47 protein-coding genes and 1 tRNA gene are annotated in these 56,380 nt (G+C 59.0%); 27 read left to right on the forward strand and 21 right to left on the reverse strand.

Annotated features, from left to right (window positions below):
• Positions 1-113 precede the first annotated feature (113 nt).
• From VFV96_10585 to VFV96_10595, 3 genes are all read left to right on the forward strand, one after another.
• Positions 114-953, forward strand: coding sequence for a hypothetical protein (locus VFV96_10585; protein HEU5070841.1), 840 nt, complete (start codon positions 114-116; stop codon positions 951-953).
• Between the two features lies 1 nt (position 954).
• A complete protein-coding gene (locus VFV96_10590; GenBank protein HEU5070842.1) occupies positions 955-2,379 on the forward strand; it encodes an RtcB family protein in 1,425 nt (474 codons plus the stop codon).
• A 100-nt stretch (positions 2,380-2,479) separates the two neighbouring features.
• Positions 2,480-3,142, forward strand: a complete 663-nt coding sequence (locus VFV96_10595) for a hypothetical protein (protein ID HEU5070843.1) — start codon at positions 2,480-2,482, stop codon at positions 3,140-3,142.
• 13 nt (positions 3,143-3,155) lie between these two features.
• On the opposite strand, the gene VFV96_10600 is transcribed toward VFV96_10595, so the two are convergent.
• Positions 3,156-5,729 (reverse strand): glycoside hydrolase family 2 protein, encoded by a 2,574-nt coding sequence (locus VFV96_10600; GenBank protein HEU5070844.1) that lies wholly within the window; start codon positions 5,727-5,729, stop codon positions 3,156-3,158.
• A 136-nt stretch (positions 5,730-5,865) separates the two neighbouring features.
• Between VFV96_10600 and VFV96_10605 the strand changes: the two genes are divergently transcribed.
• Positions 5,866-6,324: a hypothetical protein gene (locus VFV96_10605; protein HEU5070845.1), complete on the forward strand. Its 459-nt coding sequence runs from the start codon at positions 5,866-5,868 to the stop codon at positions 6,322-6,324.
• A gap of 28 nt (positions 6,325-6,352) precedes the next feature.
• Here VFV96_10605 and VFV96_10610 read toward each other — a convergent pair whose 3' ends face one another.
• Together VFV96_10610 and VFV96_10615 are read right to left on the reverse strand one after the other, a co-directional pair.
• Positions 6,353-6,970: a response regulator gene (locus VFV96_10610; GenBank protein HEU5070846.1), complete on the reverse strand. Its 618-nt coding sequence runs from the start codon at positions 6,968-6,970 to the stop codon at positions 6,353-6,355.
• Positions 6,971-7,030: 60 nt separating this feature from the next.
• Positions 7,031-9,259, reverse strand: coding sequence for a sialate O-acetylesterase (locus VFV96_10615; protein ID HEU5070847.1), 2,229 nt, complete (start codon positions 9,257-9,259; stop codon positions 7,031-7,033).
• A 141-nt stretch (positions 9,260-9,400) separates the two neighbouring features.
• Here VFV96_10615 and VFV96_10620 point away from each other — a divergent pair, with 141 nt between their 5' ends.
• Both VFV96_10620 and VFV96_10625 read left to right on the forward strand, forming a co-directional pair.
• Complete coding sequence (locus VFV96_10620; GenBank protein ID HEU5070848.1) at positions 9,401-11,113, forward strand: arylsulfatase; 1,713 nt, start codon at positions 9,401-9,403, stop codon at positions 11,111-11,113.
• Between the two features lie 892 nt (positions 11,114-12,005).
• The gene (locus tag VFV96_10625) at positions 12,006-12,188 is read left to right on the forward strand and encodes a hypothetical protein (protein ID HEU5070849.1); all 183 of its coding nucleotides are present in this window, start codon (positions 12,006-12,008) and stop codon (positions 12,186-12,188) included.
• Positions 12,189-12,895: 707 nt separating this feature from the next.
• Here VFV96_10625 and VFV96_10630 read toward each other — a convergent pair.
• From VFV96_10630 to VFV96_10710, 17 genes are all read right to left on the reverse strand, one after another.
• A complete protein-coding gene (locus VFV96_10630) occupies positions 12,896-13,036 on the reverse strand; it encodes a hypothetical protein (protein ID HEU5070850.1) in 141 nt (46 codons plus the stop codon).
• 15 nt (positions 13,037-13,051) lie between these two features.
• A complete protein-coding gene (locus tag VFV96_10635; protein HEU5070851.1) occupies positions 13,052-13,408 on the reverse strand; it encodes a hypothetical protein in 357 nt (118 codons plus the stop codon).
• A 479-nt stretch (positions 13,409-13,887) separates the two neighbouring features.
• The gene (locus tag VFV96_10640) at positions 13,888-15,714 is read right to left on the reverse strand and encodes a hypothetical protein (protein HEU5070852.1); all 1,827 of its coding nucleotides are present in this window, start codon (positions 15,712-15,714) and stop codon (positions 13,888-13,890) included.
• A gap of 304 nt (positions 15,715-16,018) precedes the next feature.
• Complete coding sequence (locus VFV96_10645) at positions 16,019-17,362, reverse strand: Gfo/Idh/MocA family oxidoreductase (protein HEU5070853.1); 1,344 nt, start codon at positions 17,360-17,362, stop codon at positions 16,019-16,021.
• Between the two features lie 178 nt (positions 17,363-17,540).
• Positions 17,541-17,903 carry a 6-carboxytetrahydropterin synthase QueD gene (queD, locus tag VFV96_10650; GenBank protein HEU5070854.1) on the reverse strand — a complete coding sequence of 121 codons (363 nt, stop codon included), beginning with the start codon at positions 17,901-17,903 and terminating at the stop codon, positions 17,541-17,543.
• A 4-nt stretch (positions 17,904-17,907) separates the two neighbouring features.
• A complete protein-coding gene (locus VFV96_10655) occupies positions 17,908-19,269 on the reverse strand; it encodes an acyl-CoA reductase (GenBank protein ID HEU5070855.1) in 1,362 nt (453 codons plus the stop codon).
• A 23-nt stretch (positions 19,270-19,292) separates the two neighbouring features.
• Complete coding sequence (locus VFV96_10660; GenBank protein HEU5070856.1) at positions 19,293-20,429, reverse strand: hypothetical protein; 1,137 nt, start codon at positions 20,427-20,429, stop codon at positions 19,293-19,295.
• A gap of 91 nt (positions 20,430-20,520) precedes the next feature.
• On the reverse strand, positions 20,521-21,516 hold the full coding sequence (locus VFV96_10665) for a type II secretion system F family protein (protein HEU5070857.1): 996 nt from the start codon (positions 21,514-21,516) through the stop codon (positions 20,521-20,523).
• A 35-nt stretch (positions 21,517-21,551) separates the two neighbouring features.
• Positions 21,552-21,887 (reverse strand): thioredoxin, encoded by a 336-nt coding sequence (trxA, locus tag VFV96_10670; protein HEU5070858.1) that lies wholly within the window; start codon positions 21,885-21,887, stop codon positions 21,552-21,554.
• Positions 21,888-21,959: 72 nt separating this feature from the next.
• Positions 21,960-22,388 (reverse strand): hypothetical protein, encoded by a 429-nt coding sequence (locus tag VFV96_10675; GenBank protein ID HEU5070859.1) that lies wholly within the window; start codon positions 22,386-22,388, stop codon positions 21,960-21,962.
• A gap of 71 nt (positions 22,389-22,459) precedes the next feature.
• Positions 22,460-23,842: an acetyl-CoA carboxylase biotin carboxylase subunit gene (gene accC, locus VFV96_10680; GenBank protein HEU5070860.1), complete on the reverse strand. Its 1,383-nt coding sequence runs from the start codon at positions 23,840-23,842 to the stop codon at positions 22,460-22,462.
• A gap of 46 nt (positions 23,843-23,888) precedes the next feature.
• A complete protein-coding gene (gene accB, locus VFV96_10685; protein ID HEU5070861.1) occupies positions 23,889-24,347 on the reverse strand; it encodes an acetyl-CoA carboxylase biotin carboxyl carrier protein in 459 nt (152 codons plus the stop codon).
• A 188-nt stretch (positions 24,348-24,535) separates the two neighbouring features.
• Entirely contained in the window at positions 24,536-24,976 is a 441-nt protein-coding gene (gene aroQ / locus VFV96_10690; GenBank protein ID HEU5070862.1) for a type II 3-dehydroquinate dehydratase, read from the reverse strand.
• A gap of 9 nt (positions 24,977-24,985) precedes the next feature.
• Complete coding sequence (locus VFV96_10695; GenBank protein HEU5070863.1) at positions 24,986-26,323, reverse strand: O-antigen ligase family protein; 1,338 nt, start codon at positions 26,321-26,323, stop codon at positions 24,986-24,988.
• 9 nt (positions 26,324-26,332) lie between these two features.
• Positions 26,333-27,364, reverse strand: coding sequence for a DNA polymerase III subunit (locus tag VFV96_10700; protein HEU5070864.1), 1,032 nt, complete (start codon positions 27,362-27,364; stop codon positions 26,333-26,335).
• A gap of 63 nt (positions 27,365-27,427) precedes the next feature.
• Positions 27,428-28,582 carry a Gfo/Idh/MocA family oxidoreductase gene (locus VFV96_10705; protein HEU5070865.1) on the reverse strand — a complete coding sequence of 385 codons (1,155 nt, stop codon included), beginning with the start codon at positions 28,580-28,582 and terminating at the stop codon, positions 27,428-27,430.
• A gap of 4 nt (positions 28,583-28,586) precedes the next feature.
• Positions 28,587-29,324, reverse strand: coding sequence for a DUF554 family protein (locus VFV96_10710; GenBank protein ID HEU5070866.1), 738 nt, complete (start codon positions 29,322-29,324; stop codon positions 28,587-28,589).
• Positions 29,325-29,448: 124 nt separating this feature from the next.
• Here VFV96_10710 and VFV96_10715 point away from each other — a divergent pair.
• The 3 genes from VFV96_10715 to VFV96_10725 all read left to right on the forward strand — a co-directional run bounded on the left by VFV96_10715 (position 29,449) and on the right by VFV96_10725 (position 31,823).
• Positions 29,449-29,526 (forward strand) — tRNA-Pro (locus VFV96_10715).
• Positions 29,527-29,590: 64 nt separating this feature from the next.
• Complete coding sequence (locus tag VFV96_10720; GenBank protein ID HEU5070867.1) at positions 29,591-31,102, forward strand: hypothetical protein; 1,512 nt, start codon at positions 29,591-29,593, stop codon at positions 31,100-31,102.
• Positions 31,086-31,823 (forward strand): DUF5677 domain-containing protein, encoded by a 738-nt coding sequence (locus VFV96_10725; protein ID HEU5070868.1) that lies wholly within the window; start codon positions 31,086-31,088, stop codon positions 31,821-31,823. The genes VFV96_10720 and VFV96_10725 overlap by 17 nt, the downstream gene beginning before the upstream one ends.
• 159 nt (positions 31,824-31,982) lie before the next feature.
• Here the strand turns inward: VFV96_10725 and VFV96_10730 are convergent, their stop codons facing one another.
• Positions 31,983-33,368 carry an ankyrin repeat domain-containing protein gene (locus VFV96_10730; protein ID HEU5070869.1) on the reverse strand — a complete coding sequence of 462 codons (1,386 nt, stop codon included), beginning with the start codon at positions 33,366-33,368 and terminating at the stop codon, positions 31,983-31,985.
• Positions 33,369-33,755: 387 nt separating this feature from the next.
• On the opposite strand from VFV96_10730, the gene VFV96_10735 reads away from it, so the two are divergent.
• From VFV96_10735 to VFV96_10820, 18 genes are all read left to right on the forward strand, one after another.
• On the forward strand, positions 33,756-34,682 hold the full coding sequence (locus VFV96_10735) for an HNH endonuclease (protein HEU5070870.1): 927 nt from the start codon (positions 33,756-33,758) through the stop codon (positions 34,680-34,682).
• 46 nt (positions 34,683-34,728) lie between these two features.
• Positions 34,729-36,219: a hypothetical protein gene (locus VFV96_10740; protein ID HEU5070871.1), complete on the forward strand. Its 1,491-nt coding sequence runs from the start codon at positions 34,729-34,731 to the stop codon at positions 36,217-36,219.
• Positions 36,212-38,203 (forward strand): hypothetical protein, encoded by a 1,992-nt coding sequence (locus tag VFV96_10745; GenBank protein HEU5070872.1) that lies wholly within the window; start codon positions 36,212-36,214, stop codon positions 38,201-38,203. Before VFV96_10740 ends, VFV96_10745 begins: the two co-directional genes overlap by 8 nt.
• Entirely contained in the window at positions 38,196-39,218 is a 1,023-nt protein-coding gene (locus tag VFV96_10750; protein HEU5070873.1) for a hypothetical protein, read from the forward strand. The genes VFV96_10745 and VFV96_10750 overlap by 8 nt, the downstream gene beginning before the upstream one ends.
• Positions 39,215-41,440, forward strand: a complete 2,226-nt coding sequence (locus VFV96_10755) for a DEAD/DEAH box helicase (GenBank protein ID HEU5070874.1) — start codon at positions 39,215-39,217, stop codon at positions 41,438-41,440. Before VFV96_10750 ends, VFV96_10755 begins: the two co-directional genes overlap by 4 nt.
• A 93-nt stretch (positions 41,441-41,533) precedes the next feature.
• Positions 41,534-44,650, forward strand: coding sequence for a helicase-related protein (locus VFV96_10760; GenBank protein ID HEU5070875.1), 3,117 nt, complete (start codon positions 41,534-41,536; stop codon positions 44,648-44,650).
• Positions 44,626-45,732 carry a PD-(D/E)XK nuclease family protein gene (locus tag VFV96_10765; GenBank protein HEU5070876.1) on the forward strand — a complete coding sequence of 369 codons (1,107 nt, stop codon included), beginning with the start codon at positions 44,626-44,628 and terminating at the stop codon, positions 45,730-45,732. Before VFV96_10760 ends, VFV96_10765 begins: the two co-directional genes overlap by 25 nt.
• A gap of 288 nt (positions 45,733-46,020) precedes the next feature.
• Entirely contained in the window at positions 46,021-46,665 is a 645-nt protein-coding gene (locus VFV96_10770) for a sigma-70 family RNA polymerase sigma factor (protein ID HEU5070877.1), read from the forward strand.
• Between the two features lie 105 nt (positions 46,666-46,770).
• Complete coding sequence (locus VFV96_10775) at positions 46,771-48,594, forward strand: ATP-binding protein (protein HEU5070878.1); 1,824 nt, start codon at positions 46,771-46,773, stop codon at positions 48,592-48,594.
• An 81-nt stretch (positions 48,595-48,675) separates the two neighbouring features.
• The gene (locus VFV96_10780; protein ID HEU5070879.1) at positions 48,676-50,208 is read left to right on the forward strand and encodes an ATP-binding protein; all 1,533 of its coding nucleotides are present in this window, start codon (positions 48,676-48,678) and stop codon (positions 50,206-50,208) included.
• Positions 50,175-52,229, forward strand: a complete 2,055-nt coding sequence (locus VFV96_10785) for a Druantia anti-phage system protein DruA (GenBank protein HEU5070880.1) — start codon at positions 50,175-50,177, stop codon at positions 52,227-52,229. The genes VFV96_10780 and VFV96_10785 overlap by 34 nt, the downstream gene beginning before the upstream one ends.
• A gap of 29 nt (positions 52,230-52,258) precedes the next feature.
• Positions 52,259-53,443 carry a hypothetical protein gene (locus VFV96_10790; GenBank protein ID HEU5070881.1) on the forward strand — a complete coding sequence of 395 codons (1,185 nt, stop codon included), beginning with the start codon at positions 52,259-52,261 and terminating at the stop codon, positions 53,441-53,443.
• Complete coding sequence (locus tag VFV96_10795) at positions 53,406-54,623, forward strand: hypothetical protein (protein ID HEU5070882.1); 1,218 nt, start codon at positions 53,406-53,408, stop codon at positions 54,621-54,623. The genes VFV96_10790 and VFV96_10795 overlap by 38 nt, the downstream gene beginning before the upstream one ends.
• Before the next feature lie 167 nt (positions 54,624-54,790).
• Positions 54,791-54,967, forward strand: coding sequence for a helix-turn-helix transcriptional regulator (locus VFV96_10800; protein HEU5070883.1), 177 nt, complete (start codon positions 54,791-54,793; stop codon positions 54,965-54,967).
• 18 nt (positions 54,968-54,985) lie between these two features.
• On the forward strand, positions 54,986-55,276 hold the full coding sequence (locus tag VFV96_10805; GenBank protein ID HEU5070884.1) for a helix-turn-helix domain-containing protein: 291 nt from the start codon (positions 54,986-54,988) through the stop codon (positions 55,274-55,276).
• A 34-nt stretch (positions 55,277-55,310) separates the two neighbouring features.
• Positions 55,311-55,466, forward strand: coding sequence for a hypothetical protein (locus VFV96_10810; protein HEU5070885.1), 156 nt, complete (start codon positions 55,311-55,313; stop codon positions 55,464-55,466).
• Complete coding sequence (locus VFV96_10815; GenBank protein HEU5070886.1) at positions 55,463-55,828, forward strand: hypothetical protein; 366 nt, start codon at positions 55,463-55,465, stop codon at positions 55,826-55,828. Before VFV96_10810 ends, VFV96_10815 begins: the two co-directional genes overlap by 4 nt.
• Positions 55,825-56,380, forward strand: a 556-nt coding sequence (locus VFV96_10820) for a hypothetical protein (protein ID HEU5070887.1), incomplete at its 3' end; no start/stop codon positions are given. The genes VFV96_10815 and VFV96_10820, both read left to right, overlap by 4 nt.

The raw sequence follows: 56,380 nt of genomic DNA on the forward strand, positions 1-56,380 counted from the left end.
AGGCGTCATCGTAGCGTTTGGCTTGTGGCACCGGCGTCGCCGCAGTCGTGTGCTTGGGTTCAGCAGTCTTGAGCTTGTTCATGTGCGCTTTCTGTTAGCGCACCGCCCCCAAGGTGTCCATCAAACCGGGTGAGGCCCACACCAATTTGCACCAAACAACAGACGCCACTTTGTTTCCGTCTGGCGAAACACCTTGGGTGCTTCCACTGCTAGATTTGCGGGTAATCGCTGAGGCTACAGAATTTCCTTCTCAGTTGATTCACTATTTCCGACGCAGACTCCGCATAAATCGCATCAAGAAGTTGGAAGCGCACGATGAGTTGGATTGGTTCGGGTGTTACCTATCTGACGGCCTCATTTTTGATCCGTATGAACATGCCGGCCCTGACTCTCTGAGATTGGGATCTTTCACATCCGAATTCGACGACTACTACTTCCACGAAAGAGGTCTCCGAAAAACACCAACCGAGATGCCACGGCAGAAAATGCCCGACTTATTTCGAAAGGTGGTATTAGAAGTCGACGCTTCCAAAATCAACGGTCACTCCGAAGCAGTTTGCATGTTGCTAGATTTTGACGACGCTGGAAAAAATCAGTTCGCTGAAACGCTCGCACGTCAACTTGCGGAGGCTAACAACAGTGGCAGAATAAATAATTTCAGCGCGAAGCTTCCGAACGCCGGATTTGGTGCCACATGCTTTGTCTGCCCGCCGCATCGCGTCCAGGAGGCTTCCTTTGAATTCAGTTCTTTCGTCGAGTTAATGAAATACGATGCAAAAGCTGACAGATGGCTCGGCATATTATGCATTTCTGGTCAGTCGCAGATTGTTGGCTCTTGGTTTTTCCTGAATTCACCGTGGCGTGAGGATGCAGCGCTGGCTGCCGAACTGGCTAAATTGAATCGTAAATCTTCATCGCAGTGGCAAAAGGTGAGTAGTCGCAAATTTGATTGATATGAATACGAAAGATTTTCTCCGTCTCGGCGTGCCGTTGGGAGAAGCCACGCGGCGGGCGACAGATTTTGTTTCCAAGTTCATCCTCGACGACGGCGACAAGTCGCGGTTGGACGAGGAGGTTGCGGCCATTGTGGCGAACCCCGGCGCTTTCCTTGACGACGCGCTGCGGAAGGATTTTGCGAAGGCGTTGTTGAATGCGCCGCCGCCACCCCGCGCCGAGCCGGTGAAATATCATCAGTGGGGCACCGGGCTGGAGCACGAGGCGGTGATTCAGATGGAGAAGGCGTGTCTGTTGCCGGTGTCGGTGGCGGGCGCGTTAATGCCGGATGCGCACGTGGGCTATGGCCTGCCCATCGGCGGTGTGCTGGCCACGGAGAACGCCGTGATTCCTTACGCCGTGGGCGTGGACATCGCCTGCCGCATGAAGATGACGGTGCTGGACATCCCGGTGCGTGATCTGGAGCAGCGGCAGGAGCGGCTTACGCGCGCCATCGAGGCGGAGACGCGCTTCGGCGTGGGCGCGTCGTTCCGCGAGCGTCGTCGGCATGAGGTGCTGGATGCGGATTGGTCGGTCAGTCCGATCACGAAGCTGAACAAGGACAAGGCGTGGTCGCAACTTGGCACGAGCGGCAGCGGGAATCATTTCGTGGAGTTCGGGCTGTTCACGGCGCACGGGGAAATTGTGAGTCCAACTGGACAGGCTGGAAGCACTGTCCCACTACCCGCCGGCACCTATGTAGCGCTGCTCTCGCACAGCGGCAGCCGCGGCACGGGAGCAGCGGTGTGCGATTATTACAGCAAGCTCGCTTTCAGCCAATTTCCCGATTTGCCGAGTGAATTGAAACGGCTCGCGTGGCTGTCGCTGGATTCACAGGAAGGCCAAGAATACTGGGCCGCCATGGAACTGATGGGACGTTACGCGGCGGCGAACCACGCGTGCATCCACCGCCACATCGCGGAACACCTGGGCGCCCAGGTGCTGCTTGATTTGGAGAATCATCACAATTTCGCGTGGCGGGAACGGCATGTCATCGGCGGCGTGGAGCGCGAGGTCATCGTGCATCGCAAGGGCGCGACGCCGGCGGGATCCGGCGTGCTGGGCATCATCCCGGGTTCGATGGCGGCGCCGGGATTCGTGGTCAGCGGCAAGGGCAATCCGGAATCGCTGAACTCGTGCTCGCACGGCGCGGGCCGCGCCATGAGCCGCAAGGCCGCCAACGAGAAGTTCAACTGGAAGGACGTGAACCGCCTGCTCAAGCAGCAGGGCGTGACGCTCATCAGTGCCGGCCTGGACGAAGTGCCGATGGCCTACAAAAACATCCGCGACGTCATGGCGGCGCAGCGGGATTTGGTCACCGTGCTGGGCGAGTTCCTGCCCAAGCTGGTGAAGATGGCGCCCGCCGGCGAGCGCCCGGAGGATTGACCGCCGGCACGCTCCGACGGCAGATGTCAGACAGTCCGCGCGCGCGTTGCGCGTCGGTCTTGATTTTTTGGTCTGGGACAAACCATGCTGGGCGCGCTCCATGCGCCGCCTCGTCCAACCCGATGTTTCCCGCCAGGCCGTCATCGCCGCATGCCTCACGGCGGCGTTGTGCTATCCCCGGTTCGCGTTGTGGACGCAACGGACGCACCCCATCTGGTATCTGGAAGCCGTCACGTTCTGCGGCAGCTTTGTGCTGTGGGCGTTTGTTTTCGCCTGGCACACGGCCTACACGCAGCGGCCGGTGTTCACGTGGCGGATCCGCACCGGGGCGTGGCTGGCCGCCACCGGCGCGGGCGTGCTGGCGGCCTTGATTCTGCACCAGTTTCTCGATCCCGCGCTGCACCGGGCCACGCCGGAAGATTATCCGGCCAGCCTCGCGCAATGGGGGGCGATGACACTGTTCAGCCTCAGCTTGAACCAGCTCTTCCTCGTGTTTGCCCCGTTCGCGTGGCTCATCCGCCTAAGCCGGCGGCAGGCGGTGGCGGTGGCGCTCACGGTGCTGTTCGACGTGAGCCTGCTCCTGTTGAAGTCACATTGGTCTGCGGACCCCTTCCCGCTCACGCTGCTCGCGACGCTGGTGGCGGTGCGGCTGGGGCTGGCCGGGCTGGCGGTCGGCTTTTATCTCCACGGCGGCGTGTGGCTCGCCACCTGGCTGGCGTTGCTGGTGCAGGCGCGCCATCTGCTGGGCCCGTTGGGGCCCTGAGAACGCCCGCCGCTTATGCGCTGAGGTCGAAGAGCGACCGGATGCGCAACGCGCGAACCAGCCCGGCCCGGTCCAATGGATGTTGCGGACGAACCACCACCGTCACGGGCCGGTCCGGCTGGACGTGCAGGAAATTGTCCGAGAATGCAGCATCCACGTCCTCCACATCCAGCCAGGCCCACAACGCGGGATGTTCGGACCGCAACGTGACGTGGTGTTCGGCGCCGGCGGCCTGGACCGTGAAGGAGAGCCTGGGATCGGGCAGCGCGACTTCCTTGGGCCGCACGAGCAGCACGAGGTTTTCCGAAACGACCCGGCCGCCGACTTCGAGGCGCAGCCAGGTCAGGAGGTTCGCCGGGCCGTGGCGCTGCGCCTCGCGGCCGAGTTGCAGCACCTGAACGCGCCGGCTCGTCCGCGCCGGAATGTCCAACGGCAAGGCGTCGCGCAACAGCACCGTCCCCTGCGGATTGGTGACCTCCCAGACCAACTGGCCGCGCGTGTCCGCGAGCTGGTCGCTGGTCACGAAGATTTCAATCGATGCGTCCGCGGGGTGCTCCAGCCCGCTCACGAGCAGCGGCGCGTAGAACCGGCGTGCCAGAAAATGCAGCGCCTTCCAGCGGCCGAAATAATCCACCGACGACCAGCTGACGACCGGCCAGCAATCATTGTATTGCCAGTAAACGCACCCCATCGACTTGGGCATGGATTGCCGCCAGTGTTCCGCGCCCATCTTGATGCCGTAGCCCTGCAAAATCTGGCTGAGCCACACGGTGCTTTCAAAATCCTTGGGCGCCTTGAAGTAGTTCGGGATCATCGCGACAATTTTCTCATTGCCGTCGTTGTTCGAGCGCTGGTGCCATTTCATGACGGGCGACAGCACCGAGGCGCGATCGGCTTCGGTGGTGAACGCACGAATCGTCCGCGGATGCGGGAAGGATTGGAAACCGAACTCGCTCATGAACCCGTCCAGCGTGCGGTAAATCTCAAACTGTTCGCCACCGTGCCAGACCTTCCAAAAATGCACGTCGCCGCAGTCGGGGCTGCCGGAAACGTAATTCGCCTGCGGCGCGAGCGCCTTCACTTCCGCGCCCAGCAATTCCTTGAACAGCTTGTCGTAATCCGCCTGTCCCATGCTCTGGTCCGACCATTTTTCCTTGGTCATGAGGCCGATTTCATTGTTGCCGCACCACACGGCGATGCACGCGTGATGCCGGAGGCGGAGCAGGTTGTCCCGTGCCTCCTGCCGCACGTTGGCCAGGAACGCGTCGTCAAACGCCGGATACGCCGAGCACGCGAACTTGAAGTCCAGCCAGACGCAGACGCCCAGTTCGTCGCACGCGTCAAACAGCGCGTCCTCCTCATAATAGCCACCGCCCCAGAACCGCAGCGAATTCATGTTCACCGCCACCGCGTCGGCCACGTAACGCCGCAGCCGCTCCGGCGTCACACGCGTGGCGAACACATCGGTGGGAATGAAATTCGCGCCCTTGGCGAAAAACGGCACGCCGTTGACGGCGAACCGCAGCGGCAGCGCACCTTCCGGCGGCAACAGCTCGAGCCGGCGCAGTCCGAGGCGCTTGGTCATCCGGCCGAGCACCTGGCCATCCGGATTCAACAGTTCCACGGTGACCTCGTAAAGCGGCTGCCGGCCCATGCCCGCCGGCCACCACAACTGCGGATTCTTGATTTCGAGGGCCACCCGCCCCTGCCCGCCGGGACACGGCATCGTGGCCTTCGCCACCAAGTGTCCCGCGTGTTGCACCGTGACGCGCGCGGACGCGGAAACGGGCCGCACCAGCTCCGCTTCAACCGCCACCTCCAGCCCGACCCGGCCGGGCTGGGAATGATCCTGCAACACGAGAAAACTGTGCAGCCGGCCTTCGTCGTAGCCGAGGATTTCGATGGGCCGCCAGATGCCACACGAAGGCAGCACGGCCCCCCAATCCCAGCCGAAGCTGCACGGTTCCTTGCGCACCCACGCCCGCCCCTTGGGCTCGTGCGAGCCGATCCATTCATACAACGGCCGTTCGGCGTTGCGCCGGGCCATCACCGGATACGGCGAGGCAAAGGTGATTTCGATTTCGTTCGCGCCGTCGGTCAGGAGCAGCTTCACGTCAAATTCCCACCCGCGAAACATGTTGTCGGTCGAACCCAGGACATGTCCGTTGAGTTTGAGCGTTGCCAGCGTATCCAGCCCCTCGCACCGCAGCAGCACACGGTCGCGCTGCCGCACCCCGGCCGGAACCTGGAAGGTGCGGCGATAACGCCAGTCGGACTGCCCGATCCACTGCAACGACGCTTCATTGTCCCGGTAAAACGGATCCGGAATCCGGCCGGCCGCCAGCAAATCCGTGTGCACACAGCCCGGCACGGTGGCCGGCAGCCAGTCGTCTTTGTCCACCGGCGCCACCTCCCACGCGCCATCCAGCGGGAATCGTTCGGCGGCCAGCGCATTGGCCGGGTCGCGTTGAAAGGTCGCGCAGCCCGCGAGTGTGGTGGCGCCGGCGGCCACCGTGGTTAACGCCAGAAAATGGCGGCGGCTCATGCCGGAGCCGCCATCGCCTTGAGCGACAGATGAAGGTGACATGTTGAGAGCAGGGTTCGGCGGGAAGGAATCACGGAACGTCCCATCCCGCAAGACGGAACCGGTTCGGTCCGCGCGCGGGCCAGCCGGAATTTCCTCCAGCGAAACGCCGTCACCTGTGCTAAACTGCGCGCGTTTGATGAACATGGACAACTCCGCCTCTCTTATCCCGGAAAACATTCCGCCCCAGGAACACCTGGCCCGACTTCGCAACGCGCTGCTCGCCCTGCACAAGGCGCTCGTGGATTCGGAGCGGGTCAGCTACGAGAAAACCGTCGCCCCGATTCCGTCGCCAAACCACTTTCTGCAGCTGCTCACGCGGGATCCGTGGTTCGCCTGGCTGCAACCCTTTTCGCAATTGATCGTGGCCATGGATGAAACGCTGGAAGCGAAGGAACCGCCCACCCGCAAGACGGCGGCGGCGTTGATGCAACAAGCGGCGGGACTGCTCGTCGCGGCGGAGAACGGGAACGGCTTTGCCGGCCACTACGACGCCGCGCTCCAACGAGATCCGGACGTGGTGATGGCGCACGCCGCCGTGGCCCAAATCATCAATCCACGCCCCACGCCACCCGCCTCACCGACAACACCGCGGTGAAGCGGCGCCGGGCGGCGGACGAACGAAGCTACTTGGATTGCGCCGACAAACATGCGGCGCAGATCTCCCGCAGAATGCTGGTTTCAACGTGGTCCGCGAGGTAGGTCTCCAGGCCGACCCACCGGCCATCGACGCCGTGGGTCCGGTGACACCATGGGCAATACCGCAAGTGCCCGATGGGCGGCGCGTAAACCGGCAGTGGAGGCGAAGCGGCGGGCAGGCCCAGTTCCAGTTCCGGATGCGGGAGTGACTCCGGCGCCGGGATGTCTTCCGGCTGGGGCTCAAGCGCGTGACGCACTGCCGGCCCCAAATCGTGAATGTCGTGCTTGAAGACGTAGTCGGTTGCCCCGCGATCAAACATGTCCATCACCATTTGCTGGTCATTGGACCCGCTGACAAAGATGAACGGCAGTTCCGGCCGGGATGCCCGCACGATGGCCAGCGCCTTGAAGCCGTCGAACGAGGGCAGTCCGTGGTCAGACAGGATGACGTCGGGCTGTTGCGCCTCCAGGGCGTGACGCAATTCGGGCTCGGACTCGATGCGCGTCAGGCGAAACGCGAGCCGGGCGGACTTCAAGGTGCGCGCAATCAATTCAGCATCGATCTCGCTGTCCTCGATCAGCAGGATTTGTAACGAAGCACTCACAGGCTCGGTGCCTTGCTCCGAGCTAAGCCCCGTTGGCCGGAAAATTCAAGCAGGGGTTATTCACCGGCAGCGCACCAGGACGCGGAGCCGCATCGCCCGGTAACCGCCCGCGTTGCCCGCAAACGTCCAGTCGGAATTGTTCCGCGGCTGATTGCCGATGCCGACGTCGGCATGCGCGCCGTCACGCCAGTGGTTGATGGCGAACAACGTCTGCCGGGCCGCGTGATTGTGCACCTGCATGCAGCCGTAGCCGTCCGCGGGATCCGTCGGCTGGTCGCCGAAATCGAACACGTCGCCCGAGGCGTTCGGGACGTTGGCGCCGTTCTGCTGGGTGTAGTTGTTCGGCCAGAATTCGATGTTCCCGCCGGCCAGGTTCGTGCCGGTCTTGAGGCCGTTGACGTTGGCAAACACGTTGAGGTTTTTGACGGGCTGCTGGAAGTGGGCGCCGGAGCCGAACCCCGGCACGCCGAGCTTGCCCGGGTCGTCAGTGAACGCGTCCATCGAGACATACACATCCTGGGTGTTCCAATTCGCGTCCGTCAGTTCGACGAAATAGGCCACGCGGTCGAAGGGCTGATGGAGGTTCCGGTGATTGTCCACGTCATACCGGATGTTGGCGCCCAATTTCGTCAGATCGAGGTCATAAACGAGCTGGTAATCCCTGGCCTCCGGCACGTGCAGCCCCATCCAGTCGCGCTTGGGCATGTCGCCCGCGCGGAAGGCGCCCGCGGGCAGCCCTTCGGCGTTGATCAAGTTGGGTTCGGCCAGGCCGCTCCAGGCAAAGCGCAGGGCCACCGGATGTTTCACTTCCGGCGCGGAAAGCACCACCGCGTCGCCAGCGATGCGGGCGTCGGCCTTCACAAAGCCGCCTTCATCGGCGTCAATGATTTCAAACCAGTCCAGCGGCTTGCCATCACGGCTTTTCAGGCCGCCGCCCACGTGATTGAACGTAACGCGCAGTTTGTCACCATCGATGGCCATCGACTTGTAGGTCGGACCGGAGAACACGAGATTCTTCTGGCCGTAGGTGCCGGCGAGAGCCAGCAACGCCAGCCGATGACCAACGTCCTGTTTGTTCTGCGGATGAATGTCCGTGAGGTTGCCAATGTCATTGATGACGGCCATGCCGGTGTTGGGAATGGTGTTGGCGGCGACCGTCTGCGCCTCCCACAGTTCGGCCAGTTTTTCGGGATTGTCCCCGTAGTTGAAGGGCGCAATCTGCACGAAGTAGAACGGGAAATCGCCCTCGCCCCACAGTGCGCGCCAGCCGCCCACCAGCGCCCGCATCCGGTCGGCATACCGCATGCCTTCGGATTCATTGGCCTCGCCTTGATACCAGATGGCGCCGCGCAACGCGAAGGGCACCAGCGGATGAATCATGCCGTTGTAAAGGGCCGTGGCCTGCTGCAAATCATGCGGCGCGCGCAGTTCTTCGGGATACGCCGGCACGGCGGGCACCAGCTCCTGGCCCGCCAGCGCGGTGCGCGCCGAATGCAGCCATTGATCAAACTGGTCGAGGGTCTGCCGCAGGCGCTCCTGATGAAGCGGGGTGCTCGGGTCACCGAGCTGGACGCGTTCGTATTCCTCCTTCAGCGCCGGCACCGCGGCGAAGCCTTCCGGCGGCGTCCATGATTCGATGCGCGTCCCGCCCCAGTCGGCTTCGATCAGGCCGACCGTCACGCCGAGCTTCTCGTTGAGTTCGCGGCCGAAAAAGTAGCCGGCGGCCGAAAACCCGTCCCAGCCGCCCGCAGCGACGGATTCCGGTGTGCAAACTTTCCACGTGCCTTCCATGTCACTCTGCGGCTGCGGGGTCCAGCGATTGTTCACCATCAACAGCCGCAGGCCCGGATGATTGGCGGCGGCGATCTCTGCCTTGCCATTGATGCCGCGGCCGAGACCAAATTCCATGTTCGACTGCCCGGAGCACAGCCAGACCTCGCCGATCATGACATCCTCGCAGGTCACCGTGCTCGAACCGCTCACCGTGAGCGTGTAGGGCCCGCCGGCCGGCAGGGCGGGCAGAACGGTTTTCCATTCTCCGCGGGCATTGGCCACCGCGGTCTGGTTCGCGTCCCCGAGTTTGACGGTGACAGTTTCGCCGGGATTGGCCCAACCCCAAATGGTGAGCGGCTTTTGCTGCTGCAACACCATGTGGCTGCCAAAAACGTGCGGCAGGCGCACCTCGGCGCGCGCGGTGGCCGGCACCGCCAGACCGCCCCCCAGCAACAACCCCATCAGCCAACCGGCCACGACGAACGGCGAGCGAAGCATGCGACTTGAATGTTTCATAAGCTTGGAATGTTCCGGCAGCGTAACGGGAACCGGACATGAACACCATGCCCGAATGCAGCGCGATGAAAATGGTCCGTCGCGCACCGGCCTGGATGATTGTCTCCGCACCGCGGGTTTCCTACCTTGTGAACCTTGATTATGAACCTGCCTTCCTCCTTCGGACCGGCGCGCCTTGCGACGCGGCTGGCGCTGCTGCTGGGCGCCTTTGCCATCCTCGGTGCCACCGCCCGCGCGAAAACCCGGGCCTCACGGCCGAACATCGTGCTCATTCTGGCCGACGACCTGGGCTATTCGGACCTGGGCTGCTTCGGCTCGGAAATCTCCACCCCGAACATTGACCGGCTGGCGGCGGGCGGTTTGCAGATGACGCAGTTCTACACGACGCCGCGCTGCTGTCCGACGCGCGCCGCGCTGTTGATCGGCGTGTATCCGCAGCAGGCCGGCATCGGCGGCATGATGGAAGACCGCGGCCTGCCCGGCTACCGCGGCGAACTGAGCCACAACTGCCTGACCATCGCCGAGGAATTGCGCCGCGCGAATTATCACACGTCGATGGTCGGCAAATGGCACGTGTCCCACATCCATTTCGAGGGCAAGACACAACTCAACTTCGAATCCAACGTTCCGTTCTGGGATTATCAGGACGGCTGGCCGCTGCAGCGCGGCTTCCAGGACTACTTCGGCACGATTCACGGCGTGTGCAGCTACTTCGACCCGTTCTCCCTCGTGCGCGGCAACACGCCCATCCGCGCCGAAGGCACGAACTTTTATTACACCGACGTGATCACCGACCACGCCGTGGCTGACATCGAAAAAAACGCCGACGGCGACCAGCCGTTCTTCCTTTACGTGGCCTACACCGCGCCGCACTGGCCGTTGCAGGCGCCGGAGGCCGACATCGAAAAAAACCGCCAACGCTATCTCGTCGGCTGGGACGTCATCCGCACCAACCGTTATCAGCGGCAGATCAAACTGGGGCTGATTGACAAGAGCTGGCCGTTGTCGCCGCGGGATCCGCGCGTGGTGCCTTGGGAAAAAGTGCGCGACAAGGCATGGGAGGCCAATCGCATGGCGACTTACGCCGCGATGGTCGAACACCTGGACGACGGCGTCGGGCGCATCGTCGCGGCGCTGAAGGCGGCGCACATCGACCAAAACACGCTGGTCCTCTTCCTCTCGGACAACGGTGCCTGCGCGGAGATTGTGGAACCGGGCTGGTATGACGTGCCCAGCCGCACACGGGACGGCCAGCCCGTCAAGGTGGGCAACGCCAATCACACGGTCTTCGCGGGCCCGAACGATGTCTGGCAAAGTTATGGCATCCCGTGGGCCAATGTGAGCGACACACCATTCCTGCTCTACAAGCATTTCACGCACGAGGGCGGCATCTCGACACCGTTCATCGCGCGCTGGCCGGCGGTCATCAAGGACCACGGTCGCAAGACCCGTGAGGTCGGCCACGTCACCGACATCATGGCCACGTTGGTGGACGTGGCGGGCGCGCAGCATCCGGACGAAGTGGACGGCCGGCCGATTCTGCCGCTCGAAGGAGAAAGTCTGCTGCCGATTTTTGCGGGCCGGACGCGCCCAAGCCTCCATCCCATTTTCTGGGAGCACGAGGGCAACCGCGCCGTCCGGCAAGGCCCGTGGAAACTGGTCGCCCGGCACAACCAACCCTGGGAATTATACAACGTCGAGACGGACCGCACGGAGCACCACAATCTCGCGGCGCAAGAACCGGAACGCGTCCAGGCCATGGCCGCATTGTATGAGGCGTGGGCCAAACGCTGCCACGTGGTGCCGCCCGAGCAGCTCCCGCGCGAGCGGCCAATTCCCGCCGCCGGCACGTAATGCGGCGCCGCCGCTGCCCGGTTACCCCGCTTCGAGCCCGCCGCTCCGGTTCGGGCGCGGATTGACGCTGGACTCGCTGGACCTCGCGGAGTAGAAGGTCTCCATGGTCGCGGAACCTCATTCCGTTGATGTCCGGGCCGTGCGTCCCACCACCGGTGCCTCGGCGCCGCACCCGCGGCGCAACACACGTGTGAACCGGAGAGCAGACACCGCTTTCACTTTCACCGAAAGCCAAACTGGCTAGGCCGATATGACCATCACTCCCATGCTCGCCCACGGTGGCCCTCTGACGCTGATAGCTTTGGGAGCGTTTGGTGGAGGCGGTGCGTGCATTATTGCAGGAGCAGTTCTTTTTCGTTCAGCTTCTGCCGGGAGTCGAGATCGCCGGACTGGCGTTATTCTTTGTGCAGTTGGTTTTGTGCTGATTACGGCTCTCTTTGTTTTTTGGAAGGCACTATACGATAATTTGAGCTAGCCACCATGAGTTCACACGACAAACGGCCAACGAACCAAGATAGCTTTGGCCGGAGGGGGCAGCGGGGGCGGAGCGCCAAAGCTATCAGCGGTTGAACGAGCCCGGCAAATTTCCCGCAGACTTCCCGCCTCCTTGCCTTTTCCTTTTGCCGACGGTCCGCTCCCCAGTCAACTGTTCAGGTCACCGGCCCGCCACCCCAGCGCGGCTGGATTGGCGCTGGACGGACGGGGCCGGGCGGAGTAGATAGGTCTGCATGGTGGCTGCCGTTCGTCGCTGCGTTGTCTGGGGCGTGTGCCCCACAACCTGTGGCCCGGCACCGCTCGCACGGCGCAACTCACGTGTGCACCGGAAAACAAACACCTCTTCCACTTTCAACCAAAGCCATACCGGCTAGGCGCTTGGCGAAAGGAGCAATACATGCAAAGCATCCTACACTACCTTCTGTTCTTCGCAGCCGTCTTTGCCATCGTGCTGGTGGGCATGTTTATTTATATCAAGTTCGCCCATGGGCGTGTGCTGCCAAGCCCTGACGAGCAGCGCAAGAAGGCCAAGTATATGGAGGGGGCTCCCTCTGGCTTGAACGGTTCTGAAGGTTTGTAGTTTTGCAAGAATTTGTCCGGCCCACATTACGCGCATGAAGATTGTCATGATTTTTTGTGCCCTTCGGGCTTCAAAATGGGTAAAGGCCCACGAGATTTGCCCGCCGACCGGCCGAAATCTTTGGCCGAGTTGCACAAGCGGGGATTGATCACGGAGGAGGAGTTTCAGTCCAAGCGCAAGTCACTGCTTGGTGAGCTTTGAATCGTTTGCAGCCTCTTGAGAAAACCATACTGTTCAGGCCGCTGCGCACACTAATGAAGAACCCACACCAATCATCGGCCAGGACACCCCAAATTGTTCCCAGAGGCTACTGGACATTCTGGTGCTTGTTCTCAGTTCTGGGTGGTGTTGGCGGCATCGTTGTGGCGTTTGTCTCCGAGACGGAGCACAAGGTTGTTTTCGCCACGATTTCCGTCGCATGGAGCCTTGCTTGGGCGGTAGTTTATTGGAGGATCCGACGTGAATCGAACGCGACTTCTTGAGAATCAAAATTCCGGGCGGTTGCGAGGAAGAGAAGCTGCATCCGTGGCTGGTGTTCGTATCACGGTTGTCCGGGGCGTGAGTTCCACGACCGGTGGCCCGGCACCGGTCGCACGGCACGACCCACGTTCGCTCCGGAGAGTAAACAGCGCCTTCACTTTCAACAAAGGTCACTGGCCAGGTCTATGTCCTTGACTCCCGAAGTGCCAATTCCGAACCCGCCCATTTCAGCCGAAGAGCAGGCGGCTGCCGATTTGCTTGGCGAGCAGGACCTCGAAGCAATTGACGCGTGTATTTTGAGTCATTGCACCGATCGATTCTACAAGGTTGCGCGTATCATGGGACAGACACAGGATGAGCTTGCGCACCAATTCCCAAAGTTGTCATACGTCTTTTACACATACCGTCTCAAGCATCTGGTGGATGCCGGCCGTTTGATTGCGGCGGGAGATGTGTTCAAGATGCGATTTAGTGAAGTGCGTCTTGCACACTAATTGAGAAACAAACTCGCCAAGTGGTTTGGTTGTGAGGGAGACGAGTGGTAATCCGCAGGTGACGGCACTTTGGTTGAGGTGCTTGGCCTTCAGTTTTTTCTCCGCCGCGGCGCAAACGTTCGGGTTATAGCTTCCCGGTATTTGATTAGGTGCCACCGGCAAGCGGGCAGTTCCATGCCCGCCGCTCCGGTTCGGGCGCGGATTGACGCTGGACTCGCTGGACCTCGCGGAGTAGAAGGTCTCCATGGTCGCGGAACCTCATTCCGTTGATGTCTGGGACGTGCATCCCACCACCGGCGCCTCGGCGCTACACCGGCGGCGGAACCCACGTTTACTCCGGAGAGCAAGCACCTCTTCCACTTTCAACCAAAGCCATACTGTCTGAGCGAGTCCACTCGCATGAGCACATTATCCATCGCACTGCCTTGCGAGATTACCTACGAGTGGTCACCAGACCTCGTGAAACTGGGAGCGCGCCGGTTCATCCTTCGCCAAGCAGGACGGAGACTGGTGGTTTTCCTCTGCATCATGGCTGTCCTTGTTGCAGCACTCGCTTTCATGGGCGAGGCGTCTTGGTGGCTGCTCGCGATTGTCGCAGTGTTTCCGCCATTCCTTTGGTTGGTTTACCATTTCAGAGTCACGCGGATTCGCCATGAGATGTCGGACCGCCGAGTTATTGTGCGAGTTCAGCCGGGGAGCAGTGCGAAAGGCGGCTGCAACTTGTATCACGGGTGCGTGACCTCATTCCGAACGATGATGCGGTCGAGCAATGGCGCCCACGCGTCGTCATTTTCGAAGCGGATGGCATTGGTTTCTCCGGCCCGGAGCGGAACTTCAACGCTGACCGTGCCGCGGACGTTTTCGCCGTGGGTGTCGGGAAAGTGAAGGGTTACGCTCGCCGCGCCATTCACGCTCATCTTGGCCATGTGATTGCCGGCGGCCGCGTAGTCAATATCGAGCCGGCAGGTGCCGGCGCCGGGCGCGGCGATGCGGTTGAATTGCAGGGTGTTGGTGGCGCCCCGGCCGATTCCTTCCACGGCGGCCACGCCGGAGAATCCGTCAAGTCTGCAGCGGACATGAGCGAGCCCGGAGAAGGTGTTGTAGGCCGATTCGGCTTCGTAAGAGCGCGGGCGGGACCAATCATACGCGCCCTGCACCGACAACATCACGACGCCGTGCGAGGGCACGTTCCTTGCCCTGTAGCCGTCGAGCACCTCGCCGAGGTTCTCGTGTGCCCACAGGTCACTCACGGTTGCGACCCCGGCTTGCAGCCCCAAATCTGTCCACCGCACCGGAATGTCCAGGGCCTGGTCGGTCCGATTGAGAAGGAGAACCGCGATCCGGCCGGAGGTGAAGCTGCCCAGCGGCTTGGCATAGACCTCCCCCGCACCGTCACACGGCACACGGCGGCCGCTGGCGCCAAGAGGATCTTGGTCAACAGTGATCACCTCCCGATTCTTGAGGATTTCCAATTGAGCCTTGTTGATCACCGGAACCGGCCCGGAGGAACCCAGGTAAGGTGGACGGATGTCGCAGCCGAGGATCAGCGGCGCGCCACGAATGGCCCACATGCTGAAATGCGACTTGGCCTCCTCGTTGGAGATGCCGAACAACCCCACGACCATCATGTCGAGATCATTCCAATGACCGGGCGCCTGGGCCCACCAGTAGGGTTCAGCCGTGTCGAATTCACGCAGGATGTCGGCCCACGTGCCATGCCCCAGACGCAACGTGATGTCACCGCCCACACGCCAAAGGTTGGCCATGCGGGGGGCGAAATCGAAAGGGAAGGTTTCGGGCGTGGAAAGACTGATGACGATCGGTCGCCGCGAGGCGTTGTTGGCCAGCGCATGGCAGATGGCCAGGAAGTTGCCCGGCCCATGGTCGTCGACCTTGATATAGTCCCATCCCCATGCCGCATACTGGTTGGCGTCGGACTGTTCGTGGTGAAATGCCCCGTATTGGGCCGGCTGGCAGTAGCCAAGCTCGCCGATGTCGGTGTAGCCGGCCACCTTGAGTCCTTTTGAATGGATATAATCGCAGACGCTCTGGATGCCATTGGGCCACCGTTGGGCATCCTCGATGATCCGGCCCCGCGCATCCCGACCGGGAGTCGTCGAAGCATTCCACCATGCCCCATCAAAGGCGAGGAGGTAAACGTAGCCGCAATCTTTGAGCCCAGTGCTGACCAACGCGTCGGCGATTTGGCGGGCCAGCGCGTCGCTCGAACCGGGGTGGTCGCCGAAGACATTCCAGCCGGACCAACCCATCGGGGGAAGCGGAGCGTTCTGGGCAACGTTCTGGGCCGGCACCGGCCAGGCATCCAGCCCGTTGAAATGCCGGTTCGCATCATGATACGCGGGAATCTTGAATGGGTATCCCTCCGCGGCGCAGGCCGTCCGATTTGCCACGATCCAACCCGCCGCCACCAGCATGAACAGGCTGCGGCCAATTCGGCGCCATCTCGCACGGCCCATCGGGCGGGATGCGCCCCCCGATACTTCAGCCCGACTTTTCAGAGGCCGGCCTTTTGCCGGCGCATTGCGGATCATAAAAAAGGTCCTCACTTTTGACATGTTCAAGCCTCGCGTTTTTTACACCAATTCCAGGAATGCTGTGGCCAAGGGAGATGAGGTTTCCCGTCACTCCGTTCCTGCGCTCTGATGGGAGAGCGAGGGTGGCCGCCAGCTGGGTGAAGGGCTGCGGATACGGCGGCGACATGATTAATTGCATTGCGCCAACGGTCCCTCCCGAGCGCACAGTTGCCGACGGTGAAAGCATCAAATTCACTCAGACAAAAATGCCGCCAGCCCATTCACGGGCTGGCGGCCTGACGGTTCAAAGCGCTCAAGGCGTTCAAAGCACTTCCGTTTGTCCCGGCAGCGGAATCTTGTAGAGGCCGTTGGCGTCGGGCAGTGATTTCGGCAGCGCATCCCACGCGAGCCGGTCCGGGAACAGGTTCACCTTGGAGTTGATGGCCGCGTCCCACTCGATCATCTGGCCGGAGTAGGTCGCCATGCGGCCGAGAATCGCGGTCATCGTGCTCTTGGCGCCATACTCGGCGTTGTTGATGGGTTTGTTGTTGCGGATGCAGTCGAAGAGCACGTCGTGCTCGACCTGTTGCGGATCTTTCTGCCGTTCGCGGTAGGCCCATTCGGCGCCGCCGGCCGGCCGGATGACGTGGCTGCTGATGGTGGCGGTGCCCTTGGTGCCGGTCACGTGTTCGGACACACTGTTCCAGCAGTCCGGAATGTGGCGGCACTGGCTGAAGAGCCGCGAGCCGTCGGCGTATTCGAACTCCACGAAGTGGTGGTCGAAGATTTCGCCGTAGTCCAGCCCCTTGCGAACCTGGCAGCCGCCCTGCCCCTGCGCGCGCACCGGATAGCCGCCCTTGACCCAGTTGATGACGTCGATGTTGTGGATGTGCTGCTCCAGAATGTGGTCGCCGCAGATCCAGGTGAAGTAATACCAGTTGCGCATCTGGTATTCCATTTCGGTGAGCTTGCGGCCCGCCTGCTTTTCCAAATCCGCCCGCCGGTGCAGCCACGGCGTCTGACCGTCCCAATAAGCGCGCGCCGCCACGATGTCGCCGATGGCGCCATCCTGGATGCGCTTGACGGTTTCGAGGTAGCCGGCCTGGTAGCGGCGTTGCAGGCCGACCACGATCTTGAGGTTCTTCGGCTTCGCCGCTTCCGCCGCCGCAAGCACCCGCCGCACGCCGGGCGCGTCCGTTGCCACCGGCTTTTCCATGAAAACGTGTTTGCCTTGATTGACCGCCTCCTCGAACTGCATTGGCCGGAACCCCGGGGGCGTGGCCAGAATCACCACGTCGGCCAGGGCGATGGCCTGCTTGTAGGCGTCGAAGCCGATGAACTGGCGGTCCGCCGGCACATCGACCTTGTCACCATGCCGGTCAGCCAGCCCCTTCAAGCTGCCGCTCAACCGGTCTTCAAACGCATCCGCCATGGCGACCAGTTTGACGGGGCCGTCGGTGCTCAGTGCCTGGCCCGCCGCCGCCGTGCCCCGGCCGCCACAGCCGATCAGGGCAATTTTGAGGGTGTTGTCTTCCGCGGCGAAGGCGGAGCGCTCCACCGACAGCGCGCCCAGAACGGAGGCGCCGGCCAGCGCGGCCGACGTGGTGCGCAAAAATTCCCGGCGGGTGACGTGTGATTCCGTCGTTTCGTTAGGCTTTGGATTCATGATGACTTTCTGGTTTTAAGGATCGCAAACCGCGTTCCGCATGGCTCTTGGGGTCGCCGCCAATACACCCTGCCGCCGCGAATAAAGCAAGCCGCGACACGCGTCCCGCAAGGAGCGGCACCCCAACACACGGATGCGCCATCAGACTCCGGCCGGCGGAGAAAAATTCAGGCGAATTTCACTCCCCGCGATACACGCAGCGCGCCGTGCAGGTCTCGGCCACGACGATTTCCGTCAGCAACGGCAGCTTGGGTCGGAGCCGGCGCCAGATCCAGGCGGCGACGTTTTCGCTGGTGGGATTTTCGAGACCGGGAATCTCGTTCAAATAGTAGTGGTCGAGCCGGGCCCAAATCGGTTTAAACGCGGCGGAAATATCCGCGTAATCCATCACCCAGCCGAGCTGGGGGTCGCATTCGCCGGCGACAACAATTTCCACCTGGAAACTGTGGCCGTGCAGGCGGCGGCACTTGTGCGTCTTCGGCAGGCCGGGCAACAAGTGGGCGGCCTCGAATTGAAACGACTTGCGCAATTCCATCTTCATAAATTCACAGCTCCAAATCCGTCCAAGTCACCAAATCCGCCAACGCGGGCCGGCCGTCGTGATGCCAGGCCAGGGACGGCTCCTGCATCCGGCCCACGGGACAGACGCGCGTCGCGCCCCACCGTGCCAAGGTGGTGGCCACATCGGTCATGGTGTGTTCCGGCACGGCCACGCCGATCGTGGAAACCTGCTCACGCACCGCGTCCGCCGCGTGCAGAGCCTCGCCGAGATTGGCCACCGGCTTCACGTAAACGAAGCGGTTGAGGCAGGACAATTGGAAGCGCGGATCGGCCTCATACACCACTGTCCACGCCGTGGAATCGGGGCTGGCCCACTGGCGCGTCGCCGCCGAATTGGCCGCGCGAATTTCATAAATGCCCCGCCGCGACGCGATGGCGGCCGCGGATTCGGCGGACGTCGCTCCGCGCGGCTCGGTCGTTTCGCGCCCGGCCAGTTCCGCCGCCAGGAGCTCCGCAAAGCGTTCGCCGTCCACTTCGCCGCCTTGCTCGACGTAAATGACGTGCGGCGACAGGCAGCCCAGTTGATTCCACGCGGTCACATCCGCCGCGGCCCGGCCGACCACGCGGCCCAGGTGCAGGCCGGTCAACACGGATGCCGCAACGAACGCAAAGCTGACCCGATGGCCATAACCGAGAAAGCGCCGCCCGGCCGGCAGGCGCTGGCGGATCAGGGCAAGCGTTTCATCGGTGCCGGTGGCCGTGACGCAACTGGCCTCCGCAAACAACCGCTCCTCCAGCGGCAGATTGCCGCCCCGCCATATGGCCAGTTCAAGACAGGCGGCCAGTTTGGGCTCCGTCTCACGCAGCGAATGAGCGAAGAGCCGCGGCAGCAACGCCGTGCCCGAGGCGCATTTGACAAATTGCGCCGAGCGCACCAGCAGGCCCAAAACCATGCTCATGAGCGCCGGGCTCGGCAAATTTCCCGCCGTCACGTGCACCAGCAATTCCGGCCCCGCCGCCCAAGCGGCCCGCCCATGGCGCATTTCGTGGTCGGTCGCACAAAACGCGTCCAGCCGCGAGCCGTGTCCCAGTTCGGTCACCACGAGCGCATTCAGCTTTTCCGTGGTTAGTTCGCCAAAGAACGCGTCCAGGCCGCGCGCCAATGTTTCACGGGAAAAGCCCAGTTCGGCCGGGCCGGCTTCCAGCGCGAGACGACGAAACTGGTTTTCCGGCTTCAGCCAGTCCGCAGCCAGGGCGCTCAGGGCATTGATCACGCTCGCCGTGTTGCGGTGCGCGAGGTATTGCGCGCGATTCTTTTTCAACGTCTGGCACGCCTCGGTGATCATCCCCGGCGTCAGCGCGGCTTCCGGCGGCAGGTCGGCAAGGAAGTAATTGGGCAGATTCACTGTTCGCAACGGTTGATGCTGATTTAGTGCACGTCCGCCGGCATCAAGGAACAGCCGCGCGGTTCCGCCGCCACGGCGCGGCCAATCAGTTCAAAACCCGCGGCGCGGCGGATGGCCAGGTCCTCCGTTTGCAGGGCGAGCACCGAGTAAACATTGGCGAGGTCGAAAATGCGAACCAGGCCGGATTCGCCCGGTGCGACGTCGCGGCCGGTTTCCGGTGAGACAACCTGGACGCGCGTCCACGACGGAAAGGCAAAGGCGCGCGCCGCCGCGAGCTGATCGTCCGTCGCCGCGCCCGCCACACCATCGTAAGCCTGGGAACTGAGTTCGCTCATGCCGTATTCGCAGACGATATGAGAACACGGGACGCCCAATCGCTCCGTGATGAGCGCGTGCAGCCCGGCTTTGGGCAGTTCCCGCGAACGGCCCTTGTAACCGCCCGTTTCCATCACCCGCGAACCGGCGGGCAAAACCAGCTTCAATCCGCGCGCGGTCAGGGCGTCGAGCAGATGCACGAACGAAAAAGCCGTGCCGAGCAAAACAACGGGACGCGCAACGCTCACCGCATCCTGGACCGTGTCGATGACACGTTGGCTGTCCAGCAGCCAGCTCCCGTCCGCAGCAACCGTGCCGCAAAACATCGTTGGGCTTGCGCCAACCCGCTGGCGAATCGTTTCAAACATGTGCACCAGCGAAGAACGCGGCACGCTCGCCAGCGGCGGCGTCAGGGCCAGCAACTGCCACCCGCCCACGGTTGGCGCCAGACCGGCCAGGAGGTGTGCCCCAAAACCCGCCCACAACGACGCCTCATAAAGCGCCAGCGATTCGGCACAATGAAAATGCCGGCTGCGTTGCGTGCTGGTCGTGCCGCTGGACTGGAAGAACATCGTGCGGGCGGACGCCGGCAGACAGGTCAGCTCGAATTCCTTGAACGCAACCGCGGGCAAGGCGGGAATCTGCGACCAATGATGCACAGACTGAGGTTCCACTCCGCGCGCCTCACATGTGCGGCGCAGGACTCCGTTGTGCGCGAACTGCAGCCGGAACAGTTCCAGCGCCAGCTCGTTGAACGGCGCATCGGTCAAGACCGTCGCACCGGAGGATTGGAGCCGGATGGCTTCGCGCACACGCGCGGCAAAGCTGTGGAGGTCGTTTAGCATGCGGTTTTTGGTTTGAGAAGGGCTGGTTTTCCGCCACAGCCCGGAAAAGGAGTATGATTTTGCCGGCCTCGAAGCAAGCCCGCGTCCGGCTTCAACCGCCCATGACCTGGTTGACTTGGTTGAAGTAACCGGTCCAAAACTTGATCACCTGCCACGCGATGTAGGCCGCGACCAGTCCGTAAAGAATCGCCGGCCCAACGCGCGCGGCCATTTGCAACTGACTGGTGCCCTCGTCCGCATAATACCGATGCAGGCGATGCAGCGTTTCGTCCAATGAACCGCTGATTTCACCGCTCGTGTAGAGATTGGCGAACGTCTCCGGAAACAGGGCTGACGCCTGCACCAACTCGGCCGGCGTCTGTCCCATGGCAAGACCCGGACGCCACGTTTCGACCGTGCGTTCCAAGGCCGGTGAGCCGCTGGCCGCCGCGGCCAGCGGCCACGCCTCATCAATGGTTTCGCCCGCATTGATCATCGCTTCCAAGGCCGCAGCGGTGCGCGCCAGCGCCAGTTTGCGCCGACCCGCGCCGACCAGCGGAATCCACGTGATGATTTTTTCGAACGTGCTGCGCCAGGCCCGCCCGCGTTTGCCCTGCGACAAAAAGACGGCCAGCAGCGCCAGCACATACAACGGCGCCAGCACGCCGACGGTCTTCAAGAGGTAGGCCGGGAAATTGCCCGTCAGGAACAGCTCGGGAAACGGCAGGATGAAAATGGCCCCGTGCAACAGGAAGACCGGATACGCCAGCGCGCCCAGAATCCGCCGGGCCAGGGTAGCCCGCCCCTGGTAAAAATCCGTGAGCATCGTGAACGTCTGCACAAGCCGTCCGCTGCGCTCGCCTGCATGGAGCAACGCGATGTCAAACTCCGGCAGCAGATCGCGTCGCCGGCCAAAGCTTTCACTGACCGTTGCCCCCGCCTCCAAATCCACCAGCATCTGCCCGATGAAGGGCTTGAAGGCGCGGGAGGGTGGTGCCCGGTGCAGTTGCCGCAGCGCAACAGGCAGCGGCAGCCCGGCAGCGGTAAGCTGCCCAAGCTGATGATAAAAATTCGCCCGGCGCGCGAATTGGCCGGGCGTGAAGAGCATGGGAGGAAGGCGCGCCCCAAGGACGCGGATGAGCTTCAGGCCAGCGCGCCGTCAATCAACGACTTCAGCTTGGGCTTGCCGCCGGACGCGCCGAGATGCTGGGCAACAACCTGGCCGCCTTTGAAGACGAGAAACATCGGAATGGAACTTACCCGAAACTGGGCGGCCAAATCCTGGTGCTCATCCACGTTGAGTTTGGCGACCTTCGCCTTGCCGGCGTATTCGCCCGCCACTTCATCGAGCGCAGGGGCGATCATTTTGCAGGGACCGCACCACTCGGCCCAAAAGTCCACAAGCACCGGGACGCTGGACTTGAGAACTTCCGTTTCAAAATTTTCCGAGGACAGAGTGACAATGTTTGGAGAGGCCATGATTCGTTTGACAGTTGACGTTTGAAAAATAAAAGGCGGAGCTTGCGCCCCGCCCGGGAAAGCGATCCGTGATCAGAGCAACCAGCCGAGGTAAACCGTGCTGCCAACGGCAATCAAACCAACCACCGCCGCGGCGATGGCCAGAATGGAATCGACAGGGCTCAACCTGGCCGCAGCGGCCGGAGCCGGAGCGCGGCGCGGGGCCGCAGCCGCAGCGGGAGCTGCCGCCGGAGCGGCGGTCGGACGGCCCGCCGTTGGTGCCGCTGTTGCACGCAGAGCCACCGAAGGCGCGGGCGCGGCGGCCGGCGCACTGAACGACGGCGCGGGAGCCGCCCCACCGGCCGGCCCGCCCGGAGGCAAAGTCGGCAATTTGATGGTCGGCGCCGCCGAGGGCTTGGGCGGAAGATTAATGCGAACGGTTTCCTTCTTCGGCTGGACCTTGCCGGTTTCCTTCTTGGGCGGCACCGCGCCCGCCGGCACGTTGGGAATGTTCTCTGCCATAGTGATTTTGTGAGAGGAAGCTAGGTTCCGCCTTTCCGGGTGTCAAATGCTTATTCGGCCGCCGAAACGGGTCAGGCCTTCTCTTCAATCAATTCCCGCCGGGCGCCCGTAAGCAGCTGTTCGACGAAGGCCGTTGAATACACGCCGCGGCGGAAATTGGGATCCTGCATGATCGCCTGTTGGAAGGAGATGGTCGTCTTGATGCCCGAGATCATGTATTCGCCAAGGGCGCGGCTCATCTTGTCCATGGCTTCGCGCCGGTCGCGACCGTAGGTGATGAGCTTGCTGATCATTGAATCATACGTGGGCGGGATCGTGTAACCGGCATAAGTGTGGGTATCCACCCGCACGCCGCGGCCGCCCGGTTGATAATACATTTCGATGCGCCCAGGACTGGGCCGAAATTCGTCGAAGGGATCCTCGGCGTTGATGCGGCACTCGATCGCATGCCCCTTGAACTGGATGTCGCTCTGCGTGTGTTTCAACGGCTCGCCCATTGCGATCATGATCTGGTAACGCACCAAATCGATGCCGGTGACTTCTTCAGTGATCGGATGCTCGACCTGAATGCGCTTGTTGACCTCAAGGAAATAGTAATTGCCCTGTTCATCCACGATGAACTCGACCGTGCCAGCATTGGTGTAATTCGCCACCTCGGCGATTTTGACGGCCGCCTTGCCCATCTTCTCCCGGAGCTTCCGGAATTTGTTCTCGATCAGCGGCGAGGGCGTCTCTTCCACCACCTTTTGGTTGCGGCGCTGAATGGAGCAATCGCGTTCCCCAAGATGAATGATGTGCCCCTTTTGATCGGCGAGAATCTGAAACTCAATGTGGTGGGGATTCTCGATGAATTTTTCGATGTAAACACCCGAATTACCGAAGGCCTTTTCCGCCTCGGTGCGCGCCGTGTGAAAACCTTTCACCAGCGAAATATCGTTGTGCGCCGCGCGCATGCCGCGACCGCCACCGCCGGCCACCGCTTTGATCATGACCGGATAGCCAATGCGTTTGGCGACAGTCAGCGCATCCTGCTCGCTCTCGACCAACCCTTCAGAACCCGGAGGCAACGGCACGCCGGCCTTCTTGGCCAGGGCGCGGCTGATCGCCTTGTCCTCCAAGGCATTCATGGCCCTCGGTCCCGGTCCGATGAAGCGAATGTTGCAACTTTCGCAAACCTCCGCGAAGTGGGCATTCTCCGACAAGAAACCGTAACCGGGATGAATCGCGTCCACGTCGGCGATTTCCGCCGCGCTGATGATGCGATCAATGCGCAGGTAGCTCTCGCTGGCCGGCGCTTTGCCGATGCAAATCGCCTCGTCAGCAAGCTGGACGTGCATCGAGTTGACATCCGCCTCGGAATAGACGGCGACCGTGCGGATGTTCAACTCCTTGCAGGCACGGATGATGCGGACGGCAATCTCGCCACGATTGGCGACTAGAACCTTTTCAAACATTCGGTTTGCCTGGGCTTTGGTGATCTGAGGTTGCGAAAGGCCGGGGTCAGAGGGGGCGCACTTTGAACATCGGCTGCCCAAATTCGACGGGCTTGGCGTTATCGATCAGGATTTCCGTGATGACGCCTTTCACTTCGGCTTTGATTTCGTTCATCACCTTCATGGCTTCGATGATGCAAACCACTGTGTCCGGCCCCACTTCCGTTCCGACTTCAACATAAGCGGCGGATTCCGGCGAAGGTGAACGATAAAACGTGCCAATCATCGGCGACTTGATCTCAATCCCGCTGCTGACCGGGGCGGGTGCCGCCGCGGCCGCACCGGGCGCAGCCGCGACCACTTGGGGCACGTAAGAGATTTGCGGGACATCGTCCCCCACCGCGACAGGCGCAGAGCCGCCGCTTCGCTTGAGTCGGATCTTGAAGCCTTCCTTTTCCATTTCGAACTCCGCAACGGAGTTCTTCTTCATCAAATCAATAATGGCTTTAATGTCCTTAAGGTCCACAGCGATTCCTCAAAGTTGGTTTTTTTGCCACAAATGTCCCCCAAGCAAAAAAGCAGAAGCCGAATTCGACTCTGCTTGGACACTTGTTTCAATTCGGGAGGAGTGTAACGGAGGCAAAACCGGCAGGTCAAGCTCGGCGTGAGGCGGCACCCTCACCAAATCGAAGGCATATAATCCCAAAAAACCTCTCACTTTGACTTTTCGATAACGATAACAGCCGCAAAAAGCCCTAAAACGTAAGATTCGGCCCCAAACCCACCAATCACTCCGCGACACACGGGAGCAATCAACGATTCCCGGCGAAACTCCTCCCGGGCATGGACGTTGGACAAATGAATTTCAATCGTCGGCACAGCGACCGCCGTGATCGCATCACGAATGGCGACGCTAGTGTGGGTGTAAGCCGCAGCATTGAAAACGATAACGTCAAAGCTACCCTTGGATTGCTGAATCCACGTGACCAATTCCCCTTCAATATTCGACTGACGGAACTCAATTTCGACCCCCCTTTCAGCCGCCACCCGCCGCACTTTGGCCTCAATGTCCGCCAAAGTCAGACTGCCATAGACCCCGGGCTCGCGTTGCCCGAGCAGATTCAAGTTTGGCCCGTTTAGAAAGAGAACTTTCATGGCAAAATGCTAGGTGTCGGCGTTCGGGTTGTCGAACCTTAAGCCGGCTTGGGCCAGGAGCCATCCCGCCAAGGCAAACCAACACCAGGCGGTTGCTGGAATGTAAAACCCGAACTCCAACGTGGCTTGGACTGCAAACCCCAGCAGCCCCAGCCACGTTCCAAAAACCAGCCAATCCCGAGACGCCCAAGCGGTCCGGGTCTTGAACAACACACCAACCACCAAAGCGGTGAACAACAAGCCGGCCAAAATGCCCGAGTCCGACGCCTGTTGGAGATAATCGTTGTGAACCAGGCGGGTCATTTCGGCATCGGGCGGTTTCACCGCTTCATATACGGTTGCAAAGGTTCCCGGCCCGCTACCCAGCAGGGGATGATCCCGGATGTTTAGCCATGCCGCCCGTGCGTAGTCGGCGCGCGCCACCACGCTGGTCGCGCCGCGCTGGAAAAAGCCCAGATAACGCGCCAGGAAGCCGGTCAGCCCCAAAACCAGAAAACCGGAGGCAATCATGATTTTAATCCGCCGCGACGTTGGCAGGCGAAACATGGCAATGACGGACAGAAACAAAGCAATCAGCCAACCGCCCTTTGACCCGGACCAAACGAGGCAGCCAAGCGCACCCAAACCGACGACGCCGGCCAGAAACCAACGGGCACCCGCCGTGATCCGGTTCTTTGCGACGGCAATCGCCCCAAGGACCACTGGCGTCAACAACAGCAACGCTCCCGCCAGGGAATTCGGATAAAACAGCGTCGCAAAAATACGATCGCTGTTCATCTTCTTCAAAAGGTCGGGCGACACCTCCTTCAACGTGGGATAAATGTAGGTGAAGAAATACACCCGTGACTCCTGAAGCCCGCCCCAACGTTGTTGCCATCCAGCCGCCAGCACGACCACGAACGCGCCGATGAGCCCCAGGAAAAATGGCCACGGTTTGCTCACCCGCCCCAGCACCAGCAGCCCCGCATAAAAGCAGCCCACACACGCAACAAGATGCAGCCAGGTGGGGTTGCTGACTTTGGCGTTCAAGGTCCAGACGACTGACAGCGTAACCCAGACCAACCAGGCCAACGGCAAAAGCAGCAACGGCAACGGCAAGCGTGCCGGACGACGGACTAAAAAAATGCCAATCAGCCCGATCACACAAAGCAATCCACGTCCGTAACGCGCTGGCCATGCCGTCAGGATCCATTCCCAGAAGCCGGTGGGGGTTGTCACCAGTTGCTCCAACACCGGCGGGTTGGGAAACTTCAACAACGCGAGCCCCAAAACCACGCCAAACAAGGCCAGGAAAAGGCGCAACACAACGGCATCGTCGATCTTGCCCGGGTTGTGAGAGGGCGCCATGGGCTCAGGTCAGAAGCTTAGTTCCAGCAACCCCACCTCCAACGCCAAGGCCTCCTGAACATTCGTGTGGAGCAGCCGTTGCGTGCGCTCGACCACGTGCAAATTATCCATGGATTGCGTGCTCGTCAGGCGCGCCGCCACCTCCTGCGACGCCAGGACCTGAGGAAAACTGAGCAGTTCCTTTTCCGCCCCCAAGGTCAGCAGCCATACGTCCCGAAGCCACCATTGCAAGACGCCCAGCCAGTCGTTGCGTTGTCGGCGGTATTCGGCTTCGACGGCGGCATTGAGTTCATCTTCCCACTTTTCGCGCAGCGCCTTGTCCGCATCGGCGTATTTTCCCAACGGCGATCTCGCCGAGACGGTTTCTTTGACCGTTTCCCGCATGACATTCAATTCCTGCAAGAGCGAGCCCAGCAATTGATAGCGGGCCAGCAGGCTCTTCTGCTCGCGCGCCGCCAGTTGGGCAAACCGCTCCAGCCAGTCCATTTGCGCCGGCCCAAAGCGCTTCGTCCCATCACCGCCGAAGTTCAAACGCAGACAGCGGGACTCAATCGTTTCCAGAATTCGATCCGGTTCGGTGGTGGTCAGGATGATGATGGAACGCGCCGGTGGCTCCTCCAGTGTTTTTAGAAATGCGTTGGCGGAACCGGTGTTCAGGCGGTCGGCGGCGACAACCACCGCGACTTTCCAGACAGCCTCGGTCGGCTTGAGATTGATTTGGTGCATCAGATCGCGCATCTGCTCCACGCCGATGAGACGCGATTTTGATTCCGGCCGCACCCAGTGCACATCGGGGTGATTTCCATCCTCAATTTTGCGGCACGCCAGGCAGGCATCGCAGCAATCCAGCGCCGCCCCGTTCGCCGCGCGCTGAACCGGTTGCTGGCAGTTGAGGGTTTTGGCCAGTTGCCGGGCCAGGGCTTCGAGATCATCAAGCTCCGTCCCGCCGAACAAATAGCCATGCGCCAAACGGCCGCGCTCAAGCGAGCGCTGCAACAGTTCAACTCCATGTCTGCCCTGTGGATAATCCTTAAATGCCATAACTAAACTGAAATCGACCAGCGCGCCGCCGCGCTTTTCCCGACCGCGGAATCCGTTGCCACTTCAGCGCTTGAACGAACGGGCAACATCACCCGCAACCGGGCGCCCCACCTTCTTCGCTGCCGTTGAACCGGCGGTCAACCTGTCAAGTTGCGCCGCCCAAGCTGCGGCATCCAGCGGCAATTCAACGGTTCGGTCTTGCAAGGACGAATACACAATCGCGTTCGCCAGTTCCACCGCGTGAATCCCGTCCTCGCCCGGCGCCATCAGTGGCTCGCCGTGCAGGATGGCGTTGACGAAGTTCTGGAGCAACACCGCATGCGGTTGGGGCGCGTTTGCAAACGGCACCTCCCGGGTTGTGGCCCCCGGCCGGCCAAATGCCTGGTCGGTGGACCGGCTGAATGCAACCGCATCGCAATCATTCTCCGTCAACCACAGCTTGTCCTCCTCCAAGCGCAGGCGCCCGCAGGTGCCGGAGATTTCGAGCCGGTTCGTTCCCGGCGCTTCGCCCGTGCTGGCGACAAAGGTTCCCGTCGCGCCGTCGGCCCACTCCAGGCAAGCCGTAACGTCGTCCTCCACTTCAATGTCATGAAAACGGCCAAAGTGGCAAAAGCCACGGACGCGGGCGGGCATGCCAACCAGCCACTGAAGCAGGTCGAGGTTGTGCAGCGACTGGTTCAACAGCACCCCGCCCCCTTCTCCGCGCCAGGTGGCCCGCCACGCACTGCTTTGGTAATAGGCTTCAGGCCGGAACCAGTCAGTGTTGATCCAGCTCACGCGCACCAACGAGCCGAGCGCACCGGATTGCAGCAATTCGCGAATCGCCTGATAACGCGGCTCGGCGCGCAATTGTGACATCACGCTGAATACACATCGGGAGTTTTTTTGATGCGCGGTGATGAAGCGTTCGGCGTCCGCCTTGTGCGCGGCGACCGGCTTTTCCACCATTACATGCAACCCTGCCGCCAGCGCGGCCATTCCGATTTCGGAATGCTGCCAGTGCGGGGTGGCAATCAAGACCGCGTCCACCAGCCCGGAATGAATCAGCTGGTCCGCGTCGTCGAACGCGGCGGCTGTTTTGAAATCCGCGCGCACGGCTGGCTGGCGCGAACAAATCGCCACCAGCTCACACTGCGAAACCCGGCCCGCGCGCACGTTACCGGCGTGAAACCGGCCGATATTGCCCATCCCAATGATGCCCAAACGAACGGTTTTCATTGCTTCAAGCCAGCCACAAGGTCAGCAGCGGCGCCCAAATCAAGCTTGGCAGGTAATCTGCCACTTCGACCCGCCTCACTTCGAAGATGAGCAACGACACGGCAAAGATCAGCAAGCCGACCGTCGCGTTGACCGGATCAACCAAATGATGCGCGCTCAACCAAGGCAACGCCAACAACCCGACCGCCAGGGAAATCGTCCCTTGAAATGCCAGCACGGGTAAAGCGGATAAAGCAACGGTCCACCCGAACAATGCGACGAAGCTGAACGCAGCCAGCCCGTCCATCACCGCCTTGATCAACAACGGCAGCGGTCCCGCACCAAGCGACTCGGAAATGGCGCCAAGGATTCCCAACGGTGCCGCGCAAAACAATGCGGAACAAACGTTGACCCCGTCGGAATACCCCCCTCCCCGACCAGGGGTCGCGGCCGCAATCCGACGACGAGCGAACTGACCCAGACGATTGGAAAGCTTTTGAAGCTGCAAAAGACGCCCGACCACTTTGCCAAGCACCATCGCGAGCAGAACGACGGCAAGTTGCCACAGGATATGTCCCGGTGTGCCGTTAAGGCTCTTCCATGTCAACCACACCCCAGCAAAAGCCGCGGCCGCCCCCAAAACCGCCTTCAGGAAGAACTGATTCTCCACCGAAAACGGCCGCTTCCGCAGGCACCCCACACCCGTCCCGAGAACAATTGCCCCCGAATTGATGAGGGTCCCCAGCAAGAGCAACGCATTCACGAACCTACTGAAGCAATACCAAGTGTCGGTTCAAAGCGTAAAATGATTTTGTCCTGAATGCGATTCGGGGAAATTTCGCCATTGCATTTCTAGCCAACCACCGGCAATGTTTCCGCCCCTCGGTCGGGGCGTAGCGTAGCCTGGCTAGCGCGCTTGTTTCGGGTACAAGAGGTCGTGAGTTCGAATCTCACCGCCCCGACCATTTTTCCCTAGGGTTTTCGAGAAAACGCTAGAAATCCTCACGAAATCCTCACACAATAGCCGACATGAGCAAGAAGCGCATGTCGTTCCCCATGGACGTGCCGAGCGGGTCGGTCACGGTCAAGATCTACAAGGTCCGCAACAAGGTTTACCTCAAGAAATCCAAGTCGGGCCGGGTTGTGAAGGCGAAACGGTTCGGCTACACGGTGTCGTATTTCGCAGGCAACAAGCGGTGCTGGAAAATGTTCGCAGACTTCCAAGACGCTTACAATCATGCCAAATCACAGGCGGACAAACTTTCCCAAGGCGAGCATGACGCCCTCCGGCTCGGCGCAGAGGAGGCGCGGGCCTACGTCAATTGTGAGATGCTGGCCAAGGCGACCGGCCTCCCGCTCGAAGTGCTGGTGAAGGATTACATCGAGGCGTGGACCGTCCTCGGCGGGCGCGCCACCCTGCCGGAAGCCGCCCGGGAATACGTGCAGCGCCACGGGCATATCAAGGTGAAGAAGACCGTGCCGCAGGCCGTGGAGGAAATGATCGCCCAGCGCGAAAAGGACGGCACGAGCGACGCCTACCTGAAGGTGCTCAAGGTTTACCTCGGTCAGTTCAAGGAGAAGATCGCATGCAACGTGGGGTCGGTGACGACCGCCATGCTGACGGGATACTTCCGCGAGCTGCCGGTGTCGCCGCGCAGCAAGAATAACGCACGGGCGACCATCGGGGCGTTCTTCAAGTTCTGCAAGGAGAACGGCTGGCTGCCGCGTGACCATGAGGGCATCGCCAACGTGCCGAAGTTCAAGGACCGGGGCTCGGAGGTCATCGAGATTTATGCGCCGAAGGAACTGGTGGAAATCCTCACGGTAGCGCGTGAGGAAATGATGCCCTTCCTGACCATCGGGGCGTTCGCAGGGCTGCGGACGGCGGAGATCGAGCGGCTGGACTGGTCGGAAGTGCATCTGAAAGACAAAGAGCCGTTCATCGAGATCAAGGCGGCGAAGGCGAAGACGGCGAGCCGGCGGCTCGTGCCGGTCTCGGCGAATCTGGCGGCGTGGCTGGATAAACGGCAGAAGGAACACGGCCGCGTGTGGGGCTATGAGAACTCTGCCAAGCAGATTGCCTGGCTGATGGAGGATGTGACGGAGGCGCGGGCGATGGCGGCCATCCATAGGGCCGCGGAAAAGGCCGGCGGCAAGCGCTGGACGCAGGAGGAACTGGACGCAGCCCACAAGGCGCGGCGCAAGACGGAGCGGGCCGCGTTCGCGGAGCGCCGGGAGAAGGCGATTGCTGAGGGGCACAAGCCGCCGGATGAACCGCTGGAACAAGTCACGGCGCTGCCAGACGGGACGGAAGTGAAATACCAGCGGGCCGAGTGGAAGAAGAACGCGCTCCGCCATTCGTATATTTCCTATCGCCTGGCGGAGATCCATGACGTGGCCAAGGTGGCGTTGGAGGCGGGCAATTCGTCGCAAATCATTTTCCAGCACTACCGGGAACTGGTGCGGGAAAAGGATGCGAAGGCGTGGTTTGGCATCGTGCCGGGTGGTGACAAAGGACAAAAAAATGAAAGAACCAAATGATGGCAAGGCGGGCGATCAGGAGGTCGCGAGATTGCGGGGACAGTTAAAAGAAGCGAGTGCTTTGCTCTCCGCGATCGCGGGCGCGGCGTTCCAACCCAGCGGAGAGGGAAGCAAGAAGGACGCGGTGAAGGCATTCATCTCGCGGCATGCTTGGAACATCCACGCCCGCGGAGAGGATATCATAACCATGTCGGGTGCGGGCCGAACTGGCGCTTTGCCAATCATCAACAGGGCCGCACTGGAGAGTTTGTTCTTCCTGGCGGCGGCGGCAATGAGGCCGGAATATGTATTCCAGAAAATCCTCCACGAAATTGCGGAATACAAAACACGCTACGCGTATCTCGAGGATAACAGCCATCAATTAGACGAGGCGGTGCGGCGCGAGTTGGACGAATTTGAACAGGGGGTGCGAGCTACAGCCCAACGCACCGTCACGGAAGCGATAGCCCCACGGAAATGCTCGGCGTTGGACGCGGCGCAACAGGCCGGCATGGAGGAGCTTTATCGAATGCACTACTGGGGAACCAGCAACACCGTTCACGCAAACATTTTCGGATTGCAGACGGAAGAAGACAGAGAGGCGGAAGATGTTGCGCAAGACCTGGTGTTCTGCGTGTTTATGCAAATCAAGACCGGTGAAATATTGAACAGCGCCTACTGCGGACGTGATGATTTCAAAAAACGGATAGCGGCTATCAATGGTGGCGGTTTTACGGAGTGAATTGAAACCTTGGCGTGCTACCAACGATGAAGGTTGGCGAAGTGTCTCCGCGGGCTGCGACCGATAAGCGGGTGTTCCGACCGCCATCAGCGGAGCGGGCGGAACATTGCGGTGACGTTCAACACTATGCCGGCGGATCGGGCGGTCGCCGGGGTGTGCTCACCTAGAGTGCGAAGTGGCGGCCAAGGTCATTTTCGCGAGGTAGCGTTGAACACTGCCAGCGGTGATTCGTAGTGTCTTTTCGTCGAGTTGAAGGCCGGTGATCTTGCGGGTTTTAATCAGGTCGAGGACAAACGTGTCGTCCACGCTTAGAAGTTCGGCAACCTTGGAAACGGTGTAGAGGGGTTGCACGCCGGCTTCGTCTTCGACGAGGCTCAACTTCTTATCAATGTGCAACTCCATCAGATGAACCAGATGGCTGCGGTCTTTCAGCCGGGCGAGTTCGATCGGTGTAGTTCCGGAGGCATCAGGAATGTCAGGATCAGCACCGTGAGCCAACAAAAGTTTTACCATCTTGGCCGAACCTTTGAGCACTGCTTCATGAAGGGCTGTGTCGCCACCGACCATCCCGTGTTGGGCTTGGTGGCTTTCATCGGGGCGGTTTGGGTCAGCGCCGAACTCAAGGAGAAGCGTGACCATTTCAGCGGAGTCGCGCCAAACGGCCATTGCCAAAGGGGTGTTGTAGTAAGGAAGGTCTTCCTCCTTGTGAACATCTGCACCTGCGTTCAGGAGTTGGCGCGCACGTGCGAGGTGGTTGCAGGCGATTGCTTGATGCAGGGTGCATTTGCCTCCCCGGTCAATCAAGAGCGAGGCCAATTCCGTGTGGTCGCGAATGAGCGCACAGTAAACAGGCGCAGAACTGCCGACGTGGCCGTGTGTGACGTTTGCGCCGTGGTCGAGCAACCATTGAACGATCTCGGTGTGACCGGCTTCTGCGGCGTGACAGAGGGGAGTGCGCTCACATTCGTCCAACGCATCAACTTCAGCTCCCAGTTTAACCAGTTTGGCAATGATTTCGATGGGAGCACCAGAAGCGGCAGCGACATGAAGTGGCGTCGTGTGCCAACGCTGCGGCAATTTTACGTTGGCGTTTTTCTTGATCAGGTAGCTGGCGATAGGCCAGTGACGATGGTGGAGGGCGATGCAAAGTGGCGTTTCGCCGTCGAAAATTTCCTGAATATTCTCCCCAGCAGCCACGTGCGATTTAACGGCCACCAAATCACCGGCGGCAGCCGCCGCATGTAGCGACAACTTTGCGGCTGAGTGACCGCCTTTTTTGGAGAGGAGATTCGCGATCTGGCGGTGGTTGTGTTTCATGGCAATGTCAAAAGGGGTTTGCCACAAGTCGGTGACGGCGTTGACTGCCGCTCCAGTTGCGAGAATGGCGGAGGCGACGTCCGGATTGCCGCACTTGGCGGCGACGTGGAGCGGCGTCCAACCGTGGTAGAAAACGACTTTCTCCTTCGGTGAAGTCCGCAAGATTTCAGCGACTTGTTTGGCGTCGCCTGTTTTGATGGCCTGGCGAAGTTGTTTGGAATTCATCATACGCCAACAATTTATCACAGCGGCAACGCTGGGAGCGGCTGTGTGCGGTGTGGGCGATAAGAGCCGGGCCGGAGGCTGCGGTCCGATGGAGTGGTCAATTAGCGGTAACGGGCGGCGAGTTTGCCGGAGCGCGTGAGGATGCCGGTGTCGATTAACGACTGCACGAGTTCCTGGTGTGACATGCGCCGGACGCGCTGAACCGTGCGGCGCATGGCGGCGACGATTGCTTCCGGGGTCGGCGGCAAGGACGGGCGAATTGGTTTGGCAGCGTTGCGCTTCGTGGGGTCAGTGTGATCCGGACGGCGGGAGCGTCAACCGGAAATCTGCTGACGCGGTAAAGCCAGGGCTGGGCGAGGGACTGGCGTTTGTGTATTTTTGCGGGCGACCATGAAAGCAGAACTGGCGAAGAAATGGCTGGGGAAGCTGACGAAGCTGAACGCGGCGGCCGGGCGCGGCAAGTGCCGCGGCAAAGCGCCGCACAAGCCGCTGCTGCTGCTTTGCCTGCTCGACATGGCCGAGGCCGGCGAGTTCACCGGGCGGAATTTCACGCGCACGGCCGGACTGGTGCTGCGGTTCAAATCCTACGGGGCGCTGGTGTCGGAGCGGTGGCCGACGCGGCTGGATTTGCGGATGCCATTCTTCTATCTGCGCACGCAAGGATTCTGGCAGGCGTTCACGCTGGAGATGACGGCAGCGCAGTCGCCGGAATCGTGCTTCGTTTGCAAGTTGCACGAGGAATTCTTCGATCTGCTCGGTGATGCCGATTTCCGTTTGAAGGCGCGACTGTTGCTGGTGTCGCGATATTTCGAGGCGCGCGAACGGGTGGCGTTGCTTGAAAGCCTCGGACTGTGCGCCGATGGCGTGGCGAAAGCGGAACATCGTATCGCGGCGTTGAATGAGGAGGCGGAGGATGCAGCTCGGAAGAAGGGACGAAGCGCGCGATTCGCGGTGCAAGTCGTTTCGCGTTACAAGTTCACCTGTGCGCTGACGGGCCTGTGCTGCCTCACGACGGATGGCGCGGCGATTGTGGATGCGGCGCATATCGAGCCGTTCGCAGATTCGCAGAATGACGACATTGAGAACGGACTGGCCCTGTGCAAGAACGCGCACTGGATGTTTGATGAAGGGCTGTGGTCGGTGCGCAACGACGGGCGCGTGATCCTGTCAACGCAGCGATTCACGGAAAACGGGCCAGAGGGATTGCGCCTGCAACCGTATGCCGGGCGGCTGTTGCAATTTGCCGCAGGTGTCACATTGAGGCCAAAGCCAGAGTATTTTGCGCGCCATCGAGCCGCGCATTTGATTACGCCATAATTTTTGACTGCATTGGGCGGGATTGTCGTGCATCCTTTACGTCCGGGTGGACGACGCATTCGATACAATCCGAAATCAGCGTGTCCGGGCTGCGAGCGCCTCCGCAGGCCGGTTTCCCGACAGGTATCTCTGTCCGGTGTGCCAATCGGAGGTGTTTTATGCTGCTGGGGCATTTCAGTCTCCCCATTTTCGTCATCGTCCAGGCAGTGACGATGACGAATGTGAGCGCCGTGCGAACAACTTTCACAGGGATGTTCCTCTTTCACAGCATGAATATGAACATTTGGATGCTGTCTTGGTGGCCACACAGTCACCTCATGCCCAAGAAACTTCGGTTGCATTTGCGGTGAGGTTTCGGCCGGCGTATCAGGCTGGCTTTGTCCATTTCATTGCAGGGGAGAGTTCGGTTCCTTACACAATCCATCCCAATCTCCGACAGCAGTATTTTCAAATTACCACAGCGGAAAAAAACTATCTCGTCAAAGCGCATCTGAACGGAAGACAACACGAATTGCACATTGTCGAAGGCTTCGAAGAAGAACCTGCGGTGTTCCGGGCTTCCGATCGTGAAGCTGTTCGTATCCCGAAACACCGGATTCTCAAGCCGGGCGCATACATCGTCGTAAGCAGAAAGGTCATTTCCAATTTCCACCCGCTGGTGCAGCCAAAATCCATAAAAACGATTCGCGGGGTATACGCAACGCTGATTCAGATCCCTGAAGATCCAAGTTGGCAAGTGCGGCAAAATCTTCAGGCAATTCTTCATTTTGAAATTGCAGCCAAGATTGCCGACTACGGTTTCTTTGCTCCATTTAGTGCGTATGAATTGGCTCCAGACTGTTGGGAAATCTCCAAGGATGCTGAGGTTGCGATCCGCATCCGAGTCTCAAGAAATCTCGTGCCACGATACACCCAATTGTTGGTGCAGGAGCGGCGGTCCGGTCATTTGACAACGAATTACCTGTCGTTGAAAGACGACGCGGATACGTTCACGATTCAGAGTCCAACAGGTAAATTGAGGCCCGACATAATTCGTGTCGGCCTCGCGCATCCGGTTCGATTTCTATTTGAAATTCGCTTTTCAAATGACTGCGCTTTGCCTCAGAGCGCAAACATTGTGTTCAAATTCGGCAAATCTCCCGACACCCGCATGCGCCTGACTTGGACGGCGCATGAGTTGGCATCGACGCTGATCAATGCAAGTCGGGGTAATGGGGAATTGCTGTCAGTCGTCTTTCCGAAAGCCATCCAACTCAGCATTAGTGACCGGGGTGGCCGCCGGCTGAAAATTACGCAAGACGACACTGCGAGGCAGATTGTCTCGTTTCTTCGAAGTGGAAAGTTTCCCTGTTGTTTGTCGGCGTTGGGCTATCCCGATGTTGTTCTGAAGCGTCAGCGCACAGTGCGCCAGCGCCCCTTCATCACGAAGCAGTCCACAAATGTAAAACCTCGCTCACATTACCAGGCGCGGCTTTTGAACGCTTTTAATCGTGGCCGGGTTTCTGCATACTCAATCAGATCCATTGCTTATGAGTGAAATCCGAAAAGTGATAGGCGTTTTTGATCAACTTGTGGCAAACAAGAATGGAATCGCCTTTCCATCGGTTCGCGTGTGGATCAGGGGGGCTAACGATTACGAGACGCGCGGTTTGGAGCAATTGTTTCCAGAGCGTGGGACAGTATACTTGCACGTTTCAGCTTGTGAAAATCAACACCCCCTGCGGAATCAAGTGGGCCTTTTCAACTGCGTTGAATCGCCAGGGCAAAGTGCCGCATGGAAGGTAAATACCACATCGAAGCATCTTGCGAAAGTAGTGGATTATCCCGCGTGGGAGAGTAAACCGGGGCACCTGGCTTTTTGGGAGTGGTTGGCGGGATACAAAGAATCGCTACCTTGCAACATTTTGTTGAGTCAAGGCATTGCCTATGTGCGCCGAGGAAAGCGAGAACTTATAGGGCCGTTTGCCGCCACAAGCGAAGGCAGGCTCTCCCCGCGAGAACAAACATTCATTTTTGACGGAGTGGACATCGTTCAGACTGAGATTTCTGGCAGGAAGTATGGATTCATAGACACGGAAAGTCTGCCCAAAGGCAAACCGATATTGCTAGACCCCAAAGAAGCAATTCATCGACGGTTGAAGATACTAAGCCGGACGGGCCATTTGGAATGGCTCTCCCGAACCAAGGTGCAGGAATTGTCGAATGCTCTGGCTGGCATCACGGTTGCCGATGGTTCCGAATGGGTAATGGAACATTTGCCCGGAGCGTTAGAGAATATCAGTCAGGTGGGGCGGCTTGATGAGAATACTGTCGAGTCAATACTTCAGATCAAAACTGTGGAGGAAGCGCTGGCACTCATGTGGAAACGCCAACACGCAGAAACCACGAGCAAAGCAGAGAAGGAAATTGATGAACTGAAGAAAGCAGCGGGAAACATTCAAAAGGCAATCGAGGATAAGAACGGAGAACTGGCCCAGTTGCAGAGCGAAAGGAATTCGCTTGAAAACGAATTGCGGAGGCTCAACCAAAACATCGAGGCGGCACGGACTGATGCGCGAAAAGTGTTTGATGAAGAATTGAAGCGGCTCGCATCGTCGCCCGAGAGTCTTGCCCTATTTGCGGCCTGGAGCAGTTCGGGCAATAAAGGGCTTGGGACGAACTCGGGCCTCAAAATCAAAGTTCAGCAATTGGATGCGAATCGCCAAAAGGCAGCCAATCTCTCGGATGCCTTCAGCAACAACCTTAGAAGGATTGGGCTTTCGCCCGCGAGTGCGAGTGAGGTGGCGATTGTTTGTGCCGCTGCGATGCTAAGTGGACAGCCAGTTGCATTTCGGTCTCTTCATTCCGACATGCTTGCGGATGCAGTCGTTAGTGCGCTCGGACAACCACAAGCGTTGTGGGTGGATTTGCCCGCTGGACTGCTCGACCCTGTTGACTGGGAATCGTTGATTCCAGACGACCAGAAAACGCTCCCCCTAATCCTTCAAGGAGTCAACCGATCTGATGTTTCAATGGTTTTGGGATCGAAACGAATGGCTGTTTCGAGACAGGCGTTGGGGTGTCAGAAGCCCGAAGGCATGTTGCTTGTTACCCTAGAGCAAACCAGAGAGATGCAAGTCCAAGAGGATATTGAATTCGGCGCGATTGTAGATGATCGAATGTTGAAATTTGGTGCCGCAAAGGTGGCGGCTGCAATTCACAGTTTCAGTGCCCAATCGGCCAATCTCGCTGACATTGAATTAATTTCAGACGAAGAGTTGATCGAGGTGGTCGGTGATGAGTTTGCCCAACTCGCGTTGTTTAGAACCTCAGCCAAGAGAATCTTATATCGGCGGGCGATTAGCGCGCTAAAACTCGCCAAAATCAGCAACCAAGAAATTTGCCGATTGCTTTACAAATACTGGATTCTTCCCCGGCTGGCGGCAAATGATATGAGCAGCGTCTTAGAGTCCTACAGGGAGAAATGGAAACAGGATGCGAACTTAAGCGATCTGGCCAAAGCAACGACGGGAAATGAGTAAACTCGCGCCAACGCCGAAATCGGGAAGTGTTCAAATCACGAATACCTACGAAACCTGGCGTGCCTCACAAACATGGTTGGCTGAGATGGTGCGTGCGGTGGCAAGCAGACTATTTGCCCAAGCAAACGGTGAGTTCATAGAAACGGGGGACAAATCGTCATTTGCAGTGCATTGGAGTGCGCTCACAGCGCAGGTTGCAAAGTTGTTCGGTGCATTGTTCGATGAAAGTGATCCAGAATTGTCGATTTCATGGGTGATCGATTTGCTAGTGCACCTGGAAGATCTCGGAGACATCGGTCGCGGCTACTGCTTGCCTCGTGAATCACGGGTCGTGCGGATAACCGAGGACTGGGGACGGATTGCAGGCGGCTTGCCACTGGAATTGAGCGAACACTGCGAAGATGGAATTGACATTGTGCCATGCGAATCTATCGGGCGAGTAGTGAAATTGGCAAAGCACTTTAGTCAGCACGATGACGGCGCTGAACACTCTGACGTATTCCGTTGGGTAGGGCGAAGTGCTGAAAGTCTGTTTGCAGAGTTGTGCGATGAGTTGCCGGAACGCCCTGCTTCTCCTCCCCCCGAAGGAACAGTCTATTACAACTCCCAACTTCAGCGATTACGCACTCGTGGTGAGCGTTGGCAAAGCAAATTTCCGGGCGGCGAGTTTGTGGTGGCTCGCACTGGGGCTTTCCCGGCGCATTACAGTGTTCACATTCGCAGACAGGAAAACCGAGCGCCTGCCTGGTATGAGGTAACACGAAACGAAGCCAGACGATGGGTGCTTCTCGCCGAGAAAATTGCGGGAACGATGAACCGAATCCCGATGAGAGCCGAGGAGCACGGTATTGTCGTGTTTTTGCCAGATATGCTTCCAAAGGCGTGGACGACCGCACTTTTCACGTGCGCGTCGTCCGTCGTTCCAGCCGAAAAGGGGTGGACGCTGAAAATTCAAGATGGAGGCAAAGGTCTGGCAGAGGCCGTTCTCAGGAGCGCGAACATTCAAATGATATGAACAATCAGCAAACCATTCAAAGCGTCATTGAAGGACTGGGTGATGACCTGCGCGCTTACCTTGAGGCGCAATATCATGTGCGTGACGCATCTGTGCTCCACGAGCGTAAGTTGCTGTTGAAGGATGGAGCGACCATTGCACAGAAGCCATACTTGGAAGCTACTCCTGCGTATGTCCTATCAGACGAATATGCGCAACTCGATTTGCCGGCGGCCGCAAAGACCCTTCTGACTTCCCTAGCCAAGATACCCAAAAGCGGAATTTTTCCCAGACCCTACGGCCACCAGGCTCATGCGTTAAAGGCATTCCTCAAAGAGCAAAGGGATGTGCTGGCAGCAACGGGCACAGGTTCTGGTAAAACGGAAATCTTCTTGTTGTCCATTCTTGGGAGTCTGGCTGAAGAATGCACGCTTGGGCCAAAAGCGACCAAAATGACTGGTTGCAGAGCTCTGATTCTTTATCCGATGAACGCACTGGTTTCGGATCAACTGGCGCGAATGCGCAGGGTGCTCGGAAACAAAGATGTCGCAGCACTGTTGCATGGCATGCGTGGTCGGCATGTGCGATTTGGCATGTATACCAGCCGAACGCCATTCCCGGGGGAAATCTCATCTGATCTGAACAAAGGGCGGTGCCGCGATCTGTTGCAAAACTTCTATCGCCCCATACTCGGAAACGAAAAACTGCTGGCTGAACTGAAAGCGCGTGGCAAGTGGCCCGCGAAGGATGTCCAAGCCTTTTTCGGACAGGACGGGCAGCGGTGGGATGATCGGCTTAAAACCGGGTCGCAAGATGTTGAACTCCTGATGCGACACGAGATTCAGGAGGCATGTCCCGATATCCTGATCACCAACTATTCGATGCTCGAATACATGATGCTGCGGCCAATCGAGAGGAGCATTTTCGAGCAAACAGCGAAGTGGCTTGAGAACAAGGGCACGTTTCTGACGATTGTGCTTGATGAGGCACATATGTATCGGGGAGCGACAGGAGCGGAAGTGGCTTTTTTGTTGCGACGTCTTTTCGCCCGGCTGGGAATCAAACGTGATCGGATTCGATTTATTCTGACAACCGCCAGTGTTGGCAGCAGTGCAGATGACGAATCCTCAGCGCGCGACTTTGCATGCGACCTCACCGGACTTCCGCGGACCAAACGAAATGATATTGCCTTTGTCCGAGGAACAAAAGAGGAGTGGAGCAAGCCGTCACCAGCATCCAAGGCAGAGGCGGTTGCGCTTGCAGAATTTGATGGCGGTAGTTTTGCCGCTGTAATGCATGATGCAGAAAAGGTGGCGATAGCATTGAATCAGTTGGGGAAGAAACTCGGATGGGCAAACGTGTCAGCAGCGAATCCAGGCAACGACCTCTATGCTGCGGTTGCGCAGTTCGGTCCGGCAAAGTTGCTGGTGACGGAGGTTAGTGGAAATGCGCTCGTGCTGGATCAAGTGGCTCTGAAGTTGTTTCCGAACGTGCCCGATGAAGCGACGCGAGTCAGAGCCATGGACGCCCTATTGCGGCTCTGCAATTACGCGAGAGATGCCAAGACGGAAAAAGTATTCCTGCCAGCGCGGCTTCACTTGTTTTTTCGAGGCTTATCGGGCCTCTATGCGTGCGCTAATCCCAAGTGTTCTGGAAAACGTGACCCTAAAAAAACAACTTTGCTTGGAAGGCTGTATCCCGAGCCTCGTGTTGCTTGTGAATGTGGCGCGCGGGTTTTTGAAATCCTAACGCACCGTGATTGTGGGGCGGTGTTCCTGAAGGGCTATGTGCCGAGAGAACTGCGCCCCTCTTTCCTTTGGCACGAGCCGACCACCGGCATCGGGGATGAATCGTCAGGATCGGAATTGGCTCTGCAAGAAATGGAGTTACTGGTTACGCCGGAGGCATCAAATCTCCCCAAACAAGCAGTCTGGCTGAACATCACTTCCGGCCAATTGTTGTGGAGCGAGCCAGCGACAAAAGATGGCTGGATACTGACTTATGCTGCCGACGGTTCTGGAACGCTAACAGCGCAGATTTCACATGTGTTCAGCAATTGTCCCCAGTGTGGTGGCCGAACCCGAAATGGCCCAAATGAGCCGAGCAGAATAATGGACCTGCGGACGAAGGGTGAGCAGCCCTTTGGTCAGTTGATTAAGCGGCAATTGTTCGCCCAGCCGCCTGACGGTTCTAAAGGTGTGGATGATTACCCCAACCAGGGCCGGAAGGTGTTGATCTTTTAAGATGGTCGCCAGAAGGCAGCTCGTCTTGCAAAAGCGATTCCGGACGAGGTTGAAGCGGATGCCTTCCGAGAATTGCTGGCACATGGATATGCCATGCTTGAGTCAGGCCGGAGGGAGAGACTTCAACTGCTGAAGGCTTATGCGCCATTTGTTGCAGCGTGTGCAGCGGCACATGTGAGCCCATTTTCTGGAGATGATGCTCAGAAATTGAGAGAAGCCGTGCGGTCGTTCAAGGGAGTATATGCAAGTGACATCAATGATTTTATCGAAGATCTTCCCGCGCCCCCATTGGCCTTCAGAACGCAACTGTATCGCCAGGCCTGTGGCGGGCTTTACTCCATGCGATTCATTTGCGCGGGCTGGTTGACGCCATTGCCGAGGGTCATCAAGCAGCTAGCGGAGAAATTTCCCGAGGAAAAGCGCCAGGCTGTTGAAGAAATGGCCCTTACCTGGGTGCAGTGGTTGGCTTGGGATACTGCTATCGACAAAGATTTTGAGAGGCGGAGGAGGGCGGAAATTGCAGGTTTCGACAAACCCACTTGGGCACACAAGGGGACCTACCGCAAAGAGATCGCCAAAGTGATATCAGACAAGGGGTTTGATCCCAGTGCAATTGAGGGAATGTTGCAGGAATCATTTGCGTTTTTTGACTCTGGCGAAGGAGGGTATTACCTCAAGCCAGAAACACTTGTCTTGAACATTGCCCTAGAGCACAAGTGGTTCAGGTGCCAATCTTGTTTTACTGACTCGCCACACTTGCTGCTCGGACATTGTCCGCGATGTGGGGGACATGAGATCACCGAGTTCGATCCAAACGTAGATCCCTACGTGCAAAGCCGCAAAGGCTTCTGGCGGAAACCCGTCAAGGCAGCTCATGACGGAAAGACAACTCCGCGGCTTCTCTCGGCGGAGGAACACACGGCACAATTATCACACAAAGAGGCAACAAGCGGTTGGGTGAAGACCGAGGAATATGAACTGCGATTCCAGGACGTTCTCGCTGATCCGGTCAACAAGCCGGCAGTTGATGTCCTGAGTTGCACAACCACGATGGAGGTCGGTATCGACATCGGATCGTTGGTTGCGGTGGGGCTGAGAAACGTGCCGCCGCAGCGGGAGAATTATCAACAACGCGCAGGACGTGCGGGTCGTCGAGGCTCGGCAGTCTCCACCGTCGTGACTTACTGCCAGGGGGGGGCGCACGACAATCATTATTATGCGCACGTGGATGAAATCTCATCTGGCGCACCGCGAAAGCTCACGGTGAAAGTGAATAATGCCAAGATTGCCCGGCGGCATGTCAGGTCGTTCCTGCTGCAGGAGTATTTTGGCGAACGCGAGGCGGCTTCTTCGCCCGATATATTGAGCAGTTTGGGAACTTTGCAGGGGTTTTTTGAGGGCACTGGCGAAGGCACGCTGGCGGATTTTTGCGAGTGGATGAAGCAGAAAGTGGCGGCCGGAATCGGCAAGAAAGTGCAAGCGTGGTTGGGAAACAATTTGGAGGATGTCAAAGATGTCGCGGAGTGGGCGACCACAGAGGCGAAGGATTTTGCCGCTAAGTTGAGCGGACTCAAACCGAAAGCTCAGGAGATGATCGCTCGTGAGGCGGGAATGAATGACGCAGAGCGGACGAAGCTGCTGGAATTTCTGCTCTCTGAAGCGATTCTGCCAACCTATGCCTTTCCGACAGACCTATCGACGTTTCGCGTTGAAGAGTGGGATACGGATGTGTCGAATCTGGTTGCCCGGTATGCCCCGCAACAGGCGATTTCACGGGCGCTTTCTGAATATGCGCCGGGGCGGCTGATCACCATTGATAAACGGACCTACAAGTCGGCTGCGGTGACGGCCAATGTCTCCCTGACCGAACCGAAGCGGGCACGTCCCTTGTTCACAAATCCGCATCGCAAGCCGTATGTGTTCTGCGACCAAAAACACTGCTGTTACGTGGAGGATGTTGGCGACCAAAACGGGGCGACGCGAGAGAACGCAGATTGTCCGCTCTGCGGAATTGGCAAACTGCGGGTCGTCGAAATGATTACGCCAGAAGTGTTCCTGCCAGATGACGGTCGCGAGGTTAGCGCGCTCGATGACGACTCTGATTATTCCTACGCAACCCCAGCCCAGTTCCCAGTGCCGTTACATCAAAGCGGGGACAAACAGCAATTAGTTCGAAAATTAAGTGACCGGTTGGAAGTGTTCCGGCGAGCTGACGCGCAACTCGTTGTCGTCAACAAGGGCGATCCGGATGATCAATCTGGATTCCATGTTTGCGATGCCTGTGGACGGGCCACGCTCGCAAAGGTGGGAGCCCCACCAACGTCGCATCGGACGCCTTACAAGGTGTTGGCGAGCAATCGAAGCCATGCCAGGGCCGTGGCCAGATGTGAAGGGGAAATCAAAGGGCCAGTATTTCTCGGCAATCGATTTGTTACCGATCTTGTAATTCTGCGAATCCAAATCACCAAACCGCTGTGTCAATCGCCGCGTGCGATGGCGGCTGAGTATTGTGCCTTACAGGATGCCTTGCAGACGCTGGCGGACGCGCTCCCGCTGGCAGCAGGGAGAATGTTTGATGTGGATTTCACCGAGTTCAGCGCCGGATACCGGCTGATCAACCAGAGTGGCGAGGGTGCTTCCATCGCGGCTGAAATCTACATGTTTGATACTTTGTCCGGCGGCGCGGGCTATTCCGAGCGGGTGGGCGATGCAATGGAGGAGTTGCTTAAAGATTATGTCCGCAAGGTGTTGTCATGTGACGATGAACACGGTGAGGGATGCGACCGTTCCTGTTATCGCTGTCTGCGGCACTACTATAACCAGTTTTATCACTCGCGTCTCGACCGGCATCTTGCTCTGGACCTGCTCGATTTGATTCTGGACGGCAAGTCCCCTGCAGACGGTCCGGTGGCAGAACAAGAGCAACAATTGCAGGGATTGCAGGTCATGCTCGACCTGGATGGCATCACGACACAGATGGGGGGATCGGTTGATGGCATCAAGGTGCCACTCCTTGCCAAGCACAAAGGAAAGAGTGTCGCGGTGTGCGTCACGCATGCCTTGGTGGCAGAACAATTCCGGTCAGGGCTAGTTGATGATCTGGATGGCAGTTCGGTGCCGCTGCGTCCGCTGAACGCCTACCAACTCACGCGGAATCTTCCGTCGTGCCACCTTGCAATCAGAAAATGCCTGGGCCTCCGACCTTCATAATTGGCGAGTTTACGATTCGACCGAAGCCGCCTGAGACCTGGTCGTTTTCGGCACTCCGGGGATTTGAGGAATGCCCGATGCGCTGGGCACTATCTCGGACAGTTTTTCCATGCTTCGGTGGACCTATTCCACAAAAGCCCAACAGGGGCAGTCTGGAAGGCGCACTTCTCCACGAATTGATTGAACAGTATGAGCACTACACAAGGAATCCTAGCGACGGGAATTTTCGTCCTCGCCGAACCTTATTGGAATTGGTCGCAGCGTGGGAGAAAAAGAACGAATCCAACCCGAGAATTGACAGCAAGGCGCTGGCAGGACAGGTGCGTCTCGAAGAAATCCTGAGAGCATTCGGTGAAGCGTCTAGCCACGTTAAAGTATCGCAGCACCAATTGAACACCGACACACGCCCAGTCGGAAACGGCCCGGGAGTTTTCAACGGCGCGGAAAGCTGGCTGAAAGATCCAAAGTCAAAGTTGTGTGGCCGCGCAGATTTAATTACGACGGGTGAGATTGTTGATTTCAAGAGTGGAGAAAAGCATGAACACCACGCCGAACAGGTTGTGTTCTACGCTGCGCTCTATTTGGCAACAGCCGGGAAGTCGCCGACTGCGCTACGCCTGATTTACACCGAGAAAAACGAGGTGCTGGAAGTGCCGGTGCCGATGTTGAATCAACTTGAAAACGTGTTGGGCGAGTTGCGGCTTCGTGCATCAAGAGCTGACGGGCAAGTGGACACCGGTGAACTGCCGGCGAAGCCAGAACCAACAAAATGCGCGTATTGCCATGTCCGCGGAGTCTGCAGCAAGTATTGGGAATCGCTCGCCAACAGCACAGCAAAAGAAGCGACGGTGGTTGACTATGTTCCGACCACCGCAGCCGTCGTGGAATCAGCCGCACTCGGGATTTACATCCGGGACGATTTGTTTGGGGTTCAATCTCTCCTGCATCTACCGCAGGAAGTAGCTGAAAAGGTGGCTGATGGCTCTCGCCGTATCCGGTGTCTTGCACTCAGGGCCAATACGGGACCAGCCGGTATCCGGTTTTCTTTTACACAAAACAGCGAGGTGTATTTCGCGCCTTAGGATCAACCGCCTAACAAGCATCAACGATTTTATGGTTTCGTAAAAAATCGCGATCAGGGGGTTAACGGGTGGCGGTGTTTTGGTATGTAGGTCTTGACGCTGGTGCTCTGGCACTGGTTCACAGTAGCAGCAGACTGCTGACTTGACGGTGTTGCCACTGTAGTTGTAAAAATAATCCAGTCACGCGAGAGGTTCGTTCTGTGGGCCCTATATGGCTCCGTTAAGTTCGAATGCTTGGTTCGGGCCTTCCGCATAGTCCGTAAACAACTATGACGACAGGTCTGAACTATGAACGAATCGAACGCTGACTCATCCTCGGGCTTCGGCCCATTTCCCCAATCCACCAACGGCCACGTAAATCGTGCCGACACGCCCCGCGATGAAATCGAAGTCGCCCGGCGGTTTGAATCGCAAATCAATCGCCTCGCCTGGCATTACGCTCGCGGCAACCGCTGCCTGCAACAAGATCTGGCCCAGGAAGGAATGATTGGGCTGGTCAATGCGCACCGCAACTTTAAGCGTGAGGGCGGCGCGTCTTTCGCCACCTACGCCGACCGACACATTCGCGGTCGAATGAAAAACTTCGTGCGTTCGGAGTGCCGCCATAATTGCTGTATGTCTTGGGCGGAGTATCACGGCACAGAATCGGAAGCCGATGACGCGGGCGAGGAATCGCCGAGACTCCACGCCCACGAAGCGATTGAAGCGGTCGGCCAATTTCTGTTCACCGTTGAAGTGCAACTCATGCGCCAGTTCTTGAGCAGCGCGACAGAGGTGTTCACCGCCAAGCAGCAGTTCATCTTCCGACTGCGCTTCTTGCATGGATTGACGGTCGGCGAGATTGCACAGGAAACAAATGTGTCGCCGGCGCGTGTTTCGCAAGTGCTGGCAGAGGCGTTGAGAAAGTTGCAAGCGAGTTTCATCCGTAATTGATTCGGCATTAAGTCAAATTGGTGCCGGCGTTCGGGCGTCGCTGACACCGGTGAAAACAAGCCCAAAAACCAGAGGCCCGAATATGGGCACAAGAAGTTGAGAGTTATGAAAATCAAGAAACCAGCAGTTCAGAGCACGAAAGAAGCGGCCTCCATGCCGACGTTGGATTTGGAGGCGCAGCACAAGTATGTCCAGTCTTTGAAAAAGACCGGCGAACGGAGTTTCCAACTTATCGCGACATCCGCATTTGTGGAATCCATGCGTGACAGCGGCTACAAATCCACCGCCACGGCAGTTGACGAGTTTGTGGACAACGCCGATCAGGCAGGGGCGACGCGAGTCGACCTCCTGTATCAGGTCGTCAACGGCGACGGAAACCAGCACGACATCGGCGCGATCGCTGTCGTTGACGACGGCCACGGCATGGAGCCGGACATGATCCGTGCCGCCGTGTTGTGGGGTGGCACGCATCGGCACAACGACCGCAGCGGCCTCGGTCGGTTCGGTTTTGGCCTACCCTCCGCTGCCGTCAGTATCACGCGCCGTTTCGAGGTGTATTCCAAAGTGAAAGGCGGCGAATGGTATCGCGTGTGCGTTGACCTGAACGACGTTTGCGCCGGTAAGCACACGAACAACGAAGGGCTTGTGATTGCTCCCGATTCCGAGAAAGCAACATTGCCTGCCTGGGTTCAGAAGAGCCTTGGCAAGCGGACACTCGACCAAGGCACGGTGGTTCTGCTCGTCGCCCCCGACCGTTTGACCACGGGCTTTCGCAAGCCAAACGCGTTTCACAGAAACATGATGGAGCATTTTGGTCTGATTTACCGCGGAATCTTAAATCGGTGCGCCTTGTTTGTGGGTGATCAGCGGGTCGATGCCGTTGACCCCTTGTTCCTCGATCCGAGCGCACGCTTTTACGACGTAGGCAACGATGTGATTGCCGAGGGGCGCGAGCCGCTCCAGTTCGCAATGAAGAACGGGCGCACGGGAGCAGAGGGTATTGTAAGGTTGCGCTTTTCATACATGCCTCCGACGTTCCAGCGCAACGCTGATGGGACGGAAAACAAGGAACGCCTTTCCATAATGAAGGAGAACAACGCTTACTTCATTGTCACCCGAGCTGGGCGGCAGATTGATCTGGTCACGCGGACGGCCTACCCGAAAGACGACCTCAACACCGGCAACCTGAACATTTTCGACCGTAACTGGGCGATTGAACTCGATTTCGACCCGATCCTTGACGAGGAGTTCGGCATCACGGTGAACAAACAGCAGGTGAACTTGAGCGAACGCACGTGGCAGGCACTCATGGACAACGGCGTGCCAGGCATTGTGAAGAATGATCTGCGCGCGAAATTCGCGAAGGCGCGTGACGACAAGAAGGCCAAAGCCGATGAGAACGCACCCAAGCAGTCGGAAAAGGTGATGGCGGAGGCAGAGAAGTTCGCCAAGAAGCGGCCTCAACTGCCTGACAGCAAACTGGAACAGGCCCGCAAGAAGATTGAGGCAGAGGCCGAGAAGGAGGCGAAGGAAAAAGACAAGCCGAAGGCGGAAGTTGAGAAGAAGTTGCTGGAAGAGGCCCACGCAAACAAATACGTCGTGCTCTTTGAGGCATTGGAGGGCGCGCCGTTCTACCGCCCGGACATGTTTGGCCCGCAGACACAGGTTCGAATCAACACCCGGCATCGGTTTTACAGCGAGGTTTACGATGGGCTCAAGACCATGCCTCGCGTCCGAGCCGCCGTTGAACTGCTGCTGTTCACTCTGGCTGCGGAAGAATTGACCGCCGATGGCAACCGCGAGCTGTTTTACAAGCAGGAGCGCAAGCAGTGGTCTGACCGGCTGGAATTGCTCCTGCAATTGTTGGATCGGAAATCATCGTTGGAGGAAGAGCAGTCGGCAGAAGCCGAATCAAAAGAAGTTGCGTGATCCAATCGGGTGCGGCGGGCGATTGGCTGGCGGCTTTAACCCTGGCCAATTCGCCGTTGCGACCCAGTGCAACCCAATATTATGGCAAGGCACGCATCTTCTCTGGTGGTGGCCTCGCATTTCATCGAGGCGACGCGAGACTCCGGCTACAAGAGCCTCGGCTCTGCGCTGGCGGAGTTGATTGACAATTCATTCGAGGCCAAAGCGACGCGGGTGGCGGTCGTGATTGGGCGAGTCGAGGGAGCGAACCCACCGGAATCGCATCTGCGGGTGTCGGACAACGGTTCGGGCATGGACGCCAACACTTGCAGCAACGCGATGCGATTCGGGTGGAGTTCGCGGTTCAACCAGCGGAACAGCCACGGGCGTTACGGCATGGGATTGCCCAACGCATCTCTTAGCCACGCCCGGCGCATCGAAATCCTTACAAGCTGTGATGGTAAGTCGGCGCGGGCAACGTATCTCGACGCCGATGAGTTTAGTTCGGGTGGGCGTGAAAGCGTTCCCGCCGCGAACGAGATCGCAGTCGCGGAGTTCCGCAAGGTGCATCCGTTCAAGCATGGAACAACCGTGGTCTGGCGGAAGTGTGACCGGCTGGAAAACCGATACCTCGGCCCGCTCGTGAAGCGATTGGGATTAGAACTTGGGCGGTTGTTCAGGTTTCAACTGTGGGCGGGCAAGCATATCACGTTGAACGGCGATCCGCTCAGACCGCTCGACCCGCTGTTTGAACGGCAAGGCTGTGGGCTGACCGGGGCGAACGCATTCGGGCCGGAGTTGACCTATGAAGTGGCGTCCACCGATGGCAACGGCAAGGCAGCGTCCTCGGTGGTGAAAGTTCGGTTCACCGAACTGCCCGTGGAAAAGTGGCATGTGCTGTCGAACCGGGAAAAGAACGTCACCGGGATCGCAAAGGGCGCGGGGGTGTCCATTGTCCGTGCCGGACGAGAAATTGACCGGGGCTGGTTTTTTATGGGGCAGAAGCGCCGTGAGAATTACGACGACTGGTGGCGTTGCGAGGTCTGTTTCGAACCAGATGTGGATGAGTTGTTTGGCGTGACCCACACCAAGCAAGAAATCCATCCCACGGAAAAACTGAACGCCATTCTCACGCCGGACATGGAGCGGACGGCGCGGGAACTCAACGGTCGGGCGCGAAAAGCATTCGTGATGGCGAAATCAAACGGGCACATCGCGCGGGATTCCGAACGCCTGGCCGAACGGTTTGACAACTTGATCGAGCCACCGACTCAAGCGACACGAGTTGTCCAAAAGGCGGTGGTGTTGCGGCGCGGCGGTCGTGGGCGAGTTGGTGGATTGGAGTATCGGTTTCATTGGGAAAAACTCGACCAACTCGCGTTCTACCTGCCGTCGCTGGATGGCGCGTGTCTCAAGGTCGTTCTGAATGAGCAACACCCGTTCGTCAGACAAGCATGTGCCGCGACAACGACGCAAGGCGACGATCAGGCTGGTGAAGCGCGGCGGAATTTGGAACTGGCAATCCTCGCCGCAGCTCGGGCGGAAGTATCGCTCGCGAAGAACAAGCAAGCGCGCGGCTGGTCAAAAACATTTCGAGAATCATGGAGCAACATTCTAGCAACATTTCTGAGTTAAAGACGCGGTTGGTCGCCCTCGAACCAAAGCTTGGCAACAAGCGCGAAACGTTTCGCAAATTCTGCCGCCAACTGGCGCGGCGAGTTGAGAAAGCGGGCAACATCGCCACGCCGGAGGTCATCGCACAGGCACGCGAGGACGTGGCCGCGCTTGTGAGCGGCCCGGCGTCAAGCGCGAGCCTCACGCTGCAATTCTGCGCGAGCGTAGTCGTGGACATTGTCGCGCAAGGGTGGACGCTCAAACCACGGCGGCAAAAGATCACCCTCGAAGAACCGAAGACGGAAGGCGCGACGCCGATGGACATCAAGCAGCGCATCCGTGCGGGACATCTTTTCGAGCGTGACGCACAACTGCGAGAGCCAGCGGTTGTGGAGTTCGTCAAAAACATGGAGCAACGCCGGCTCGGCCCGAACGGGTGGGTTTCAATCTTCTCGCTCATGCGCGACGGTCGTGAGCTTGCAAGCAAACTCAAGACGGCGGCAGCCGAAGCCGACGAAACGAAGCGCGTCGAGTTATTGGCCGAAACAGTTTCGCCGTATGTGCAAGCCGTCGAGACTGACGCCGTGTGTTCGTTGACTGGTTTGCGGCTGACGGACATCTGGCGTTACTTCCGACATACCTGGGTAAGCACCTACAAGTCCCTGCCGGGCCGTTCCATGCTGGTGCTGATTCGGGATGCAGCCGCGCCGAATCATCCAGTCATCGGTATTGCCGCGCTCGGCAGTTCGATGGCGCAGCAAACGGAGCGTGACCAGTGGATCGGATGGGACTCGGATGTATTTATCAAGAAATTGCACGAGCATCCGACGGCCAAGTGGTGTCGTTGGGTGCATGAATCAGTCGAACGCCTGCTCGACGCGATTTACAAAGCGGATTTGATTGCCGACGGCAATCTGCAAAAGCGCCACCTGACGAATCCGACTCCAGAGGTCATTGAAAAACTTACAGCGGAATCCGTCAAAGCGGCGAAGATGCACCAGTTGGATGCCGCTGCGGCCGAGCACAAGCGCAACTCGACCGGGGAAGCCGGTGGCACGGTGGACTGGAAGAAGCAGGCCCTTACATGGCTGTTCCGGTCAAAGCGGGCAAAAACGCTGGCGCTTTTGCTGGGTGTCCGCCGCAACCTGCGGGAAGCGGGACTGACGGATGAATCGGCAGCGGCGCTGAAAACGACGCTCGAATCCCCGCACGGCAAGCACGCTATTCGCCAACTTGTGCGGCTCGTCAAGGCGGAGCATGTCGGCGTGGATATGATGGACATCATCATCTGCGGCGCGGTTGCGCCCTACAACACACTGCTGGGCGGCAAACTTGTTTGCATGATGCTGACCAGCCCGGAAGTGGTGAGGTTCTACCGCACCCGTTATGGCGAACAGGCCAGCATCATCGCTTCATCCATGAAGGGCGACACGGTGATCCGCTCACCGAATCTCGTGTTGCTCGCCACGACCAGTCTCTACGGGGTGGGGTCGAGCCAATACAACCGCGTGCGTGTGCCGGTGGCCGAAGCCGGTGGCAAGGGCGACGCGGTGATTGAATACGAGGAGTTGGGAATGAGCCGGGGCTACGGTTCTTACCATTTCAGCAAGGCGTCCATTGATTACTTGGAGACCCTGATGCCGCGTGGCGGAGTGGGGCGCAAAGTGAACAGCATTTTTGGAGAAGGTGTGAACCCGCTCATGCGAAAGTTGCGCGACGGTCTCGCGCATGTCGGCTTGCCCGCCGAGGATTTGCTGATGCACGGCAATCCTCGTGTGGTTTACGGCATCCCGATTGCCGAGAACTTTCGGGAAGTCCTGCTCGGTGTTGACTCCAAGCCGAAATACTTCCTCGCGCTCGCCAATGCAAACGAGCACACCGCCAAGTTGGGAGCGTTCTGGCGAAAGCGATGGCTTGCGGGGCGGATTGCGCGTCCAGGCATTCTCGATGAAGTCGAGAAACACACGCTATCGTATCCAGTCACGCATGGAGCGCGTGTGCGGCTGCCTTCCGATGAGGATGAGGCCAACCTGTTTCAATAGAACGAACCAAAGAAAGTGAGGCAACCAATATGGCAAATCTAAATCTGTTCACACATCCGGGAACATTTCGCCGGATGAAGCCGGACTATTTGATTACCTGGCTTACGCCAGCACGCGAGTATCTGGCCGGGCGCGGGTTCGTGCTGCCATCGTCTGCAGCGGACGGACAGATTGATTACGAACGGCTGGCGGCAATCTTCATGGAGCCGGATGCGGATATGCCGCGCGAATTGATGCACTCGGCCTCGCTGATCCATGAAATGGCCACCGAGGCCGGGATGTATGACCTGCTCGACGGATTGCGTCATGTGGGCATTGAAATGGAAGTAGGCGACGACCCCGACCCCGTGGACGTTGCGGTGCAGGTCTGGAATCAGCATCCGAAGGTGCTGGAGGAAATGCACCAGATACACCAGTTGGACCGCCCGCGTGGTTTTGTCCACTTCGTCACGGACCGCCGTCCGATCCCGGCCTTCGATGAGCCGACGCCTGATCAGACGAAGGACTTGGAAGCGGAACTCGCGGACTGGTTTTTCAAGGCGAAACGCGGTCGGCACGCCCGCGTGTGGATGTATCGGCGTCCGGGTGAGTATTGGTTTTTGGTGCGGCACGGGCTGACGAGCAAGCGCCAGGAAGTCGTTTCGGCGACCGGGTCAGAGACTTTGCTGTTTCGGCCCGGTGAATACGATGTGTTGGTTTACAATCGCAAGCGCGGCGAGTTGCGGATTCACGGATGCAATCCACGCGAAGTGGAAATGCTGCGAACGGTATTCGGCAAGCATGTGTTCCATGACAAGGAGTTCTTCCCTGGCGGTGCTAGGTTCACGCTCGCGCCGCTGGTGGAGAGCGGCCGGGCCTGCCTCGCTTGCGCGGACGTGCCAGGAATTGAAGATGTCACGCTCGTGGAGGTTCAGTCCTACTCCGGTGGAAAAGACTGGCTGCGGACGCTGTATCAAGCGCCGGACGTGTTCACGATGGTGGAACACGAACGTGTGGTTTTGCCCGATCCAGACTTCCTCGTGCGCGCAAGTTTTCTGGTGCGGTTTAGCGATTCCAAGAAACGCCGGACGATCAAGATTTTGGGCACGAACAAACTAAGCGTGGTGCGCGACGGCGACACGGCACTCATGGAAAAGTGGCTGGACGCACGCGGATTCATCATCAAGCGGACAGAGAATGAGCAAGAACCAGAAGGGGTTTTGGCGGGCGCTTGAAAAGCTCGCCACTGGCGCGGTCATGGCGGAGTGGAATCGTGAACTCGGCCATGATACGGCACGCGCACGCCCCTATCTGGCGCTGGCGAACGGACTGGCGGAAACTTATCCGTGCCAGAATGCCTTTGGCTGCGGGTTTCCGCATCGCGTCGAGCAACATAAGCCGGGGCAATGGGTGGCGTTTTGCGAAACAGAGGACTCATGTCCGCCGTTCCAGGTCGCGAATACAGAGTTGTTCGTCTTTGCGGCAGACACATCGAAGCTATGCAGTGGCATAGCACGGGCACTTGGATTGGATGCGAGCGTTAGCCGACAAGTTGGCGGCGTCCGCGCCCTGCCGGTCGGAACTTATGGAGCGGCACGCGCCAACGTGTATTTGATGTTCCCGACGGATGCTTCCCGGATGGCGCGTGAAGTTGAGCGGCTATTCGGAATCCAGCCTGATCCGTTCCTATTACTTACGCCGACAGGAATGCACTGTTCGGCGGAAGTGGAATCGGCGTTGCGGCGGCAGTCGTGCTTGCACATTCCAATGTCGGCGGCTTTGCTGCTTGGTGACAAAGGTTCACTCGCGCCAAGTTCTGCCGCTGACTCGCTGCTAAAAGAATTTCAGCGGCGACAGGCGGATGGCCGGTTGCTGGTCAAGACGGTGGAGCGGATCGACCGGAATGTTGATGCGGTAGCGCGCAATCAATATGAACTTCGCAAGGAGAACGACGAACTGCGACAGTTGCATACCGAGGGATATTTCAAGTTTGCATTGAAGGTGGACGCCGCCGACTTCCAAGCTTTTGCGGTCATCATTGCATTAGGAAATCGGAAAGCGGCAGCAGAGCATTTGCAGATCCCGCACCGAAGCTTCTATGATCGCGTGGACAAGTGGCCGCAGCGCGGGAGGGAGTATCAGTTGATGTGGCGTTTCATCGAATGGCGCAAGCGCAGTGGGCGGCACATAAAAGTCCGGCTGGATGAGTCTTTACAGTCGGGTGAATCCGGCGGGCAAGCCGAGAACCCGGAAACCCTCCGTGAAACGCTGGAGTCTGTGAAAGCATCCGAGTCCACCAATTATCCTGACTTACTGGCAGACATCTTTGGGGCGCTGCAGCGGCAGAATGCCGCGAACTGGTCGAGCGTGAAAACCGAACTTCTCAAACTCATCCGCGAAGAACTTCCGCAATAATCTCCGCAACTCGCCACAAGAGTTGCAATTCACTCATCCACAGGGGTTAGCGTAATCGCTAACCCCATTTTTGTGCCCCAATCACGCCATTTTCGCCCCCTTCTGAACGGTGCGCGCTAACTGCCACCGTCACGACGGAGAAAGCAAATATGGCAGCGAACAATCGAATGAAAGCGGCGCGGGTGCTGAAAGGGATGACCCAACTGCAACTCGCGGACAAGGTCGGCACGAAAGAGATCGAGATTTCCCGAATCGAAACCGGTCGGGCCGTGCCGGAAGCGAGCCTTAAGCAACGCATCGCCGATGCGTTGGGCAAACCCACGTTTGAACTCTTCGACGCTTAACCCTTGGAGGAATCACACATGATGACCGAATCAAGCAATGTCTGCACCCCGCCAGCGCCGCTGGCAACTCAACCGCGTCGTCCCCGTCCGCTCGGCGATGGCTACGACGAGATGCTCACCAAGAAGGAACTGGCCGCCAAGTTAAAGGTAACGTTGCGCACAATCGAGAACTGGCAGCGCGCCGGCCATCTGCCGTTCATCAAAATTTCCTCCGTGGTGCTTTTTGATTGGGCCGAAGTCCGCGAAAGCCTTCACACGAATTTCAAAGTCTGCCGGCGCGGTGCGATTCGTCCGCGGCTGGGGACTTAACCAAACACAACGAATCAGATCCAAAAGCAAAACTATGACACTAATCGAAACGTTCCTGAACCTGATGGTCATCGGCTGGCTGCTGTTCCTCGGCTACGTCCTCGGGAAAGCGCTGGAGGAATACATCGAGGATCGGGCCAAGAAAGCCGCCAGACGTGAACTGCAAAACAAGGAGGGCGGCAGCAAGTGAATAGCCGGCGCAAAGGCAAGGTGGGTGAACGCGAGTTCGCTGCGTTGCTCCGTGAAAGCGGATTCGACGCCCGACGCGGCCAGCAGTTCAGCGGCTCGCCGGATTCGCCCGACGTGGTCAGCGACGCGCTGGCGTGGCTGCACGTCGAGGTGAAGCGGGTGCAAAACCTAAACCTCACCGACGCCTGCGTGCAGGCCGAGGGCGATTGCGGCGGCAAACCGTGGGTCGTGGCCCACCGCCGCAATCACGCCCCCTGGCTGATCACGATGCGCGCCGAAACCTTCTTCAATTTCCTCCGCGGCGTGTTGCCGCCGGAGGGGAAACAACAACATCAACAAAACAAAACGGAGATACACACATGAGTAATCTGACACTGACAAGCAAAGACGGCGGCGACTTTAAGCCGCATCCGGAAGGCATCCATCCCGCCGTGTGCGTGGATGTGATGGATATGGGCCTCGTTGAAACGGAGTTTCAAGGGGTCAAAAAGATGGTCAACAAGGTGAAGCTCGTGTTCGAGAGCGAGCAGAAGACCGAAGATGGGAAACCCTGCACCGTGTCGAAAAACTTCACGGCGTCGCTGCATCCGAAGGCGAAGCTCGCGGAATTTTTGGGCAAGTGGCGCGGGCGGCTGGTGACACCGGGCGAGACCATTGATCTCGCCAAGCTCATCGGCGCGAGCTGCACGCTGGTCATCAGTCACCAGCAAAACATGAGCGGCAAAACTTACGCCGCGATTGATGCGGTGTCGAAGCCGACCAAGAAGGTGACGCCCAGCGGCACTTACGATCCGGCGTCGACGCGCCAGCGTTACGCCGAATGGAAGGCGAAACAGGCAGCGCCTGTGGCCAATGCGCCTGCGGCCCGCACCTCACCCCAACCCTCTCCCCAGCGCGGAGAGGGAGTGGACTCCA

The organism is Verrucomicrobiia bacterium, from assembly GCA_035765895.1.
In the GTDB taxonomy this organism is placed as follows: Bacteria; Verrucomicrobiota; Verrucomicrobiia; order Limisphaerales; family DSYF01; genus DSYF01.

Coding starts and splice junctions, on each gene's coding strand:
- VFV96_10590 (HEU5070842.1), top strand. CDS start 955: ATGAATACGAAAGATTTTCTCCGTCTCGGCGTGCCGTTGGGAGAAGCC.
- VFV96_10595 (HEU5070843.1), top strand. CDS start 2,480: ATGCGCCGCCTCGTCCAACCCGATGTTTCCCGCCAGGCCGTCATCGCC.
- VFV96_10600 (HEU5070844.1), bottom strand. CDS start 5,729: ATGTCACCTTCATCTGTCGCTCAAGGCGATGGCGGCTCCGGCATGAGC.
- VFV96_10605 (HEU5070845.1), top strand. CDS start 5,866: ATGAACATGGACAACTCCGCCTCTCTTATCCCGGAAAACATTCCGCCC.
- VFV96_10615 (HEU5070847.1), bottom strand. CDS start 9,259: ATGAAACATTCAAGTCGCATGCTTCGCTCGCCGTTCGTCGTGGCCGGT.
- VFV96_10620 (HEU5070848.1), top strand. CDS start 9,401: ATGAACCTGCCTTCCTCCTTCGGACCGGCGCGCCTTGCGACGCGGCTG.
- VFV96_10625 (HEU5070849.1), top strand. CDS start 12,006: ATGCAAAGCATCCTACACTACCTTCTGTTCTTCGCAGCCGTCTTTGCC.
- VFV96_10635 (HEU5070851.1), bottom strand. CDS start 13,408: ATGGAGACCTTCTACTCCGCGAGGTCCAGCGAGTCCAGCGTCAATCCG.
- VFV96_10640 (HEU5070852.1), bottom strand. CDS start 15,714: ATGATCCGCAATGCGCCGGCAAAAGGCCGGCCTCTGAAAAGTCGGGCT.
- VFV96_10645 (HEU5070853.1), bottom strand. CDS start 17,362: ATGAATCCAAAGCCTAACGAAACGACGGAATCACACGTCACCCGCCGG.
- queD (HEU5070854.1), bottom strand. CDS start 17,903: ATGAAGATGGAATTGCGCAAGTCGTTTCAATTCGAGGCCGCCCACTTG.
- VFV96_10660 (HEU5070856.1), bottom strand. CDS start 20,429: ATGCTAAACGACCTCCACAGCTTTGCCGCGCGTGTGCGCGAAGCCATC.
- VFV96_10665 (HEU5070857.1), bottom strand. CDS start 21,516: ATGCTCTTCACGCCCGGCCAATTCGCGCGCCGGGCGAATTTTTATCAT.
- trxA (HEU5070858.1), bottom strand. CDS start 21,887: ATGGCCTCTCCAAACATTGTCACTCTGTCCTCGGAAAATTTTGAAACG.
- VFV96_10675 (HEU5070859.1), bottom strand. CDS start 22,388: ATGGCAGAGAACATTCCCAACGTGCCGGCGGGCGCGGTGCCGCCCAAG.
- accC (HEU5070860.1), bottom strand. CDS start 23,842: ATGTTTGAAAAGGTTCTAGTCGCCAATCGTGGCGAGATTGCCGTCCGC.
- aroQ (HEU5070862.1), bottom strand. CDS start 24,976: ATGAAAGTTCTCTTTCTAAACGGGCCAAACTTGAATCTGCTCGGGCAA.
- VFV96_10695 (HEU5070863.1), bottom strand. CDS start 26,323: ATGGCGCCCTCTCACAACCCGGGCAAGATCGACGATGCCGTTGTGTTG.
- VFV96_10700 (HEU5070864.1), bottom strand. CDS start 27,364: ATGGCATTTAAGGATTATCCACAGGGCAGACATGGAGTTGAACTGTTG.
- VFV96_10705 (HEU5070865.1), bottom strand. CDS start 28,582: ATGAAAACCGTTCGTTTGGGCATCATTGGGATGGGCAATATCGGCCGG.
- VFV96_10720 (HEU5070867.1), top strand. CDS start 29,591: ATGAGCAAGAAGCGCATGTCGTTCCCCATGGACGTGCCGAGCGGGTCG.
- VFV96_10725 (HEU5070868.1), top strand. CDS start 31,086: ATGAAAGAACCAAATGATGGCAAGGCGGGCGATCAGGAGGTCGCGAGA.
- VFV96_10730 (HEU5070869.1), bottom strand. CDS start 33,368: ATGATGAATTCCAAACAACTTCGCCAGGCCATCAAAACAGGCGACGCC.
- VFV96_10735 (HEU5070870.1), top strand. CDS start 33,756: ATGAAAGCAGAACTGGCGAAGAAATGGCTGGGGAAGCTGACGAAGCTG.
- VFV96_10745 (HEU5070872.1), top strand. CDS start 36,212: ATGAGTGAAATCCGAAAAGTGATAGGCGTTTTTGATCAACTTGTGGCA.
- VFV96_10750 (HEU5070873.1), top strand. CDS start 38,196: ATGAGTAAACTCGCGCCAACGCCGAAATCGGGAAGTGTTCAAATCACG.
- VFV96_10755 (HEU5070874.1), top strand. CDS start 39,215: ATGAACAATCAGCAAACCATTCAAAGCGTCATTGAAGGACTGGGTGAT.
- VFV96_10760 (HEU5070875.1), top strand. CDS start 41,534: ATGCTTGAGTCAGGCCGGAGGGAGAGACTTCAACTGCTGAAGGCTTAT.
- VFV96_10765 (HEU5070876.1), top strand. CDS start 44,626: ATGCCTGGGCCTCCGACCTTCATAATTGGCGAGTTTACGATTCGACCG.
- VFV96_10770 (HEU5070877.1), top strand. CDS start 46,021: ATGAACGAATCGAACGCTGACTCATCCTCGGGCTTCGGCCCATTTCCC.
- VFV96_10775 (HEU5070878.1), top strand. CDS start 46,771: ATGAAAATCAAGAAACCAGCAGTTCAGAGCACGAAAGAAGCGGCCTCC.
- VFV96_10780 (HEU5070879.1), top strand. CDS start 48,676: ATGGCAAGGCACGCATCTTCTCTGGTGGTGGCCTCGCATTTCATCGAG.
- VFV96_10785 (HEU5070880.1), top strand. CDS start 50,175: ATGGAGCAACATTCTAGCAACATTTCTGAGTTAAAGACGCGGTTGGTC.
- VFV96_10790 (HEU5070881.1), top strand. CDS start 52,259: ATGGCAAATCTAAATCTGTTCACACATCCGGGAACATTTCGCCGGATG.
- VFV96_10795 (HEU5070882.1), top strand. CDS start 53,406: ATGAGCAAGAACCAGAAGGGGTTTTGGCGGGCGCTTGAAAAGCTCGCC.
- VFV96_10800 (HEU5070883.1), top strand. CDS start 54,791: ATGAAAGCGGCGCGGGTGCTGAAAGGGATGACCCAACTGCAACTCGCG.
- VFV96_10805 (HEU5070884.1), top strand. CDS start 54,986: ATGATGACCGAATCAAGCAATGTCTGCACCCCGCCAGCGCCGCTGGCA.
- VFV96_10810 (HEU5070885.1), top strand. CDS start 55,311: ATGACACTAATCGAAACGTTCCTGAACCTGATGGTCATCGGCTGGCTG.